The 56,006-nt window shown below is 65.4% G+C and carries 56 protein-coding genes and 1 pseudogene (1 of these 57 running past the window's edge); 44 read left to right on the top strand and 13 right to left on the bottom strand.

Annotated features, from left to right (window positions below):
• The 6 genes from QW881_RS13565 to QW881_RS13540 all read left to right on the top strand — a co-directional run.
• On the top strand, positions 1-299 hold the 3' portion of the coding sequence (locus QW881_RS13565; RefSeq protein WP_315757864.1) for a hypothetical protein. It extends 58 nt beyond the left edge of the window; only the last 299 of its 357 coding nucleotides appear in the window; its start codon lies beyond the left edge, outside the window; its stop codon occupies positions 297-299.
• Positions 300-480: 181 nt separating this feature from the next.
• Complete coding sequence (locus tag QW881_RS13560; protein WP_315757863.1) at positions 481-723, top strand: type II toxin-antitoxin system Phd/YefM family antitoxin; 243 nt, start codon at positions 481-483, stop codon at positions 721-723.
• 3 nt (positions 724-726) lie between these two features.
• The gene (locus tag QW881_RS13555) at positions 727-1,158 is read left to right on the top strand and encodes a type II toxin-antitoxin system VapC family toxin (protein WP_315757862.1); all 432 of its coding nucleotides are present in this window, start codon (positions 727-729) and stop codon (positions 1,156-1,158) included.
• 159 nt (positions 1,159-1,317) lie between these two features.
• Complete coding sequence (locus tag QW881_RS13550; RefSeq protein WP_315757860.1) at positions 1,318-1,773, top strand: RbsD/FucU family protein; 456 nt, start codon at positions 1,318-1,320, stop codon at positions 1,771-1,773.
• 230 nt (positions 1,774-2,003) lie between these two features.
• Complete coding sequence (locus tag QW881_RS13545; RefSeq protein WP_315757859.1) at positions 2,004-2,258, top strand: type II toxin-antitoxin system ParD family antitoxin; 255 nt, start codon at positions 2,004-2,006, stop codon at positions 2,256-2,258.
• A 24-nt stretch (positions 2,259-2,282) separates the two neighbouring features.
• Positions 2,283-2,534 (top strand): type II toxin-antitoxin system RelE/ParE family toxin, encoded by a 252-nt coding sequence (locus QW881_RS13540; RefSeq protein ID WP_315757858.1) that lies wholly within the window; start codon positions 2,283-2,285, stop codon positions 2,532-2,534.
• 327 nt (positions 2,535-2,861) lie between these two features.
• Here the strand turns inward: QW881_RS13540 and QW881_RS13535 are convergent, their stop codons facing one another.
• Entirely contained in the window at positions 2,862-5,090 is a 2,229-nt protein-coding gene (locus QW881_RS13535) for a right-handed parallel beta-helix repeat-containing protein (RefSeq protein WP_315757857.1), read from the bottom strand.
• Between the two features lie 713 nt (positions 5,091-5,803).
• Here QW881_RS13535 and QW881_RS13530 point away from each other — a divergent pair.
• A pseudogene (locus QW881_RS13530) lies at positions 5,804-6,127 on the top strand (hypothetical protein).
• Between the two features lie 277 nt (positions 6,128-6,404).
• Here QW881_RS13530 and QW881_RS13525 read toward each other — a convergent pair.
• Positions 6,405-6,782, bottom strand: a complete 378-nt coding sequence (locus QW881_RS13525; RefSeq protein WP_315739270.1) for a hypothetical protein — start codon at positions 6,780-6,782, stop codon at positions 6,405-6,407.
• A 1,051-nt stretch (positions 6,783-7,833) separates the two neighbouring features.
• Positions 7,834-9,039 carry a M20/M25/M40 family metallo-hydrolase gene (locus QW881_RS13520; RefSeq protein ID WP_315757856.1) on the bottom strand — a complete coding sequence of 402 codons (1,206 nt, stop codon included), beginning with the start codon at positions 9,037-9,039 and terminating at the stop codon, positions 7,834-7,836.
• A 229-nt stretch (positions 9,040-9,268) separates the two neighbouring features.
• On the opposite strand from QW881_RS13520, the gene QW881_RS13515 reads away from it, so the two are divergent.
• From QW881_RS13515 to QW881_RS13500, 4 genes are all read left to right on the top strand, one after another.
• The gene (locus tag QW881_RS13515) at positions 9,269-9,835 is read left to right on the top strand and encodes a cytochrome b (RefSeq protein ID WP_315757855.1); all 567 of its coding nucleotides are present in this window, start codon (positions 9,269-9,271) and stop codon (positions 9,833-9,835) included.
• A gap of 139 nt (positions 9,836-9,974) precedes the next feature.
• Positions 9,975-10,379 carry an OsmC family protein gene (locus QW881_RS13510; protein WP_315757962.1) on the top strand — a complete coding sequence of 135 codons (405 nt, stop codon included), beginning with the start codon at positions 9,975-9,977 and terminating at the stop codon, positions 10,377-10,379.
• Positions 10,376-11,077, top strand: coding sequence for a VIT family protein (locus QW881_RS13505; RefSeq protein ID WP_315757854.1), 702 nt, complete (start codon positions 10,376-10,378; stop codon positions 11,075-11,077). The genes QW881_RS13510 and QW881_RS13505 overlap by 4 nt, the downstream gene beginning before the upstream one ends.
• A gap of 254 nt (positions 11,078-11,331) precedes the next feature.
• On the top strand, positions 11,332-12,159 hold the full coding sequence (locus tag QW881_RS13500; RefSeq protein WP_315757853.1) for an HlyD family efflux transporter periplasmic adaptor subunit: 828 nt from the start codon (positions 11,332-11,334) through the stop codon (positions 12,157-12,159).
• A 35-nt stretch (positions 12,160-12,194) separates the two neighbouring features.
• Here QW881_RS13500 and QW881_RS13495 read toward each other — a convergent pair whose 3' ends face one another.
• Positions 12,195-12,500: a hypothetical protein gene (locus QW881_RS13495; RefSeq protein ID WP_315757852.1), complete on the bottom strand. Its 306-nt coding sequence runs from the start codon at positions 12,498-12,500 to the stop codon at positions 12,195-12,197.
• Between the two features lie 387 nt (positions 12,501-12,887).
• A complete protein-coding gene (gene recQ, locus QW881_RS13490) occupies positions 12,888-14,693 on the bottom strand; it encodes a DNA helicase RecQ (RefSeq protein WP_315757851.1) in 1,806 nt (601 codons plus the stop codon).
• Between the two features lie 253 nt (positions 14,694-14,946).
• Here recQ and QW881_RS13485 point away from each other — a divergent pair, with 253 nt between their 5' ends.
• The 13 genes from QW881_RS13485 to dhaK all read left to right on the top strand — a co-directional run bounded on the left by QW881_RS13485 (position 14,947) and on the right by dhaK (position 26,221).
• Positions 14,947-15,804 (top strand): 4'-phosphopantetheinyl transferase, encoded by an 858-nt coding sequence (locus QW881_RS13485; RefSeq protein WP_315757850.1) that lies wholly within the window; start codon positions 14,947-14,949, stop codon positions 15,802-15,804.
• 331 nt (positions 15,805-16,135) lie between these two features.
• Complete coding sequence (locus QW881_RS13480) at positions 16,136-17,467, top strand: ABC transporter substrate-binding protein (RefSeq protein ID WP_315757849.1); 1,332 nt, start codon at positions 16,136-16,138, stop codon at positions 17,465-17,467.
• Between the two features lie 124 nt (positions 17,468-17,591).
• Positions 17,592-18,554, top strand: a complete 963-nt coding sequence (locus QW881_RS13475; protein WP_315757848.1) for a sugar ABC transporter permease — start codon at positions 17,592-17,594, stop codon at positions 18,552-18,554.
• Complete coding sequence (locus QW881_RS13470) at positions 18,551-19,504, top strand: carbohydrate ABC transporter permease (protein WP_315757847.1); 954 nt, start codon at positions 18,551-18,553, stop codon at positions 19,502-19,504. The genes QW881_RS13475 and QW881_RS13470 overlap by 4 nt, the downstream gene beginning before the upstream one ends.
• Positions 19,501-19,719, top strand: a complete 219-nt coding sequence (locus tag QW881_RS13465) for a hypothetical protein (protein ID WP_409999019.1) — start codon at positions 19,501-19,503, stop codon at positions 19,717-19,719. The genes QW881_RS13470 and QW881_RS13465 overlap by 4 nt, the downstream gene beginning before the upstream one ends.
• 4 nt (positions 19,720-19,723) lie before the next feature.
• Positions 19,724-20,836, top strand: coding sequence for an ABC transporter ATP-binding protein (locus tag QW881_RS13460; protein ID WP_315757846.1), 1,113 nt, complete (start codon positions 19,724-19,726; stop codon positions 20,834-20,836).
• A complete protein-coding gene (locus tag QW881_RS13455) occupies positions 20,829-21,839 on the top strand; it encodes an ABC transporter ATP-binding protein (RefSeq protein WP_315757845.1) in 1,011 nt (336 codons plus the stop codon). The genes QW881_RS13460 and QW881_RS13455 overlap by 8 nt, the downstream gene beginning before the upstream one ends.
• A gap of 3 nt (positions 21,840-21,842) precedes the next feature.
• Entirely contained in the window at positions 21,843-22,448 is a 606-nt protein-coding gene (dhaL, locus tag QW881_RS13450) for a dihydroxyacetone kinase subunit DhaL (protein WP_315757844.1), read from the top strand.
• A 2-nt stretch (positions 22,449-22,450) separates the two neighbouring features.
• Positions 22,451-22,849, top strand: a complete 399-nt coding sequence (gene dhaM / locus QW881_RS13445) for a dihydroxyacetone kinase phosphoryl donor subunit DhaM (protein WP_284416623.1) — start codon at positions 22,451-22,453, stop codon at positions 22,847-22,849.
• A 12-nt stretch (positions 22,850-22,861) separates the two neighbouring features.
• On the top strand, positions 22,862-23,164 hold the full coding sequence (locus QW881_RS13440; protein WP_315739286.1) for an HPr family phosphocarrier protein: 303 nt from the start codon (positions 22,862-22,864) through the stop codon (positions 23,162-23,164).
• 2 nt (positions 23,165-23,166) lie between these two features.
• Positions 23,167-24,786, top strand: coding sequence for a phosphoenolpyruvate--protein phosphotransferase (ptsP, locus tag QW881_RS13435; protein ID WP_315757843.1), 1,620 nt, complete (start codon positions 23,167-23,169; stop codon positions 24,784-24,786).
• Positions 24,783-25,235, top strand: a complete 453-nt coding sequence (locus QW881_RS13430) for a hypothetical protein (RefSeq protein WP_315739288.1) — start codon at positions 24,783-24,785, stop codon at positions 25,233-25,235. The genes ptsP and QW881_RS13430 overlap by 4 nt, the downstream gene beginning before the upstream one ends.
• Positions 25,232-26,221 (top strand): dihydroxyacetone kinase subunit DhaK, encoded by a 990-nt coding sequence (gene dhaK, locus QW881_RS13425; RefSeq protein ID WP_315757842.1) that lies wholly within the window; start codon positions 25,232-25,234, stop codon positions 26,219-26,221. Before QW881_RS13430 ends, dhaK begins: the two co-directional genes overlap by 4 nt.
• A 12-nt stretch (positions 26,222-26,233) precedes the next feature.
• On the opposite strand, the gene QW881_RS13420 is transcribed toward dhaK, so the two are convergent.
• Entirely contained in the window at positions 26,234-27,010 is a 777-nt protein-coding gene (locus QW881_RS13420; protein WP_315757841.1) for a GntR family transcriptional regulator, read from the bottom strand.
• 66 nt (positions 27,011-27,076) lie between these two features.
• Here QW881_RS13420 and QW881_RS13415 point away from each other — a divergent pair, with 66 nt between their 5' ends.
• The 6 genes from QW881_RS13415 to QW881_RS13390 are packed head-to-tail and all read left to right on the top strand — an operon-like array spanning position 27,077 to position 34,535.
• Positions 27,077-28,408 carry a M20 family metallopeptidase gene (locus tag QW881_RS13415; RefSeq protein WP_315757840.1) on the top strand — a complete coding sequence of 444 codons (1,332 nt, stop codon included), beginning with the start codon at positions 27,077-27,079 and terminating at the stop codon, positions 28,406-28,408.
• Positions 28,396-29,946 carry an ABC transporter substrate-binding protein gene (locus tag QW881_RS13410; protein WP_315757839.1) on the top strand — a complete coding sequence of 517 codons (1,551 nt, stop codon included), beginning with the start codon at positions 28,396-28,398 and terminating at the stop codon, positions 29,944-29,946. Before QW881_RS13415 ends, QW881_RS13410 begins: the two co-directional genes overlap by 13 nt.
• Before the next feature lie 15 nt (positions 29,947-29,961).
• A complete protein-coding gene (locus QW881_RS13405) occupies positions 29,962-30,909 on the top strand; it encodes an ABC transporter permease (protein WP_315780351.1) in 948 nt (315 codons plus the stop codon).
• Positions 30,902-31,732: an ABC transporter permease gene (locus tag QW881_RS13400; RefSeq protein WP_316158427.1), complete on the top strand. Its 831-nt coding sequence runs from the start codon at positions 30,902-30,904 to the stop codon at positions 31,730-31,732. The genes QW881_RS13405 and QW881_RS13400 overlap by 8 nt, the downstream gene beginning before the upstream one ends.
• The gene (nikE, locus tag QW881_RS13395; RefSeq protein WP_316158426.1) at positions 31,729-33,303 is read left to right on the top strand and encodes an ABC transporter ATP-binding protein; all 1,575 of its coding nucleotides are present in this window, start codon (positions 31,729-31,731) and stop codon (positions 33,301-33,303) included. Before QW881_RS13400 ends, nikE begins: the two co-directional genes overlap by 4 nt.
• A 17-nt stretch (positions 33,304-33,320) precedes the next feature.
• Complete coding sequence (locus QW881_RS13390) at positions 33,321-34,535, top strand: M20 family metallopeptidase (RefSeq protein ID WP_316158425.1); 1,215 nt, start codon at positions 33,321-33,323, stop codon at positions 34,533-34,535.
• 8 nt (positions 34,536-34,543) lie between these two features.
• Here QW881_RS13390 and QW881_RS13385 read toward each other — a convergent pair whose 3' ends face one another.
• From QW881_RS13385 to QW881_RS13370, 4 genes are all read right to left on the bottom strand, one after another.
• On the bottom strand, positions 34,544-34,903 hold the full coding sequence (locus QW881_RS13385) for a carboxymuconolactone decarboxylase family protein (RefSeq protein WP_316158424.1): 360 nt from the start codon (positions 34,901-34,903) through the stop codon (positions 34,544-34,546).
• A 9-nt stretch (positions 34,904-34,912) separates the two neighbouring features.
• The gene (locus QW881_RS13380; RefSeq protein WP_316158423.1) at positions 34,913-38,134 is read right to left on the bottom strand and encodes an efflux RND transporter permease subunit; all 3,222 of its coding nucleotides are present in this window, start codon (positions 38,132-38,134) and stop codon (positions 34,913-34,915) included.
• A complete protein-coding gene (locus tag QW881_RS13375; RefSeq protein ID WP_316158422.1) occupies positions 38,131-39,120 on the bottom strand; it encodes an efflux RND transporter periplasmic adaptor subunit in 990 nt (329 codons plus the stop codon). The genes QW881_RS13380 and QW881_RS13375 overlap by 4 nt, the downstream gene beginning before the upstream one ends.
• A 124-nt stretch (positions 39,121-39,244) precedes the next feature.
• Complete coding sequence (locus tag QW881_RS13370; protein ID WP_316158421.1) at positions 39,245-39,553, bottom strand: metalloregulator ArsR/SmtB family transcription factor; 309 nt, start codon at positions 39,551-39,553, stop codon at positions 39,245-39,247.
• A 120-nt stretch (positions 39,554-39,673) separates the two neighbouring features.
• On the opposite strand from QW881_RS13370, the gene QW881_RS13365 reads away from it, so the two are divergent.
• The 5 genes from QW881_RS13365 to QW881_RS13345 all read left to right on the top strand — a co-directional run bounded on the left by QW881_RS13365 (position 39,674) and on the right by QW881_RS13345 (position 43,554).
• On the top strand, positions 39,674-40,960 hold the full coding sequence (locus QW881_RS13365; RefSeq protein ID WP_316158420.1) for an FAD/NAD(P)-binding oxidoreductase: 1,287 nt from the start codon (positions 39,674-39,676) through the stop codon (positions 40,958-40,960).
• Positions 40,957-41,397: a thioredoxin TrxC gene (gene trxC / locus QW881_RS13360; protein ID WP_316158419.1), complete on the top strand. Its 441-nt coding sequence runs from the start codon at positions 40,957-40,959 to the stop codon at positions 41,395-41,397. Before QW881_RS13365 ends, trxC begins: the two co-directional genes overlap by 4 nt.
• Before the next feature lie 61 nt (positions 41,398-41,458).
• A complete protein-coding gene (locus QW881_RS13355) occupies positions 41,459-41,662 on the top strand; it encodes a DUF2892 domain-containing protein (RefSeq protein ID WP_315739305.1) in 204 nt (67 codons plus the stop codon).
• Between the two features lie 37 nt (positions 41,663-41,699).
• On the top strand, positions 41,700-43,145 hold the full coding sequence (gene ccoG, locus QW881_RS13350; RefSeq protein WP_316158418.1) for a cytochrome c oxidase accessory protein CcoG: 1,446 nt from the start codon (positions 41,700-41,702) through the stop codon (positions 43,143-43,145).
• Positions 43,146-43,341: 196 nt separating this feature from the next.
• Positions 43,342-43,554, top strand: a complete 213-nt coding sequence (locus QW881_RS13345) for a hypothetical protein (protein ID WP_315757830.1) — start codon at positions 43,342-43,344, stop codon at positions 43,552-43,554.
• A gap of 72 nt (positions 43,555-43,626) precedes the next feature.
• Here the strand turns inward: QW881_RS13345 and QW881_RS13340 are convergent, their stop codons facing one another.
• Entirely contained in the window at positions 43,627-44,265 is a 639-nt protein-coding gene (locus QW881_RS13340) for a TetR/AcrR family transcriptional regulator (RefSeq protein ID WP_315757960.1), read from the bottom strand.
• A gap of 262 nt (positions 44,266-44,527) precedes the next feature.
• Here QW881_RS13340 and QW881_RS13335 point away from each other — a divergent pair, with 262 nt between their 5' ends.
• Genes QW881_RS13335 through QW881_RS13300 form a run of 8 tightly spaced genes read left to right on the top strand, consistent with a single transcriptional unit; the run spans position 44,528 to position 52,913 of the window.
• A complete protein-coding gene (locus QW881_RS13335; RefSeq protein WP_315757959.1) occupies positions 44,528-45,388 on the top strand; it encodes a xanthine dehydrogenase family protein subunit M in 861 nt (286 codons plus the stop codon).
• A complete protein-coding gene (locus QW881_RS13330; RefSeq protein WP_315757829.1) occupies positions 45,385-45,918 on the top strand; it encodes a (2Fe-2S)-binding protein in 534 nt (177 codons plus the stop codon). Before QW881_RS13335 ends, QW881_RS13330 begins: the two co-directional genes overlap by 4 nt.
• Complete coding sequence (locus QW881_RS13325; RefSeq protein WP_315757828.1) at positions 45,915-48,290, top strand: xanthine dehydrogenase family protein molybdopterin-binding subunit; 2,376 nt, start codon at positions 45,915-45,917, stop codon at positions 48,288-48,290. The genes QW881_RS13330 and QW881_RS13325 overlap by 4 nt, the downstream gene beginning before the upstream one ends.
• 24 nt (positions 48,291-48,314) lie before the next feature.
• Positions 48,315-49,565, top strand: coding sequence for an ABC transporter substrate-binding protein (locus QW881_RS13320; protein WP_315757827.1), 1,251 nt, complete (start codon positions 48,315-48,317; stop codon positions 49,563-49,565).
• Positions 49,566-49,575: 10 nt separating this feature from the next.
• The gene (locus tag QW881_RS13315; protein WP_315757826.1) at positions 49,576-50,448 is read left to right on the top strand and encodes a branched-chain amino acid ABC transporter permease; all 873 of its coding nucleotides are present in this window, start codon (positions 49,576-49,578) and stop codon (positions 50,446-50,448) included.
• Entirely contained in the window at positions 50,448-51,449 is a 1,002-nt protein-coding gene (locus tag QW881_RS13310) for a branched-chain amino acid ABC transporter permease (RefSeq protein ID WP_315757825.1), read from the top strand. The genes QW881_RS13315 and QW881_RS13310 overlap by 1 nt, the downstream gene beginning before the upstream one ends.
• Entirely contained in the window at positions 51,446-52,201 is a 756-nt protein-coding gene (locus tag QW881_RS13305; protein ID WP_315757824.1) for an ABC transporter ATP-binding protein, read from the top strand. Before QW881_RS13310 ends, QW881_RS13305 begins: the two co-directional genes overlap by 4 nt.
• Positions 52,194-52,913 (top strand): ABC transporter ATP-binding protein, encoded by a 720-nt coding sequence (locus QW881_RS13300; protein WP_315757823.1) that lies wholly within the window; start codon positions 52,194-52,196, stop codon positions 52,911-52,913. Before QW881_RS13305 ends, QW881_RS13300 begins: the two co-directional genes overlap by 8 nt.
• 20 nt (positions 52,914-52,933) lie before the next feature.
• On the opposite strand, the gene eutC is transcribed toward QW881_RS13300, so the two are convergent.
• A complete protein-coding gene (eutC, locus tag QW881_RS13295) occupies positions 52,934-53,725 on the bottom strand; it encodes an ethanolamine ammonia-lyase subunit EutC (protein ID WP_315757822.1) in 792 nt (263 codons plus the stop codon).
• Positions 53,725-55,110, bottom strand: coding sequence for an ethanolamine ammonia-lyase subunit EutB (locus tag QW881_RS13290; protein ID WP_315757821.1), 1,386 nt, complete (start codon positions 55,108-55,110; stop codon positions 53,725-53,727). The genes eutC and QW881_RS13290 overlap by 1 nt, the downstream gene beginning before the upstream one ends.
• A gap of 260 nt (positions 55,111-55,370) precedes the next feature.
• Between QW881_RS13290 and QW881_RS13285 the strand changes: the two genes are divergently transcribed.
• Entirely contained in the window at positions 55,371-55,715 is a 345-nt protein-coding gene (locus tag QW881_RS13285; RefSeq protein ID WP_315757820.1) for a Lin0512 family protein, read from the top strand.
• The last annotated feature ends 291 nt before the right edge of the window (positions 55,716-56,006 follow it).

Here is a 56,006-nt window from a genome sequence, read left to right as displayed (position 1 = left end):
TTGCCGAGATGGCCGAGCGGTGTCGAAAGATCATCCTGGCCTCGAGGGTCGTGATCTATGTCGGTGCAGGATTGCTGCTCGGCGCGGTGCTGGGCCTGCTGGGATCCAATGCGGTCGTCGCCCTCGGGGCGATTGCTGCGGTGCTGGGCGGCATCGTGTCGCTCGGATCGAACGTCAGCACATTGCGACAGACCATGGCGGCAATGGCCGCCGCCGAGAGGTTTCGCGCCGACCTGATCGGCAGGATCGATCTTCGTCTGGTTGGTGACGCGCGCCGAAGCGGATGGCAGCCTCGGTGACTCGCGCCGCCGGGTGTTGCACTCCGAGCGATCCGTTTGCGGGGGGCGGTGACGGTGCGCGAACTGACTGCACCGGATCAACGCGACCTGTCGAGCAAAGCGGGTTCAGGTAGGCTGTATGGCCTTGCCGTTCGCAGCCCGGGCTGCTATATATGACTACTGTAGTCACGGTAGGCCGGGCATGCGCGAGATCCAGCTTCGGGATGCAAAAGCCAACCTGTCCGCCGTGGTCGATGAGGCCATGGACGGCAAGCCGTCGGTCATTACGCGACATGGCAAGCGGCAGGCGGTCGTCTTGAGCTACGAGGAATGGGAACGGCTGTCCAACGTCCCGTCGTTTGGTCGCCTGCTGATGTCCGCGCCGTTGGCGCCGGATGATCTGCCTGAACGGAACGCTTCGCTGGCCCGGTCCGTCGAGCTCTGAGCCTTGTATCTCGTCGACACCAACGTCATCTCGGCGGCATCTCCGGGACGACCCGTGCCTCCGGCGCTCGCCGCCTGGATGGAGGCGCAGTCGGCCTCACTGTTCATGTCGGTTGTGACGGTGGCCGAGATCGAGGACGGGATCGCAAAGCTGCGACGGGAGGGAGCAACGCGCAAGAGTGCTGATCTCGCCGAGTGGCTCGAGACGGTCATGCATCTGTACGGTGAGCGCATTCTGTCGTTCGACATGCGGGCAGCGCGGATCGCGGGCCGATTGTCGGATCGGGCGAGGGGGCTTGGACAGGCGCCGGGCTTCGCCGACATCATCATCGCAGCGACCGCGCGCCGGCATCAATTGACGATCCTGTCGCGCAACCTCGGACATTTCGAGCCGCTGGATGTCCCCGTGCTGGATCCATTTGCGGACTTGCCGTGAACGGCGCGGTCCGGGTTCTGATCGGCAAGTAGCGCGGATTCGGCCTCGCGCGATGCCAATCAGCTCAGCCAATCAGCTCAATTGACGTGAGAGGATGGTTTCGCCGGCGCCCGACCTATCCTACGATAGCAATGAAAAAGAAGATGCAGGGAGTAAACCATGCTCAAGGGGATCGATCCGCTGCTCAATGCCGACGTGCTCTATGCTGTCAGGGCGATGGGGCATGGCGACCGTCTCGTGATCTGCGACAGCAATTTTCCGGCCGATGCGATCGCGCGGCAGACGGTGTTCGGCGAGCTCCTGCGCATCGACAATGTCAGCGCGGCGCGCGCGGTCCAGGCGGTGCTGTCGGTGCTGCCGCTCGACACCTTCATCGACGATGCCGCGGTCAGGATGGAGGTCGTCGGCGAGCCCGAGGTGGTGCCGCCGGTGCAGCAGGAGGTTCAGGCTGTGATCGACCGCGCCGAAGGCAGGTCCTGGCCGCTGGTCGGCGTCGAGCGGCACGCGTTCTATGAAAAAGCCAAGACCGCCTATTGCGTGATCGCGACCGGCGAGCGCCGGTTCTACGGTTGCTTCCTGTTCAGCAAGGGCGTGATCGCGCCGGACGCGCAGTGAGCATACTCCTGGCCGCGCTCACATGGGTGATGCGCGTCGTGTTCTCGTCGCGTAGCCAGGGCGAGCGCCCGCCGATGCCAAACGGTCGTCGGCGGGAGCGGCCCCGGGGGGAGGCCGGCCCTGCATGTCGCTACGCTCGTGGCGGGCTACGGACCGGTCACGGAGGCGGGAGCTGTTGGCTTGCGGTAGCAAATGGTGGCAATTTATGCTCCCCGGTCTTGGAGCATCCGATGGCATCTGTCGAAAAAGTCAGCGTTGCGCTGACGAGCGAGCAGGTCTCAGCCCTCAAGACATCGGTCGAGTCGGGCGAATATGCCACCACCAGCGAGATCGTCCGCGAGGCGGTGCGCGACTGGCAGCTGAAGCGTGAGCTGTGCCGGGAGGACGTCAGGCACCTGCGGCAGGCCTGGGACGAAGGCATCGCCAGCGGATCTGCTGGCAAGGTCGATATGAAGCAGCTGCGCACGGACGCCCGCGACGGCTGAAGGGAGCGAAGCAAGCCTCCCACAATGCCGATTGAGCTGGTCTGGTCCAACCAGGCCTGGGCCGATCTGCTCGACGTCTACCTGCTGATCGGGGTCGATCAGCCAGCCGCCGCTGAGCGTCATCTCGACCGAATCGAAGCGAAATTCGAACTGCTGAGATCGCAACCGCGGATGGGCGCCCGCCGTTCCGATCCGCCCGTCCATGCGTATGCTGGTCGAGGCGCCTTACCTGCTGCTTTACCGAACCGTCCCCGACACGGACGAAGGTCCGGCTGACTCCGTTGAAATCATCCGCGTCATCGACGGCGACGACGTCCGACCGACGGCAAATCCGCCCTCATGGCTTTGCGGGTTCGAGTCCTGCATCACCCATCATCCGGCCGCGGCCGGCCCCATGACGTCTGGGCGATGGGCCAAACATAGCCGCCGCCTGAAGGCTCAGCCAGCGCTGTGGTGTCGGCTTTTCGATCGATGTTGATATGGCCGTAGAAGGGCACTGGCGAGTATCGAGCAGATATTGACGGTCTGCGCGCCATCGCAGTCGCCGTCGTCGTCTTGCTTCATCTCAGGGTGAGTGGCTTCAGTGGCGCGGCGTTGCCGCCTCTATTTGCTCTCGGATGGCGTCCGGCTGTAGACCGTCTTGGCCGGATAGGTCGAGTTCGTGATCGTCAGCGTACTACCATCGAGATTATAGATGCTGGCGCCGTCGCGCGCCTTGTTCTTGACGAATGCCGACTTGCTGACGCCGACGACTGTCGCTTCCAATTGCGAGGCCCGGCTGATCTCATAGATGGCGCCGCCCTGATGGCGCGCGCTATTGGCCGTAAACCGGGCTTGCTCATAGCTCACATGCGAGCCGTAATCCTCGTAGGTTGCGCCGCCATCCTGCGATGCCCGATTGCCGGTGAACGAGCACTTCTGACATGTGACGACGACGCCCTCGCGGTTGACGTTGGCGCCGCCATAGACGGCCCGATTGCCTTCAAAGACGGTATCGGAGATCGTGAGATTGGCCTTGCCGTAGGCATAAATCGCTCCGCCTTCGAGTGCTTCGTTGTGCTCGAAGCGGCAATTGTGCAGCGTCATCTTGAATCCGATCGCGGCCTCGCGCGGCAGAAATCTCTTGCCGGCATGATAGGCAAGCAACCCGCCGCCCTTGCCGTTGTAAGTCCGGCCGACCGCGCGACCGTCACGCAGCGTCAATCCGTCGAGCAGCGCGTCATCGGCACCATAGAGGACGTGCGCATATCGATAGCCGCCTTTGGCGGCCCTCGCGCTCAGAATTGTCCGCGCGCCGGCGGCGCGACGCTGCTCTAAGGCAGTTTCAGTGCCGGCAAACCCGCCGTACAGCTTCACGCCGTCGTAGAGAATGAAGGCCGCGATACGGCCGTCCTTCTTGGCAGGCCTGTACGTGCCGGCCTTGATCCAAACCGCCGCCTTCGAGGCCGAGGCGAGGTCGATGGCCGCCTGTAAGTCGGAGAACCCGGTTGCCCAGGAAAGTCCGTCCTGTGCCTTGGCCGGGTTGTCCGGGACGACATAGATGACCGGCGCGGATACGGCCTTGGCGCTGACCGCTGGCCGGATGTACTCGCCCTGATATTCGACCGCGCCGCTGTTCTTCACGTAAATCTGGACGAGTTTCTCGACCAAGCCGTTCTTCAGCAGGAGCGCGCCGTCTAAGCCGGGCTGGTAACCGCGCGCATAAGCGGGCGCGGATTTAAGGGCAACGGGTTCCAACTCCCCCTTGAGGTTGCTGATGGGGATGAAGTCGGCCAGCGGCAGCGTGCTTCCCGCAGGAGCGAGCGAGCCGACCTCCGACACAATGTCCTCATGCCAATTATAGACCTTACCGACAACGCTGCGGATGAGGATCGGATTGCTGTTCGCACCTGTCCCCTGATAAAGGTCCGGGCCCAACGCGCTGCTGGCCTTGTTGCCCACGATTGTCACGTTGACGAGCAGTGGTGCCGAGCCGCCGTCGTTGCCGACGCCGCCAGCGCTCACGGCCGAGTTGCCTGTGAACAGCGTGTTGAAGACAAGCGGCGACGCGGCAAAGTCGTTGTAAAGGCCACCGCCTTTGTCGTTGCTGCGGTTGCCGATGAAGCGGCAGTTGATGAAGCGCGGCATAGCGCCGAGATCGTTGCTTACGCCGCCGCCGCGCAGCTCGGCTACATTGTCGATGAAATCGACATTGATGAAGGCGGCCTGGTCCGCGCCCGCCTTGTGCACATTGTAAACGGCGCCGCCCTTGGGCGAGTAGTTGTTCTTGAAGACGACGTTGCGCACAATGGGGCTGGTCATGAAGTTTCTCATGCCGCCGCCAACGATCATGTCGTTCTTGAGAATGTCGGCCGGCACGAGATGCATGCGGGGCTTGTCCGTCCCGTAAGAATCCGAGACCGTGAAGCCATCCAGAATGGCTCGGTTAGCGCCCATAATAATGGTCTTTGTGTTTTTCGTCTTGTCGCCCTTGCCGATATTGCCGCTGAGTATGGTTACATTCCTTCGAAAATCCCTTTGCTGCCGCGCCGTTTCGTTGCCTGAGAAGCCCCCATAGACGGCGATGTCCTCCTTGAGGACAAATGACTTGGTCTGATCGGTCGCATCGGGATAATACGTGCCACGCGCCACCCAGATTTCGTCGTTCTTAGAGGCCGCTGATAGTGCATCCTGCAGGGATTGGAACGGGGCATTCCAGGCGTGCCCGTCCCCCGCACTCTTACTTGCCTGATTCACGTACCAAGTTTTTCCGGAATCGGCTTGCGAGACGCCCGAAGCTAAGGTGACGATTGCAGCCGCAAAAAGTGCCGTGAAAAGGTGCTTCATCTTCATTCCCAATCGGGGATTGATCCGCGGCGCGTCGGCTGGCTCAGTAGGCGTTCCAGCGAGCAGGGGTCTCTATCGAGCAGAGCGCAGTTCTATGGTGGGTCACAATGTACAGCATGCCCTCGACGTCGATCGTTTGTGTTGATCTGAGTCAATCCGGCGCGAGTTCGGGGCCTTCGCTGCGATTTGGCTCTTTCTGACCTCTATGGGTTGGCTCGCCAGCCTGCGTTGCCATCAGCAGCGAACGGTTCTCGTTGTGGTGAATATGAAGCGGTACGCTGTCGCCAAATATCCGCGGTAAGGCATCTCAAAAATGCCGAGAACATCGCCGGGCTGTTAGCAGGTCCGCTTACGCAAATGATGGTCAAAGCCATGATGTGCTTGTCCTCCGCTCGACTCAGGGTAGACCGTAGCAGAAATGCGGCGCGGCGAGATTGCGGGTGACAGTGCACTAAGTCGTGCTGGGCCATCCGATGAAGTTGTTTCGTTCGATGGCCGATATTCGTCGTCTGTTCGATGAACGATGACCAGCTTGCTCTCGGTGCGTTCGCGCCAGCGATTGCGGGATTGCGCTGACAGTGCACTTGACTATCTCGCTGACCAAGGTCGATGCCTCACGGCTGCAAACCATCTCTTGGATTGTCCAGTCATTGGCCGTACGTTGGCTGGCGGAGAGGGAATAGTGCTCAAAGCAAACACCATGGAGAACAGCTGGTCTGATGAACGAGGACGACCCGAGCGATCAAATCTCCCGGATCGAGGCGCTTGCCGAGATGGCCGAGCGGTGTCGAAAGATCATCCTAGCCTCGAGGGTCGTGATCTATGTCGGCGCAGGATTGCTGCTCGGCGCGGTGCTGGGCCTGCTGGGATCCAATGCGGTCGTCGCCCTCGGGGCGATTGCCGCGGTGCTGGGCGGCATCGTGTCGCTCGGATCGAACGTCAGCACACTGCGATAGACCATGGCGGCAATGGCCGCTGCCGGGAGGTTGCGCGCGGACGTGATCGGCAGGATCGATCTTCGCCTGGTGGGTGACGCGCGCTGAAGCGGATGGCAGCTTCGGTCGCTCGCGCCGCTGGATGTCGCCCTTCGAGCGATCCGTTTGCGGGGGGTGACAGCGCGCGAAACTGACTTCGCCGGCTCTACGCGACGAGGCTCAACGGGCTTCGGGGAAGCGACGCCGGGGAGAGACCTGTCCCGCATGTCGCTGCGCTCATGGCGGGCTACGGGACTGGTCACGGGGGCAGAGAAGGGAGTCCAGCGCCGGGCGAGCGCCGCGAGACCTCGCCCGGTGCCACGCCGAGGTTTCAATCAGAAGCGGCTCAGCGGCAATTCCAGGTCGTTCCTTGCGCGCAAACCGCGTTCGGGCTGTCACCACCATAGATCTGATAGGGGTATTCGCCTTTGCGGTAATAGCCATAGGCGTGGGGGTTCACTCCGTAGTAGGCGGGCGCCTCGTAATACGCCGGGCCGCCGTAGACCGGACCATCATAGTAATCATAGGCGTCGCGGCTTGCGGCGATCGCAAGACCGGTGCCGATGGCACCCGCCGCAAGCGCCGCGCCGACCGCAGCGCCGCCGCCGCCGTGCCAGCGCCCATTTCGCGCGTCGGCACTGGTCGGGGCCAGGGCGCCGATCGCGAGTACAGTCAATGAAGCAATTGCGGCCGTGCGGCCGAGCAGAGCTGTTTTGGTCGACATATCAGGCCTCCAGTGAAGTGCGCCGTGATCGGCGGATGTCTCCGGTGTCCGGCTCTGCTAAGAACGGTTGACGAATGTCAGAGCCGAACAAGGCCGGCAAACGGATGATCGATTGCGGTTCTTGATCCGACCTCGCTCGAGGAGCTGGCGACAGTCCAAAGCGAATGTCAGGTCCACCACACTAGAACCGCTGCTGCGCTTCGGAGTTCCGGCCCCGCCCGAACTTCCATGCGATCGGACCGGTGCCGCTGGGCACGCGGAGGAGGGGAATGGCTCATGCTTTGCCGACCCGGCAGCCCGGAGCCAACTCATCACCGTGACGGTGCATTCCAACAACTGAAGACGTTTGAAGGGCGTCGATGATGCTGGCCGCTATGACCCGATGAGCTCACGCCATCCCGAGTTGCACGACGGGCAATCTCTGCATGCGCGCATGCGCCAACTGCCCGTCGAGCCAGTTTGTCGCGGACTCATCACTTGCTACGTCGGGCAAATCACCTCCACATTTCCGGGCATCCCGGCTCGCTGAAGAGGGACGTTTCGCGATCGTCACGAGCGTCGAGCTGGGGAGGCGATGGGCGCGTTGCTCCGCAGCCGGGTGTCAAAGTCCGCGCCGACGAACGGAGCGAGGCGACGGCGAAATGGTGTGGTCCTGGCATCGCGGTGCTGATGCCAAGCCGGCGGTGATGATGATCCGCTGGCGACGGGGGCAAGACAGCCGATCCCCGGGGAGAGCGCCTATAACCCGTTCAAACCGTCGCGCAGGGAAGGCCGGATATTGGGCTGAACCTGTGGTTCTGCCGCGTGCTTTCTGCTGCACGCGGACCGCGGGTATCAGCCGATACCCGGTCTTCCCTGCGCCTCTTCTTCGAGGAGAAGAGGACCAAAGGACGCAAAGCCCGGGTGCAATCCGCCGCGGGAGCGCGACGTCATGGCCTCGCTGTCCGACCTGTTCGGAACATGCGCGTTTGCAGGCGAGCCCGTCATCGCGACGTTGCGCGGGAGCAGGGAGGTTGCAGCCATTCCGCCTGCGTGTCCGGACGGCGTCGTCTCACCCCATCGTCGCCAGCCGCACCGCCAGCGCACACGCCTGATCATATTCGTCCAGGTTGATCCATTCGTCAATCGTGTGCGGCTCGTTCTGGCCGGTGCCGAAGGTCACGGTGGGGATGCCGTGGCGGACCATCCAGTTGGCGTCGAGGCCGCCATTGCCGGCGCGCAACGTCGGCGTGGCGCCGATGTCGGAGACGGCGGCCGTGGCGCGCTTGACGACGGGAAGGGTCTCCTTCATCCGGAACGGATGATAGTCGGTCTCGGCCTTGAACTTGACGCGGCCGGATTTGCCGTCGCTGTTGGTGACGCGCTTGGCGGCGGTCTCGAAAGCGGTCCTGTAGGCCTTGGTGATCTCGCGGATGAACTTGGCATCGTGGCTGCGGCATTCGCCGCGGACATGGATGTAGTCGGTGACGACGTTGGTGGCGTCGCCCGCGGGGCGGCCTTCGCCGCCGGTGACCGGACCGACATTGCTGGTGCCCTGCTTGGCGTCCTTGCCCTTGCCCTTCACCACCTTGCCGAACCAGCCGCCGGCTTTGACCTCGGCGAGCGCGAGCGCCAGGATCATGGTGGCGCTGATGCCGCGTTCCGGCGCGACGCCGGCATGCGAGGCGCGGCCGAAGATCTCGACCTCCCAGCGGTCGGCACCGACAGCGCCGATCGTGACGGCGGAGGCGGAGCTGCCGTCGAAGTTGAACGCCATCTCGGGCGCGCCGAGGTCGTCGGTGTTGACGTGCCGCGCGCCGTAGAGCCCGCTCTCCTCGCGCACGCAGAACAGCAGCGTGATCGGCGGATGGTCGAGCTTCTGCCGGATCAGCTCGGCCGCGAGCGTGACGAGAATGCCGCACCCGCAGCGATTGTCGCCGCCGAGCGCGGTCTTGGCCTGGTTGACGATCTTGCGACCGGAGATCTTCGGCTGCGCGCCGGCGCACAGTGGCACCGTGTCCATATGGGTCATGAACATGATCCGCGGCTGATTGTGCTGGCTGCCGCGGCCGGGCAGCTCGACGATCAGGTTGCCGGTCTCGGTCGGCAGCGGAATGCGCGTATTGGCATCGTCGAGCCGCATCGCCTTGGCCGGCACGCCGGCCTGCTTCAGCGCCGCCATGATCTCGCGTCCGATCGCCTTCTCCTGTCCGGTCACGCCCGGGACGGCCAGAAAACGCATCAGACGATCGGTGGCGGCGGCGGTGTCGACGGACATGAAGCGATTCCCATGATGAACGATGTGCCCGGAGCATCCGGCCCGGCGCTCCGTTGCGCAAGGGGGGCACCGGTGGTTTCGCCGCCTGACGGCGCCGATTTGGGCTCGGTCTGCCAGCCGGGCCGCGCCGGGCGTCTTGCCTCCGCGCGCAGCCAGCGCAAGGGATTGATCCACATCAACAAGGGACGGTCGCGGCAGGACCATATTTTGACCCGAGAGGGTTTCCGAGATGCAGCTCTTCAACTCGACGCGAACCTACGGCGCAATTCCGCAGACGTTGCATTGGCTGACGGTCGTGCTCGTGGCCGTCGCCTGGGCGCTTGGTGTCTTCGGTGACGTGCTGCCCAAGGGCGCACCGCGCGAATCCGGCCTGTTCATCCACGTGACGGCTGGGATCGCGATCCTCGCGCTTCTGGCCGTGCGCCTGGCCTGGCGGCTGGCCGATCCATCTCCGCCGCCCGAGACGACCGACTTCGCCACATGGATGGGAAAGTGGCAGGATCCGGCGGCGCGTTTCGCGCACTACGCCCTCTATGCGCTGCTCCTTGCCGTGCCTGTCGTTGGAATCGTGTTGCAGTTTGCGCGCGGTGATGCCTTGCCGCTGTTTGGCATCGCCGAGATCGCGTCGCCCTGGCCCAAGGACCGCGCGTTTGCTCACAACGTCAAGGAAGTGCACGAAATTCTCGCCCACGCCCTCGTCATCGTGGCCGCAATGCATGCGGCTGCCGCGCTGATCCATCACTGGATCTTCCGGGATCGGACGCTCCTGCGCATGCTGCCTCATTCGGACGACTAGGGGAGGCGACCGGCCTGTCGGGAATGACGGATTGCGCCCTCGCTTCAGGTGCCGTGACCGAACGGTCGCGATCCGATCGATCACTGCGCTCATGGTTCGGATTGCCAATCCCCCAGGAAACACGGCCGGAGACTCGCCAATGCTGGAGTATCGCGTCAACGCCCGACGGATCGATGCGCATGAAAGCGTCGCAGACTGCAAGGATGCGACCGTGGTGCTCGATACCGACGTCAAGGGACGGCGGGATGCATTCAACCCGGCCGAGCTTCTTCTCGCCGCGGTTGCCGCCTGCATGATCAAGGGAATCGAACGCGTGACGCCGATGCTCAAGTTCCATGTTCGGGGCGTCGAAGTGCGGCTGATCGGCGTCCGTCAGGACAGCCCGCCGATGATGGCGTCGATCGATTACGACCTGATCGTCGACACCGATGAAGATGACCGCCGGCTCGAGCTGCTTCATCAGAATGTCAGGAAGTATGGAACGATTTCCAACACCGTGGCGGCCGCGACGAGGCTGCAAGGCGTGATCAGGAGAAAGACATGAGCCGTCTTCACGTCCACCCTGAAAGCCACCTGGTGGCGCGGATCGGATGGCTCAGGGCGGCCGTTCTCGGAGCCAATGACGGCATCATTTCGACTGCAAGCCTGATCGTCGGTGTTGCTGCGGCAGCAGCGACACGAAACGACGTCCTGATCGCGGGTGTCGCGGGATTGGTCGCGGGAGCGATGTCGATGGCCGCCGGTGAATATGTCTCCGTCAGTTCGCAGTCGGATACGGAGCAGGCCGACCTTGCACGGGAGCGCAAGGAGCTGAGCGACAACCCCGCATTTGAACGCGACGAGCTTGCCGATATCTACGTCAAGCGAGGTGTGGATCAATCCCTTGCGCGGCAGGTGGCCGAGCAGTTGATGACGAAAGACGCGTTGACGGCTCATGCGCGCGACGAATTGGGGATCTCGGAGATCACCGCAGCGCGGCCCATCCAGGCCGCCGTGACCTCGGCCATGATGTTTTCGGTCGGAGCCGCCATGCCCTTGCTGATGGTCGTCGTGTCGCCCGCCAACTTGCTGGTCCCGATCGTCTCTGCGGCTTCTCTCGCCTTTCTCGCGGTGCTGGGAGCGATCGGCGCAAAGGCAGGCGGGGCCAACATTCCGCGCGCCACCTTTCGCGTGACATTCTGGGGGGCCTTCGCCCTGGGTCTCACCGCAGGCATCGGAAAGTTGTTTGGGGCCGTCGTTTGAAGAGCGGGCAAAGCTTGCGTGACGGTCAACGGCGTTACCGCCGTCTCGTGTCGAGGTTGCGGCGGTGTCGTGGTGTCGTCGACGCCGGCATTGTTTCGAGAAATTGAAGACCCAATTCGGTCCAGGCGCCATTATCAACCGGCCCGCGAGCCGCCACATCGGCGTCACGAGCATTCGATGGGCGCGACCCTCACGTCACGAGGACGCCGCCGAGGCGGCAACGCGCCCGATGCCGTGGTCGTGAGGAGCGAGCGGTGGACGGACAGCAAGCGCCGGGCGGATCCCGGCTGACGATTCTGCATGAGGAGCGTCCCCCGGCGGACCTGCGCGCCAGACCCAGGGCGTCCGTGGGACGTGCGCTGTGGTCGCTCGTCGGGCTCGGCCTGATGATCGGAATGCTCGTCGCGCTGCCATGGATGGTCGAGTACGTGACCGTCGGCCAATATCTCGTCCACACCGATGATGCCTATGTCAGGATGAACGAAGTCCCGGTCAGGTCGGCGGTGTCCGGCCTGGTCAGGGACCTGCTCGTGACCGACAATCAGGAGATTGTTGCGGGACAGGTTCTGGCGCGGATCGAGCACCGGGACGAGCGCGCCGCGACGGTCGCGCTGAACGACGTCATCGCTCCCGTCGCCGGCGTCGTGGCCGCAAGCGGTCTCCATGTCGGGGACGCCGTGACGGCAGATCGGTCGTTGATGGCGGTGGTCACGCCGGGCGAGCCCCACGTCATCGCTGCCCTCGCGGTCTCCGAGATCACCTATGTCGCGATCGGACAGGCGGTCACGATCGACGTGCCCGGTCTGCCCTCCGTCCGGCTCTATGGGCATGTCGCGGATGCCGAATTGATCGGCGCGGCGTCCGGCTCGCCAGACGGCGAAAGCCGGATTGCGCTGAAGATCAGCCTGCTGAAGGCGGCCATGCCCGCCGGATTGCGATCCGGCATGGCTGTCGGCGCGACGATCCTGACCGGCCTGACCGGGACGGAGCGGATGGTCTCGCAGATCCTGCAGAAGAGGGCGCAGAGGACCTGCCGCTGCGAGCAGGATCTCCAACCCGCGTCGGTGCAGCGGCGCATCTGACCACGGCATCCCCACGCGACGCGCGGCGCCTGCGATCAGCCGCGGCTGAGCTCCTGCACGCCGTCGTGAACCTGGTAGACGACCTTGCCCTCGCGCCAGGCGAACGCGCCGCCGGGCTCGCGGCAGACGATGCCGGCTTCCGGAATCAGCTTGTCGCAGAGCATGACGATGATGTCCTCCAGCGGTGCGCTGGTGTCGTTCTCCTCGGTCATCCGGTCGATCGAGGTCTCGCCGCCCTCGACGCCGTCGTCGATGTGGACGATGAAGATCTCCTCATGGCCATGGATGCCATGCGCCGTCACCCGAAACACTTCCCCCTTGTACTCGAATTCCCGAACCATCGCGTCCGCCCATATGAGTTTGTTGATTGCCGTTTCAAGCGGGAACGGAAACTAAGAGCGTGCCGCGCGAGGGTCAAGAAAAGTCGGTGTCGGGAATCCGACAAAATACAACGGGTGCGAACGCATGCTACGGGTGTGCGCGCATGTTCGCTGCACGACGGGCAATCCGTGCATGCCGCTCATGCACGAACTGCCCGTGCAGCCGGTTTGTCGTCAACTAATCAATTGCACTCGGGCAAATCACCGTCACATTTCCGCGCATCCGGCTCGCCGACGTTTCGCGATCGTCACGAGCGTCCGGCCGGGATCGCGAGCCCATGTGTGAGGCCATGTGTGCCGTCTGATAGTCGAGCGAAGGAGTCGCGGTGCTGCGGGACGATGGCGGGCTCAGGCGCCCGCATCATGCGCTTTGATGACCGCCACGAATGCCTCGCCGTAGCGCGCGAGCTTGACCGTGCCGGCGCCGGGGATGCTCGCAAGCTCCGCGACGGAGCGCGGATGGCGGGCCGCCATTTCGGCCAGCGTCTTGTCGTGGAAGATGACGTAGGGCGGCACGTTCTGGGCCTTGGCGAGCTCCATCCGCCGGACGCGCAGCTTCTCGAACAAGTCGCGGTCGAGGTCAGGAAATGTCGTCGTGGTCTGCCGCTCCCGAGCCTTGCGGTCGCGCCTGGTCTTCTTCAGCACGCGCAGGCTGAGTTGCGGCTTGTCGCGCAGGAACTGGCGGCCCTCGGGCGAGATCGACAGGCCGCCATGGCCGGCGACGTCGACGCTGATCAGCCCATGCGCGACGAGCTGGCGGACGATGGAGCGCCAGGCGTTGCGGTCGTGCTCCTTGCCGATGCCGAAGGTGGAGAGCTTGTCATGGCCGAGCCGTTCGATGCGCTCGTCCGTCTCGCCGAGCAGCACCGCGACGACGTGGGCCTGGCCGAAGCGCTCGCCGGTGCGGTGGATGCAGGACAGCAGCTTCTGCGCGGCGATGGTGCCGTCGAAGGTCTCGGGCGGGTCGAGGCAGATGTCGCAATTGCCGCACGGCGCGCAATCGTCGCCGAAATAGCGCAGCAGCACCTGGCGCCGGCATTGGCAGGTCTCGGCGAAGCCGAGCAGCGCATCGAGCTTGCGGCGCTCGGTGCGCTTGCGCGCATCGGGCGCGTCCGACTCATCGATGAAGCGGCGGCGCAGCGCGATGTCCTCAGCGCCGTACAGCATCAGGGTTTCCGATGGCAGGCCGTCGCGGCCGGCGCGGCCGGTCTCCTGATAGTAGGCCTCGATGCTCGACGGCAGATCGGCATGCAGCACGAAGCGCACGTCGGGCTTGTCGATGCCCATGCCGAAGGCGATGGTGGCGACCATGATCAGCCCCTGCTCAAGCTGGAAGCGACGCTGGTTCTTCTCCCGCGCCTTCATCTCCATGCCGGCATGATAGGGCAGCGCGGGAAAGCCGTGGTCGCTGAGCGAGGCGGCGACCTCCTCGGTCTTGCGCTTGGACAGGCAATAGACGATGCCGCTCTCGCCCTCGCGGGATTTCAGGAAGGCGAGCATCTGCTGCATCGTGCTGGTCTTCTCCGCCGCGCCGTAGCGGATGTTCGGCCGGTCGAAGCCGGCGATGAAGCTGTTGCCGTCGCCGATCGAGAGATGCTCGACGATCTCGGCCCGCGTCGGCGCATCGGCGGTGGCGGTGAGCGCGATGCGCGGGATCGTCGGGAACAGCCCGGCGAGACAGTCGAGGGCGCGGTATTCGGGCCGGAAATCATGGCCCCATTGCGAGACGCAGTGCGCCTCGTCGATGGCGATCAGCGACAGTTGCGCGGCCTTGAGACGCTCCAGGTTCTCCGGCCTGAGCAGCGTCTCGGGCGCCATGTAGAGCAGGTCGAGCTCGCCGCGTTCGATGTCCTGCCACAGCAGGTCCTTCTCGGCGCCCCAGAGCCGCGAGTTCAGAGCCGCGGCCTTCACGCCGGCCTGCCGGAGCGCGGTGACCTGGTCCTCCATCAGCGCGATCAGCGGCGAGATGATCAGCCCGAGGCCGGGACGCGCCAGAGCCGGGATCTGGTAGCACAGCGACTTGCCGCCGCCGGTCGGCATCAGCACGAAGGCATTGTGTCCGGCGATCACGTGCTCGACGATGTCGCGCTGCCGCCCGCGAAAGCTGTCATAGCCGAACACGGTCTTGAGGATCGAGAGCGGATTGGCGGTCATGGGAACGCACTTCTTCGGCAGACGGAGGGACTGGATAAGTCCCGTCGCAGCCCGCCGCCGTCAAGCGAAAGCTGCCCGGTGACGCGCATTTCAGCGGCGCGGAGAAGCATGGCGGGGACAGCGGCAGGGGCGCGTTGGACAAGCCGACGAGTTATGGCAGAATCGACTTGCATCGCATTATGTTCCGATCCTGATACGAGCATGGGCTGCCGGGGCGAGCTGGGTGCATTGGCACCTCGCCGGGCGCAAGGTGGTGCTGGTCGATGCCGATCCGCAGTGGTCGGTGGTGCGGCTCGCCGAGCGGCAGCGTGCGCTCGCCATGCAAAGCTCGGGCGCGTGGCGCCGCGAGATCGCGAAACATGTTGAACCGTTGGAATTCGCTTCGACGTCGCCGTGTCGTATACGGTGGCGGTCGGTCGAGGCCGGTCCGCAAAGAGACGCGCGTGCAGAGTTGGTGACGAGGGTGCTTGCAGATCTGTTTGAAGGCCCGGTCGTCGTCGTGGCCTCCAGCCTCTCGCTGGCGGACGACGAACTGTTTGCCGAGGAGCGCGCTCATGTTCAAGCCGCGGTCGCCAAGCGGCGGGCCGAGTTCGCGACCGCGCGGGTCCTGGCGCGCAGGGCGCTGGCCGCGCTCGGAGCTCCGCCGGTGGCGCTCGTCCCGGCGCCGGATCGCGCGCCGGTGTGGCCGCCGGGCTATGTGGGAAGCATCTCACATTGTGCCGATCATTGCGCCGTGGCCGTAGCCCGAAGCAGGGATGTCTCGTCGCTCGGACTGGATGTCGAGGACCTGCGCGAGCTCGATCCGTCGATGCGCGACCTGGTGCTTACGCCGGCCGAGCGGCGATGGCTTCGCGCGCAGCCGGACGCGTTGCAGCCGATGCTGCCGATCGTGATCTTCAGCGCGAAGGAAGCCTACTACAAATGCCAGTATCCGATCACGCACGGCTTCCTGGATTTCCAGGACGTCGAGCTCACGATCGCATGGGCGGCAGGCACGTTCGAGGCGCGCGTCGAGAGAGAGGGATGGCCGGCCGTCGTTGCTCGCCTTGCCGGACGCTTCCTCATCGCTGACGGCCGGGTCAGTTGCGGCGTGACGTTGGCGAAGGGCTGATCGCGCGGATGCAGCCTGGAGTTGGGCCGAGCCTGCGTCCTGGCGGCTGCGCCGGAGAGTCGCGCCATCGCCATCCCGGCAAACCTCCGGACGACGAGCAGCTTACCGCAGTCGCTAAACATGATGCGCTGCAAACGTGGCGAAAACGCGCTTGACATGTTTAGTCATCCACAATCTACTAAACAAAATACTTAACTCGGACCAATGATCCGGGGCCATGGGGAAACGCTTGCGGCTCGCGCTGTCGTTGTGACGGCGCCGCTCGCCGCAGGCCATGCATCGCCGTCACCCACGCGAAGCGGGGACGGCGCCAACAGGGAGGGAGTGCCAGATGAAGTTGCTGCAGACATTTGCACTGACGGCGACGGTCGCCGCTGCGACCGTGCTCGGCGCATCCGCGCCGGCACGCGCCGAAGGAAAGACCATCACCTTGTGCTGGGCCGCCTGGGACCCGGCCAATGCGCTGGTCGAGCTGTCCAAGGACTTCACCGCCAAGACCGGCGTCAGCATGAAATTCGAGTTCGTGCCGTGGCCGAACTTCGCCGACCGCATGCTCAACGAGCTGAACTCCAAGGGCAAGCTGTGCGACCTGATGATCGGCGACTCCCAGTGGATCGGCGGCGCCGCCGAGAACGGTCAATATGTCAAGCTCAACGAGTTCTTCGATAAGGAAGGCATCAAGATCTCCGACTTCATGCCCGCTACCGTGGCCGGCTACGCCGAATGGCCGAAGGGCACGCCGAACTACTGGGCGCTGCCGGCGATGGGCGACGCCAACGGCTGGACCTATCGCAAGGACTGGTTCTCACGGCCTGAAATCCGCGAGGAGTTCAAGAAGAAGTTCGGCCGCGAGCTCGAGGTGCCGAAGACGCAGGAAGAGCTGAAGGACATTGCCGAGTTCTTCCAGAAGCGGGTGATCGACGGCAAGACCGTCTATGGCGCGGCGATCTTCACCGAGCGCGGCTCGGAAGGCATTACCATGGGCGTCACCAACGCGCTCTATCCGTTCGGCTTCAAGTATCAGAACCCGAAGAAGCCGTATGACATGCAGGGCTTTGTCAATTCCGACGACGCCGTGAAGGGCCTCGAATTCTACAAGGCGCTGTACAAGTGCTGCACGCCGCCCGGCTATTCGAATGGCTACATGCAGGAAGGGCTCGACGCCTTCAAGTCCGGCCAGGTCGCGCTGCAGATGAACTGGTTCGCCTTTTTCCCGGGCCTCTACAAGGACCCCAATGTCGGCGGCGACAAGATCGGCTTCTTCGTCAACCCGGCGCAGAAGGAGAAGGGCTCGCAGCTCGGCGGGCAGGGCATCTCGGTGGTGGCCTATTCGCCGAACCGTGCCGAGGCGCTGGCCTACATCAAATGGTTTGCCTCGCTCGACACCCAGAAGAAATGGTGGGCGCTCGGCGGCTATAGCTGCCACAAGGGCGTGCTCAACGACCCCAACTTCAAGAACACCGCGCCGTTCGCTGCCGACTTTCTGGTGGCGATGGACCAGGTGGTCGATTTCTGGGCCGAGCCGTCCTACGCGCAGCTCCTGCTCGCCATGCAGAAGCGCGTCCACGACTATGTCGTCGCCGACCAGGGCACCGCCAAGGGCGCGCTCGACGGGCTGATCGCCGACTGGACCAAGGTCTTCAAGGAGGACGGCAAGCTCTGACGGCCGCGGCACCTCGCGCACACGCGGAATGCGCCACGACAATCCCTCCGGCGAGCTTCGGCTTGCCGGGCGGACCAACCAGTCTCACCGCCAGCCAGAAGCAGCCAGTGAAGCAGTCCCTCGCATGACCGACCAAACCGGACTGAGCAGCCTCGTTGACCGCGCCGCCCTCGTGACGCCGCCGGTCGTGGCGGGGCGCGTGCGCGGCCTGTCCGAGCTCGCCATCGCCTGGCTGTTCATCACGCCGACCATGCTGCTGCTGCTCGCGATCAACATCTTCCCGTTGATCTGGACCATCCGGCTGTCCTTCACCAATTATCGCGCGAACCGTCCGAACGCCACCGTGCTCGATGTCGGGCTCGCCAACTACCAGTCGATCCTGACCGATCCGGACGTCTGGGCGGCGATGACGGTGACCGCGCGCTTCGTGTTCTGGACCATCCTGATCCAGACCGTGCTGGGCTTCACCCTGGCCTGGCTGATCGACAAGAAATTCCGTGGCCACGGCCTTTGGACCACGTTGATCCTGCTGCCGATGATGCTGTCGCCGGCCGTGGTCGGCAATTTCTGGACCTTCCTGTACCAGCCGCAGATCGGCCTGTTCAATTACGTCATCGCCGCCGTGACCGGCATGCCGGCGTCGTCGTTCCAGATGCTGGCGCAGGTGCCGCTGGCGCCTTGGGCCATCGTCGTCGTCGATACCTGGATGTGGACGCCCTACGTGATGCTGATCTGCCTCGCAGGCCTGCGCTCGATTCCCGACTACATCTATGAGGCGGCCGAGGTCGACCGCGCCTCGCCGTGGCGGCAGTTCTGGTCGATCACGCTGCCGATGGCGCTGCCCTTCATCATGCTCGCGGTGTTGTTCCGCGGCATCGAGAACTTCAAGATGTTCGACATGGTCAACCTGCTGACCGGCGGCGGCCCAGGCTCGACGACCGAGGTCGCCTCGATCACCTTGAAGCGCGAGGCGTTCGAAAAGTGGCGCACCGGCTATTCCTCGGCGTTCGCCATCATCCTGTTCGTCACCGTGTTCGGTCTCGCCAACATCTACGTCAAGGCGCTCAACCGGGTGAAAAGCCGATGACCGGTCTCGCAACCGCCCATTCCGTCGTTGATCCGTCGCCGCTGACCAAGCGGATCGCGGCAACCGTGGTGATCGCCTATGCCCTGATCACTTTGGTGCCGCTGCTGTGGATCTTCATGACCGGATTCAAGTCGCCATCGGACGCGATCGCCTATCCGCCGAAGCTGGTCGCCGAGCCGAGCCTGGAGGGTTACTGCAACCTGTTCACGACCCGGACCCGGCAGGCCCCGGAGTACATGGCCAAGCTGCCGCCGGCCGCCAGCCTCTGCGACAGCATCTCGCGCGGCCGCAACATGGTGGTCGCGGGTCCATCGAACTACATCCCGCGCTACGTGAATTCACTGGTGATCGCGTTCGGCTCGACCGCGCTGTCGGTCGTGCTCGGCACGCTTGCGGCCTACGCCTTCTCGCGCTTCAAGGTGCCGCTGAAGGATGACCTCTTGTTCTTCATCCTGTCGACGCGGATGATGCCGCCGATTGCGGTCGCGATCCCGATCTACCTGATGTATCGCGAGCTCGGCCTGTCCGACACGCGGCTCGGCATGATCCTGCTCTATACGTCCGTCAACATCTCGCTCGCGGTCTGGCTGCTCAAGGGCTTCATGGACGAAATCCCGCGCGAATACGAGGAGGCGGCGATGGTCGACGGCTACACCCGCCTGCAAGCCTTCTTCAAGGTCGTGTTGCCGCAGGCCACCACCGGCATCGTCGCCACCGCGATCTTCTGCCTGATCTTCGCCTGGAACGAATATGCCTTCGCGGTGCTTCTGACCTCGGGCACGGCGCAGACCGCGCCGCCCTTCATTCCGATTATCATCGGCGAGGGCGGCCAGGACTGGCCGGCGGTAGCGGCGGGCACCACGCTGTTCCTGATCCCGATCGTCGTGTTCACGGTGCTGCTGAGGAAACACCTGTTGCGCGGCATCACCTTCGGAGCGGTGCGCAAATGAGCGAGATGGCACAAGAGCAACCGGCCGATGTGGCCTCCACGCGCTGGCCACGGGCGCTACGGCGCGGCCCGATGGAGACGCTGGCGACGATCCTCATTGCGGCGGGCGTGCTGATGCTGCTGCAGCCGTTTGCGCTGGTGCTCTACACCTATTCCTTCATCACCACGCTCGCTGGTGTCGTGATGTTCACCATCGTCTCCAAGTTCCCGGACTGACGCCATGGCCGAGATCCGGATCGAGAACCTGTTCAAGGAGTTCGGCGGCTTTGCCGCCGTGCGCGGCACCAGCTTCGCGATCGCCGACGGCGAGTTCTTCTGCCTGCTCGGTCCTTCCGGCTGCGGCAAGACCACCACGTTGCGCATGATTGCAGGCCTGGAACTGCCGACGTCGGGGACCATCAACCTCGGCGGCGAGGACGTCACCTTCCGCCGCGCGCGTGAGCGTGACATCGCCATGGTGTTCCAGCTGTTCGCGCTCTACCCGCACATGAACGTACGCCGGAATATCGCCTTTCCGCTGGTCTCGATGGGGGTGCCCAAGGCGGAGATCAGGCGGCGGGTCGAGGAAGCGGCGCGCATCCTGCGCATCGACCATCTGGTCGACCGTCCGGTGAGCGGGTTGTCGAGCGGCGATCGCCAGCGCGTCGCACTCGGCCGCGCCATTGTCCGCGAGCCCAAGGCGTTCTTGATGGACGAGCCGCTGGGCGCGCTCGATGCCGAGTTCCGTCACATCATGTGCGGCGAGCTGCGCGCGCTACACGACCGGCTCAAGGCGACCACTGTGTTCGTTACTCACGACCAGCTCGAGGCGATGTCGATGGCCGACACGATCGCGGTGATGAATCGCGGTGTCGTGGAGCAGCTCGGAACGCCCCAGGAGATCTACGACCGTCCCGCCACGATGTTCGTCGCGGACTTCATCGGCTCGCCGGCGATGAACTTCATCCGCTTCGAGGGCAGGCTAGGCGCCGGCACGAACTGCGTGCGCATCGACGGCGCCGAAATCGGCGTGCCCGAGCTGCGCGAGGATGCCGAGAGTGACGAGCTGGTTCTCGGCGTGCGGCCGGAGCAGGTGGCGCTCAGCGCGGAAGGCGGGCTGCGCGGCGAGGTGTTTGGCACCGAATATCTCGGCACCACCCAGATCATCACCGTCACGACGGCTCGCGGCACCGTCAAGGCGCGCGCGCCCGCGGCGGTCCGGATTGAGCGCGCCGAGCCGGTCGGACTCGGCTTCCGCGCCGACCGGCTTTCGCTGTTCGACGCCGCCACGGGCCGTGCAATCCGCACGGCGCTGTATGAGCAGCCGGTGAGAGGAGGGCGCCATCATGGCTGAGACGCGTCTTAACGCCGTCAGCAAGTCGTTCGGCTCCAAGCCGGCGGTACGGGATTTGTCGCTGATCATCCGCGATGGCGAGCTCGTGGTGCTGCTCGGTCCGACCGGCGCCGGCAAGACCACGACGTTGCGCCTGGTGGCAGGCCTCGACATGCCGGATAGCGGAAGCATCACTATCGGCGGCGTCGATCAGACGAAAGCGACGCCGGCCGCGCGTGACGTCACGTTCGTGTTTCAGCAATATTCGCTCTATCCGCATCTTTCGGTGTACGACAATCTCGCCTTTCCGCTGCGCTCGCCGGTGCGCAAGATTCCGGAGGCTGAGATCAAGCGCATCGTCGGTGACGTCGCGGGGATGCTGCGGATCGAGGACAAGCTCGGCAACCGCGCTACTCAGCTCTCGGGCGGTCAGATGCAGCGCGTGGCGATCGGCCGTGCGCTGGTGCGCAGACCTGCGATCGCATTGCTCGACGAGCCCCTGTCCTCGCTCGACGCCAAGCTGCGTTCCGAGCTGCGCATCGAGCTCAAGCGCATCCAGCAGGATCTCGGCGCCACCATGCTCTACGTCACCCACGACCAGATCGAGGCGATGACGCTTGCCAACCGCATCGGCGTGATCGAGCAGGGCCGGCTGGTGCAGGTCGGCAGCCCGCGGGAGGTCTATGAGGATCCGGCCAATACCTATGTGGCGACCCGGCTCGGCAGTCCCGGCATCAATCTGCTGCCGCGCGGGCTGTTTCCGGATCTCGCAGTGCCGGGCGACGTCGCGACGATCGGCGCGCGCACCGAGCACATGACGGTCCGGCGCGCCGAGACCCGTGCGGACGCACGGGTGAAATGGATCGAGCATCTCGGCGATCAGAATCATCTGCATATCACACTGCAGGACCAGACCATCGTCAGTCTGGTCGAGCCGGATACGGAATTGAAAGTCGGCGACGCCGTCGCTATCGAGTTCACCCGGCCGCTGCTGTTCGACCGGGCGGGCCAGCGGGTGAGATAGACAATGGACCAGGCGTTCAAGCGCAGGCTGATCATGGCGATGGCCTATGCCATCATCGCGCATGCCGAGGAACTGACCGCGCTCGATTCGGCGATCGGCGACGGCGATCACGGACTCAACATGAAGCGCGGCTTCGAGGCCGTTCTCGCCGATGTCGAGAACATTTCAGCCAAGCCTCTTCCCGAGGCGCTGAAGGCGGTCGGCATGGCGCTGGTGATGAAGGTCGGCGGTGCGTCCGGTCCGCTCTACGGCACGCTGGCGATGGGACTTGGCAAGGTGCTGCCATCAGAGCCATCTGCCGCTGAAGCGGCGGCGGCGCTCGGGCGTGCCATTGCGGACGTGAAAGCCCGCGGCAAGTCGGAAGCAGGCCAGAAGACCATGCTCGACGTCTTGATCCCGGTGCAGGCAGCTTTTGCGGCCGGTGGCGACGATCTCGCCACCCGGCTGCCCGCGATCGCTGCCGAAGCCGCCGACGCGACCGTGCCGATGCTGGCGATCCGCGGCCGTGCTTCGTTTCTCGGCGAGCGTTCGATCGGGCACATGGATCCCGGCGCGCGCTCGTCCAGCCTGCTCGTGCAGGCGATCTGCAGCGTATTCAATGAGGCCTGATCATGAGTGAGCAGAAGAATGTCGGCATCGTCATCGTGTCGCATTCCGCCAAGGTGGCGGAAGGCGCGGCCGACATGGTCAGGCAGATGGTCGGCGACAGCGTGCCGCTCGCGGCGGTCGGCGGCAATGCCGATGGCGGACTCGGCACCGACGTTGGCGCCATCATGGGCGCGATCGACAAGGCATGGTCGGAGTCAGGTGTTGCGATCCTGGTCGATCTCGGCGGCGCTGAAACCAACAGCGAGATGGCGGTGGAGATGATGCCCGAGGAACGGCGCGAGCGCATCGTGATCTGTAACGCGCCGCTGGTCGAAGGCGCGGTGATGGCGGCGACGGAAGCCTCCGGCGGCTCGCCGCTCGATGCGGTGCGCGCAACCGCCGAAGAGCTGATGGGCGGATGAGCAGGAACGAGAATGGCTGACGGTGGAGAGATCGGCATGCAGGAAGCGAAGGCGCATGCGCTGCTGACCAACGAGGTCGGGCTGCATGCGCGGCCCTCGGTCAAGCTGACCCAGCTCGCCAAGCGCTTTGCGTCGACCATCGAAGTCGCGATCGCGGCCGACGGGCCCTGGACCGATGCCAAGAGCCCGGTGAAGATCATGCGCGTCAAGGCCGCCAAGGGCGAGACGCTGTTCCTGCGCGCCAATGGAACCGATGCCGAGGCCGCCATCGCCGCGCTGGTCGATCTGGTGAACCGCAAGTTCGACGAGGAGTGACGATGGAGCGGCGCATCTTCGGGCGGGCGGCGTCGGACGGGCTGGCCATCGGGCCCGCGGCGATCCTGCATGCGCTGGAGGGCGCCAGCCGGAGGAAAGGGGCGATCGCCGAGGAGCATGAAGCGCTCGCCGTAGCGGTCGCGCATGCGCGCGAGGCCGTAGCCGAGCTGATCGACAGGCTCGAGGGAGACGCCGCCGAGCTGATCGGCTTTCAGCTCGCGCTGCTCGAAGACGATGCGCTGACCGAGGCGGCTTACGTCCAGATCGAGGGCGGCGTCGCTGCGGATTTGGCCTGGCGCGCGGCGATGGCGGAGGAGATGGCGGGGTATGAGTCCGCCGAGGACGAATATTTCCGCGCCCGCGCTGGCGACCTCGCCGACATCCGGGATCGCGTACTGCGACACTTGTTTGGCTTGCAGCAGAACGGCAAGTTGCCGAAGGGGGCGATCGTCGTTGCGCGTGATCTGGCGCCATCGGCTTTCCTCGCCATCGAGTGGACGAATGGAGGGGGCATCGCGCTCGGCGAGGGCAGCCCAACCAGCCATGTCGCGATGTTGGCCCGCAGCCGCGGCGTGCCGATGGTGGTCGGGCTCGGTCACGATTGGGACAAGCTGACAGGGGATTTGCTGGTCGATGGCGGTCGCGGTGTCGTCATCGCCGATCCCAGCGCGCACTCTGTCGCCGCCGCGCGGGCGGAGGACGAGACGGTCTCGCGCCGCAGGGCGGAGGCAAGGGCACGGCAGCACGAACCGGCACTGACGCGCGACGGCACCTTCGTTTCCGTGCTCGTCAACATCTCCGGTCCCGGCGATATGACGGCGCTGCCAGCCGCAGCGTGCGATGGCGTCGGTCTGGCGCGCACGGAGTTTCTCACCGGCAACCTGCTTCACGACGAGGAGGCGCAATATCACGCCTATGCCGAGCTCGTGCGCTGGGCCGAAGGCCGGCCGGTCACGATCCGCACGCTCGATGCGGGCGGCGACAAGCCGATTCCGGGCTACACGATCGATGGTGAGAGCAACCCGTTTCTTGGCCTGCGTGGCCTCCGTCTGTCGTTGCGTCATCCCGAGATCTTCCGTGTTCAACTGCGCGCGCTGGCGCGCGCCGCTGCGCTCGGACCGCTCAAGGTGATGCTGCCGATGGTGACCAATGCAGCGGAGCTGGACGTCGCGCGTTGCCATCTCCGCGCCGTGCTCGCCGAATTGGCCGCCGGCAACGCCGCGTTCGCCGCGCCGGCCTTCGGAATGATGGTCGAGGTGCCGGCTGCTGCGTTGGCAGCGCATGACTTCGCTGCGGACTTCTTCTCGATCGGCACCAATGACTTGACCCAATACGCGACCGCTGCTTCGCGTGACGGCGCCGAGGTCGCCGACTATGCCGACGTGCTGCATCCCGGGGTGTTGGCGATGATTGCCCATGTGGTGCGCGCTGGTCGCGCGCGGGGCGTGGAAGTCTCGATCTGCGGCGACGCCGCCGGGGATGTCAGAGCCATGCCGGCGCTGCTTGGGGTCGGCGTGCGCGCGCTGTCAGTTGCGCCAGGCCTGCTGCCGCTGGTGAAGTCGGCGATCCGCGAGCTTGACCTCGCCAAGGGCACGGAGAAGGCCGCGGGAGAGGGCGCATGAGTGACCAGGATGCATCGGGGGGCGCAAGCCCGCTCGCCGAATACAAGGCGATCCTGCGCGCGGTGATCGACAGCCGTCCCTCCGGCACACGGCAGCGGTTGGCGGAGGCGATCGGCAAGAATCGCAGCTTCATCTCGCAGATCGTCAATCCGGCCTATGCGACGCCGATCCCGCTGCAGCATCTCGAGACCATCTTCCACATCTGTCACTTCTCGCCGCATGAGCAGCAGGCGTTTCTGACCGCCTACCGCGCCGCGCATCCGGGCCGGCTGGACGAGGCCGAGGCGCAGCGGCCGATGCGGCGCCTCGTGGTCGAGTTGCCGGACTTCGGCGACCCCGCGCTCAACGCCCATGCCGACCGCATCATCACTGGCGTCGCGCGCGGCATCACCGCGCTGATCTCAGCCAACGAAAACAACGACGACGCCGAACCGGGAGGGAAGCCATGAAGAAGCTGATCAACGCCGTTTCCGACGTGCTGACCGAGAGCCTGCAGGGTTTTGCCGCCGTGCATGGCGACATCGTCGCGCTGGGCGAGGACAACAAGTTCGTTCGCCGCAAGAGCCTCAAGCCGAGCAAGGTCGCGCTGATCTCCGGCGGCGGCTCCGGCCATGAGCCGCTGCATGCCGGCTTCGTCGGGCAGGGCATGCTGGACGCCGCCTGTCCGGGCCAGGTGTTCACCTCGCCAACGCCGGACCAGATGCTCGCGGCCGCGCAGGCCGTGGACACGGGCGCGGGCGCGCTGTTCATCGTCAAGAACTACGAAGGCGACGTGATGAATTTCGCGATGGCCGCGGAGATGATGGAGACCAAGGTCGCGACCGTGATCACCGACGACGACGTCGCCGTCGAGACCTCGACCTATTCGACCGGCCGCCGCGGTGTTGCCGGCACGCTGGTCGTGGAGAAGATGCTTGGCGCCGCGGCGGAGCAGGGGCGCGATCTCGATGCGCTCAAGGCGCTCGGCGACAACGTCAACAGGCGCACGCGGTCGATGGGCGTGGCGCTGACCTCTTGCACCGTGCCGGCCGCCGGCAAGCCGACCTTCACGCTCGGTGACGACGAGATGGAGATGGGCGTCGGCATCCATGGCGAGCCCGGCCGCCGCCGGGTCAAGCTGGCCTCGGCCGATGCGATCGCCGAGGAGATGATGGGCGCGATCCTGGCCGATCTCGCGCCCAAGTCCGGCACGCCGTGCCTGCTGCTGGTCAACGGCTTCGGCGCAACGCCGGCGATGGAATTGTACGTGATGGCCAATGCGGCCCGGCGCATCCTGGAAGGCCGTGGGCTCGCCATCGCGCGTGGGCTGGTCGGCTCCTACGTCACCTCGCTCGACATGGCCGGCTGCTCGCTCACGGTCACCGCGCTCGATGAGTCGACGATGGCGCTGTGGGACGCGCCGGTGCACACGGCCGCCCTGCGCTGGGGCTGCTGAGCCGAGGTCCGCTCAGCGGATCTCGTTGGAGTAGTAGTGCTGCGCCGTCGTGGCGCGGTGCTGGCTGAGGATCGCCAGCGCGCCGGTCTGGTCATAGGCTTCCTCGTCGATGACGAGCACGGCGGCTGGCGCGGAGAGGCCGAGCAGCTTGCGGTCCTCCTGGGTGGCGACCTCGGCCGTCACCTTCTCGCGCACCGCGGCGATCCGGATGCCATAGGCCTCGAGCAGATGGCGGTAGATCAGGGCAGGGACCTTCTTCGGCTCGCGCGGAAATCCCGCCACGCGGCTCGCGACCATCGAGATCCGCGAATGCAGCACCGGCGCGCCGGCGACGCGGCGGATGCGATGAAGATGCAGCAGCGGCTCGCCGTCGGCCACGCCGAACAGCGCCGCTTCGGCCGGCTCGGCGGTGCGGGTCGTTACCGACAGCACCTCGGCTTGCGACTGCAGCAGGCTGCCGTCCGCGCCGAGCAGGCGGAAGTACTGGAAGAAGAAGCTGAGCCCATGCTGCGACGCGCGGCCCGTCACCACCGTGCCGGTCTTGCGCCGCCGCATCAGCATGCCGCCGGCAGTGAGGTCGGCCAGCGCCCGGCGGATGGTGCCGACGGCGACGCCATATTGATTGGCGAGCGCGACCTCGCCGGGCAGCACCGTCCCCGGCGGCATGTCGCCGATCAGGATCGCCTCGGCGATCTGGCGCTTGACATGCTCGTAGAGCGGCACCGGCAGCGCGCCTGGACCCGCACCCACCCCGTCTGCCGCTTTGCTGACCACAGCTGCCTTTTTCATGGAATTGACAAATGCCGCGTCGTGAATTCTATTTCTATATAGAATATAGGATTGAGTTGACGGCAAATGATTTCTCAGGGCATTCCAGTGGATCGGGGCGAGCCCAGCCTAGCCGGCGCCTTCGCTGCGATCGACGCCATGGCCGAGACTGCCGTCGAGGACCTGCGGAAGATGGTGGCGGTCGACACCAGCTTTCCGCCGGGCGCCGGCTACGATGCCTTTGCCGACGTGATGGAGCAGCTCGCTAGGCCGCTGGCGCTGGATTGCGAGCGCGTGATTGTCCCGGAGGATCTATGGCGCGCACCGGGGGCGCGCGGACCGCGCACGAATCTGATCGCACGGCGCCGCTCCGGCAGACCGGTGCTCGGGCTCTATTTCCATGTGGACACGGTACCGGCGGCGCCCGACTGGGCGACCGATCCGCTGCAACTGAGCCGCGACGGTGACCGTCTGACCGGACTCGGCGCAGCCGACATGAAGGGATCCGTCGCGGCAGCGCTGCTCGCGCTCCGCGCCGCGCAGCAGACTGGATTGTCGCTGGCCTATGATCCGATGCTGCTGCTGTGCACGGACGAGGAGGCGGGGCTTTATCCCGGCGTGCGCTACCTTGCCGAACAGGGGCGCCTCGAAGGGCATATTCTGAATTTCAACGGCAGCGCCATGCCGCGGATCTGGGCCGGCTGCTTCGGCCTGTTCACGCTCACGGTGCGCGTTCACGGCAAGGCGGCCCATGCCGGCGAGCAGCGCCGTGCCGGCGCCAACGCGATCGAGGCGGCGCTGCCGATCCTCAATGCACTCGCCGCTTTGAAGCCGCTCGTCGCGCAGCGGACATCGACGTTGCCGCCACCTCCGCAGACGGCTGGACCGCTCACCGCGAGCCTCGACATCTCGGCTATTCATGGCGGCCAATGCGGCGGACAGATCCCCTCGCTGGTCGAGATTCTCCTGTGCCGCCGCTATGCGCCCGAGGAGGACTTCGCCGCCGCGCGCCGCGAGATCGAAACGGCGATCCGGCAGGCGGCCGGCATGCTCGACGTCGAGATCATCCTCACCGGTCATCTGATGCCGACATCCGATCCCGGCGGGCCGCATTGGCCGCGCTGGCAGCAGGCGCTGTCGGCCGGTTTCGGCTACGCGGCCGAGGACTTCGCCCGATGGGGGGCGTCCGGCTGCTCCGATTTCGGCTGGGTGCAGCAGGCCACGGGCGTGCAGGAGGTGCTGCTTACGGGCCTCGGCAGGCCCGATAGCCGCATCCATGCGCCGGGCGAATCGACGACGCTCACCGACATCGTCGCATTGGCGAAGTCGGTGCTCGCCTATCTTGCAGCCGAGTTCTGTCCCGAGCTCTCTCCCGAAGCCATCACGCCCGAAAAGGACTTCGCCCGATGCCGTCCGTGACTCGTCGTCATTTCCTTGCCGGCTCCGCGCTCGCGCTTGGTGCCCTGCCGCAAGTCTCTCTCTCCGCCGAGGCGCCCAAGCGCGTCGGCGTGTTGCGGATCTCGGTCGATCAGGGTGCGGCCGTCATTCACCCGCTGCTCGCGCGCGTCAATCCGGAATACCTTATTACCGAGCTGCTCTATTCCAACTTGACCCGGTTGAAGCCGGACATGTCGGTCGAGCCGGACCTCGCCTTGTCGTGGCAGGCCGGCGCGGGGCTCACCGAGTGGACGTTCAAGCTGCGGCCCAATCTCAGCTTCCACGACGGCTCGCCGCTGACGGCGGAGGATGTCGTCGCGACCTTCAAGGCGATCCTCGATCCGAAGACCGCGTCACCGGCGCGTACCAATGTCGGCCCGATCAAGGATGTCGCCGCCGTAGATGCGTCGACCGTGCGGTTCACGTTATCGGTTGCCTTCGCCGATTTTCCGGTCGCGCTCGCCTACAACAATGCGCGCATCGTGCCTGCGAAAGTCGTTGCTGCCGATCTCGCCAGCCTCGCCACCAAGGCGAATGGTTCAGGGCCGTTCAAGCTCGTGTCCTATGAGCCGGACCGCAAGATCGTCGTCGAGCGCAACCCGGTCTATTACGATCCCGCGCGGCCTTCACTCGATCGCGTCGAGATCCTCGTCTATCCCGACCGCACCGCCGAGGCATCGGCTCTGATTTCGGGCGACATCGATCTCATGTTGTCGACCACGCCCGGCGAATATGAGCGGCTCGGCAAGGCCAGCGGCGTCAAGGCGGTGCGGATCCCCTCGGGGCAGTTTCTGAACGTCAACATGGGCTGTGATCAGAAGCCGTTCAACGACGTTCGCGTGCGCCAGGCGCTGGCGCTGACCATCGATCGCGAGGCCATGGCCGGCTTCGTGGCCGGCGGCTATGGCACGCCCGGCAACGACACGCCGCTGAGCCCCGCCTACCGCTTCTATCAGGACCGCAAACTGAAGAAGCCCGACATCGCCAGAGCCAGGCAATTGCTTGCCGATGCCGGCTATCCCTCCGGCATCGACCTGACGATGGTGGCATCCGACAAGCCGGACACGCGCACGCAGCTTGGCGTTGCGATCCGTGAGATGGCGGCGCCCGCCGGCTTCCGCATCAACGTTCAGACGATGCCGCACGCGACCTATCTCGACCAGGTCTGGAAAAAGGGCAACTTCTACGTCGGCTTCTACAACATGCAGTCGACCGCCGACGCGATCTTCAAGCTGCTCTACACCTCGGACGCCGCCTGGAACGAGACGCGCTGGAACAATGCGCGCTTCGACGAGATCGTCAATGCGGCGCGTAGCGAGACCGACGATGCCAATCGCGCCGCGCTCTATGCGCGGGCCCAGACGATGATGAGCGAGGAGGTGCCGTCGGTCATTCCGGTCTTCTTCGACATCCTGGCGGCGCAGCGCGCCTATGTGGAAGGATACCAGCTGCATCCGCGCGGATCGGTGTTCCGGCTCGATCTCGTCTCGCTCGGCGCCGGCGCGCCCAAGCGCAGCTGAGGCAGGATCCGAGCGGTGTCATTCGCTTGGCTGCTACGGCGGCTGCTCCTGATGGTCTACACGGTCGTCATCGTCAGCGTGCTGGTGTTTGCCATCACACAGGCGCTGCCGGCTGATGCCGCGCAGACGCTGCTTGGCGAGAACGCCTCGCCAGAGGCGCTGGCAGCCGTTCGCAGCCGGCTCGGGCTCGACGATCCGGTCTGGCAGCAATTCGCGCATTGGGTCGCGCACGCGGCCACGGGCAATTTCGGCGTCTCCATGCGCACCGGCCTGTCGGTCGCGCCGGAGATGCTGACGGCGCTGTCGCGCTCTCTGCTGCTGGCAGCTGGCGCTCTCGTCGTCACTCTTCTGATCGCAGTCCCGCTCGGAATCTTCGCGGCGCTCCGCAAGGGCCGGCCGACGGATACGACGACCAGCGTGATCGCCTATCTCGGGGTCTCCCTGCCGGAATTCGTCACCGCAACCGTGCTGGCGCTGCTGCTGACCGACATCCTGCCATGGCTGCCGGCGACCGGCTACGTGTCGCCGCTGGAGGATGCCGGGCTGGCGCTACGCCATCTGATCCTTCCGGTCCTGACGGTCTCTGTGATTCTCGTCGCGCATGTCATGCGCATGATGCGCTCGGAGACGCTGGACGTGCTGCAGTCCGACTACGTTCGCGCGGCGCGGCTGAAGGGCCTGCCCGAGCGGACGGTGCTGGTGCGGCACGTGATGCGCAACGCGCTGCTGCCGGTCATCACCATCGTCGCGCTCGACGTCGGCTATCTCCTGGGCGGCATCATCGTCATCGAGGAGATTTTCGCCATCCCCGGCATCGGCCGCGCATTGATGATCGCCATCACCACCCGCGATCTGCCGTCGATCCAGGCCGGCGCGATGATCATGGCGGTCACCTACGCGATCACCAACACGCTGGCGGATGTCGTCTACGCGCTGCTCGACAAACGGATCAGCTATGACTGAGCTGTTCGGAAGGATGATCCGCAAGCCGCAGGGGGTGATCAGCGTGATGCTGCTCGTTGCCCTCGCCATCATCTGCATCCTCGGCCCGTGGCTCGCGCCCTATGGGCCGGAGAAGATGGATTTTCTCGGCCGTTTCCGCCCGCCGGGATGGCAGAACTGGCTGGGCGCCGACCAGTTCGGCCGCGACGTGCTGAGCCGCCTGCTGTCCGGCGCGCGCGCCACCGTTCCGATGGCGCTCGCGGCGACGCTCGCCGGCAGCGCGATGGGCGCCGTGATAGGCGTCGCATCGGCCTATCTCGGCGGCAAGGCCGACGAATTCATCATGCGCAACAACGATGCTGTGATGGCCATTCCCGGTCTCCTCATGGCGCTGCTGCTGGTCAGCACGCTCGGCAATGGGGCTGTCAACGCGGTGATCGCGATTGGCTTTGCGTTTGCGCCTGGCATGGCGCGGGTCACGCGCTCCGTAGCCCTTGCGGTGCGCAATCAGGACTACGTCAAGGCTGCCATCGCGCGCGGCGAGGCGGCATCGCAGATCATCTTTCGCGAAATGCTTCCCAACGTGATGGGCCCGATCATCATCGAGGCCACGATCCGGGTGTCGTTTGCGGTGATGCTGTTCGCTACGCTGAGCTTCCTTGGCCTGGGAGCGCAGCCGCCGGCATCCGAATGGGGGCTGATGGTGGCCGATGCGCGGCAATACATGCACCAGGCGCCGTGGATACTGATCGCGCCCTCGGCGGCGATCGCGCTGTCGGCGATCGCCTTCAATCTCGTCGGCGATGCGCTGCGCGACGCGCTGCATCCGCGGGACGATCGATGAAGCCGGCGCTCGCCATCACCAATTACGGGCTGGACTACGTCACATCGGCGGGCGCCGTCGAGGTGCTGCGCGACGTGTCACTCGAGATCGCGCCGGGCGAGGTGCTCGGCCTCGTGGGCGAATCCGGCTCCGGCAAGAGTTCGCTGGCCTGGGCGCTGATGCGGCATCTGCCGGCCAATGCCCGCGAGATCTCGGGATCGCTGCGCCTCGGCGATATCGACCTGCGGTCTCTGAGCCCGAAGCAACTCACCGAGGTGCGGGGCCGCCGGATCGGCATGGTGTTCCAGGACCCGTCGACCGCGTTGAATCCGACACTGACCATCGGCCGTCAGATCACCGAGACGCTGATGCGTCATCGCGGTCTGAACGCGCGGGCCGCCAGGGATCTCGCGATCGAGCTGCTCGGCCATGTCGAGCTGCGTGACCCCGCGGCGGTGCTGCGGCGCTATCCGCACGAGATCTCCGGCGGCGAGAAGCAGCGGGTGATCATCGCGACGGCCTTCGGCTGCCGGCCCGATGTCATCCTGTTCGATGAGCCTACGACGGCGCTCGACGTCATCACCGGCGCCCGCATCATCGAGCTGTTCGCGCGGTTGCGCGCGGAGACGGGCGTCGCTGCGCTCTACGTCTCGCACGATCTCGCGATGATGACCCGGGTCGCCGATCGTGTCGCGGTGATCCGGCACGGCCGCATCGTCGAGCAGGCGGGGGCATCTGATATATTTCGGACGCCGCAGCACGACTATACCAAGGCACTCATCGCCGCGGTGCCGCGTCCGGAGCGGCGGCTCGTGAATGATCAGCCGGGCGCTGCCATGGTGCTTGAGGCGCGTGGCATCGAGGTGCATTACGGCCGGGCCAGCCTGTTCCGCGCGTCGCCACCACCGGCAACCAAGGCCGTCGATGTCGACATCCGCACAGGCGAAATCGTCGGCCTCGTCGGCGAATCCGGCTCGGGGAAATCGTCCATGGCGCGCGCCCTGACCGGGCTTGCCCGCTTCGACGGTACCATCAGTTTCGACGGCCGGATGCTGCGCGGGGCCCGCGACATGAATTCCGCCTATCGTCGCGATGTTCAGATCGTGTTCCAGCACCCGGATTCCTCGCTCAATCCGCGTCACCGCATCGGCGAGATCCTGTCGCGTCCCTTGAGGCTCTACGGCGGTGATGTCGCCTCAGTGCCGCGCCTTCTCGATCAGGTCCGGCTGCCAGCGTCCTATGCGATGCGCTGGCCGCACCAGCTATCCGGCGGCGAGAAGCAGCGCGTCGCAATCGCACGGGCCTTTGCCGCGCGGCCGCGACTGGTGATCTGCGACGAGATCACGGCGCCTCTCGATGTCTCCGTCCAGGCCCAGATCATCGAGCTGCTGCTGGCTTTGCGCGCCGAGACCGGCGCGGCCTATCTCTTCATCACCCACGATCTCAACCTGATCAGGCAGATCGCGCACCGCATCGTCGTGATGCGCCACGGCCGGCTGGTCGACAGCCGTGCCGTCGATGCCTTCGGCGCAGACGACGTTCACCCTTACACCCGCGAGCTGATGGCGGCCTCGCCAGCGCCCGTTGGCTGACCGCAAGGATTGCCCCCATGGATCGCAACGACCTGCTCGCCCGTATCTCCGTCCCGGAGTCGCTCGTGCTGCTGTCGCGCATGGTACAGCATAAGAGCTATTCGAAGACCGAAGGCGAGAGGCAGCTCGCGACGTTCATGGCCGAGCAGATGAGCGAGATCGGCCTGGATGCGGTCGTCGCGCCGTTCGGTGCCGAAGGCCGCGTCAACGCCGTTGGCCGCTGGAACGGCACCGGCGGCGGCAAGAGTCTGCTGTTCAACGGCCATGTCGATACCAATCCGGTGACGGAAGGCTGGACCGTCGACCCCTGGGCAGGGAAGGTGGACGACGACTTCGTCTACGGAATCGGCGTGTCAAACATGAAGGCCGGCGACGCCGCCTATTTCTGCGCGGTCAAGACGCTGATCGAGGCCGGCGTCAAGCTGAGGGGCGACGTCATCCTGACCTATGTGGTCGGCGAGCTGCAGGGCGGAGTCGGCACCTACTCGTTGCTGGAGCAAGGGCTGCGCGCGGACTATTTCATCAATTCTGAGCCAACCGACCTCAAGGCGATGACGATGCATGCCGCGGCATTCATGTTCATCATCGAGCTCGTCGGCAACACGCGGCATCTGTCGAAGCGGGAGGAGGCGGTTGACGCCATCACTGCCGCCTGCGATCTCATTCCGCGTCTCAATGCGATGCGATTCTCCGGCGCGCGTTCGCCGGCACATGAGGCCATCAACCGCGTCCATGTCGGCGTCGTGCACGGCGCGCTCGGTCGTGAGTTGCACGAATGGCGGACGCCGCAGGTCGCGGATTTCGTCCGCATCAAGGGCTCCGGCCGTTATGCGCCAGGGCAGACCGAGCAAGGCGCGCTGGCGGACATGCGGCGCGAGCTCGATGCGCTGGAGGGGCGTTTTCCCGGCCTGAAGGCCCATCTGATGTCGGAGGACCGCGCCGGCGTGCCGACCATGCCGCCGTTCGAGGTCGCGCCGGACAGCCCGATCGTCCGAGCCGTCAACAATGCCTATCGCGTCGTGCGCGGCGCCTCCCAGCCGACGGGCCCGGTGGCACCGAGCTGCTTCTATGGCACCGACGCCGGCCATCTCTATACGTATGGCGGCATGGAGGGCATCGTCTGCGGGCCGGGCGGCCGCTACAACACGATGCCGGACGAGCGCGTCGACATTCCCGACTATCTCGACATGATCCGCATCTACATGCTGGCCATTCTCGATATCTGCGGCTGAACCCGCGCTCAGGCGGCGGCTGTCGCTTGTTCCTGGAACTGTTCGAAGGCCGCGATCGCATCGGCGGCATACATGAGCGACGGTCCGCCGCCCATGTAGATGGCCATGCCGAGCGTTTCCTCGACCTCCTGGCGGGTCGCGCCGAGACGCACCAGCGCGTCGGCGTGGAAGCCGATGCAGCCGTCGCAGCGGACGGCGACCCCAATCGCCAGCGCGATCAGCTCCTTGGTCTTCTTGTCGAGGGCGCCGTCGCGACTCGCGGCCTGAGCCAGTGCAGAGAAGCCGTGCATGACCTCGGGGATGTCCTTGCGCAGCGTTCGCAGATTGCCGGAAATGTCCTTGCAGAGCTCGGGGTAGTTCTTGTCCATCATCATCTCCTAGGACATCTTCGTGGTGGGTTTGCCGGGCTCGCGCAGCGCGATGTAGATTGCGGGAATCACGAGCACGGTGAGCAGGGTGGATGAGGCCAGGCCGAACAGCAGCGAGATCGCCAGCCCCTGGAAGATCGGGTCGAGCAGGATCGTCGCTGCACCGATCATCGCCGCGAGCGCCGTCAGCAGGATCGGCTTGAAGCGCACGGCGCCAGCCTCCAGCACGACGTCGCGCAACGTCTTGCCCTCGCCGCCGCTGTGGCGGATGAAGTCGACCAGCAGGATCGAGTTGCGGACGATGATGCCGGCCAGCGCGATGAAGCCGATCATCGACGTCGCCGTGAACGGCGCGCCCAGCAACCAGTGGCCGAGCAGGATGCCGATCAGGGTCAGCGGGATCGGCGTGAGGATCACGAGCGGCAGCCGGAAGCTCTTGAACTGTGCCACGACCAGAACGTAGATGCCGAGGATGGCCGCGCCGAACGCCGCGCCCATGTCGCGGAAGGTTACGTAGGTGATCTCCCATTCGCCATCCCACAGCAGCGTCGGGCGGGACTCGTCCTTGGGCTGGCCGTGGAAGCCGATCACGGGCTTCGGCAGCTTGCCCCAGTCATGGGCGTCGATCCGGTCGGCGACCGCGAGCATGCCGTAGAGCGGGGCCTCGAAGCGGCCGGCGAGTTCGGCCATCACCATGTCGGCAAAGCGTCCGTCACGGCGGAAGATCGTCGGCGACCCCTCTTCCATGGTGGCCTTCACGACCTGGCCGAGTTCGACGACGGTCTTGCTGCCGGGCACCGTGTTGGCGGGCACCGGCGTCGATGCCAGGGCCTGACTCCAGCTCTTGTCGTGCTTCGGCAGACGCACGGCGATCTCGATCGGATTGCGGTCTTCGCCGCGATGCGAGTAGCCGACCGAGACGCCGCCGAACAGCGTCTGGATCGTGTCGTAGACGTCGCGCTGCTCGACACCGAAGAATTCGAGACTGTCCTGGTCGATCGACAGTCGCAGCCGCGGCCGGCGCTGACCGATGGAATCGTCGATGTCGACGATGAAGGGAACGTCGGCGAAGACCTTCTTGAGTTCGGTGGTGACGGCGCGCCGAGTCGCCGCGTCCGGACCGTAGATCTCCGCCAGCAGGGTGGCGAGCACCGGAGGCCCGGGCGGCACTTCGACCACCTTGATGCTGGTGCCGGCCGGCACAGGGATGCTCTTCAGCCGCTGGCGCAGCTCGAGCGCGATGTCGTGGCTCGCGCGCTTGCGGTCGCCGCGCGCGGCGAGATTGACCTGGAGCTCGCCGAGCTCGGGCCGCTCCCGCAGATAATAGTGCCTCACGAGACCGTTGAAGTTGAACGGCGCCGCCGTGCCGGCATAGCTCTGCACGGTCGTGATCTCCGGCAGCCCATGCGCGATATCGGCGGCCGCGAACAGCGTGCGCTCGGTATCCTCCAGGCTCGCGCCTTCGGGCAGATCGACCATCACGGCGATCTCCGACTTGTTGTCGAACGGCAGCAGCTTGACGGTGACGGACTTGGTGGCGAACAGCGTCATCGACAGCAAGGTGGCGATGCCGACGCCGAGCAGGAAGATCCAGGCGGAGCGCTTGCTGGCGACGATCGGGCGCGCAACGCTGCGGTAGATGCGTCCGAGACGGCCTTCGCCATGCGCATCATGAGAGCCTGCCGAGGCGCTGGTCGACCTCGGCGCCAGCCGCAGCATCAGCCACGGCGCCACCACCATGGCGACGAAGAACGAGAACAGCATCGCCGCCGAGGCGTTGGCCGGGATCGGCGCCATGTAGGGGCCCATCAGTCCCGACACGAACAGCATCGGCAACAGGGCGGCGACCACGGTCAAGGTCGCGACAACGGTGGGGTTGCCGACTTCGGCGACGGCCTCGATGGTGGCCTGCAGGCGCGGCCGGCCGTCATGCATGCCCCAGTGGCGGGCGATGTTCTCGACCACGACGATGGCGTCGTCGACCAGGATGCCGATCGAGAAGATCAGGGCAAACAGGCTGACACGGTTGATCGTGTAGCCCATCAGATTGGCGGCGAACATCGTTAGCAGGATCGTGGTCGGAATCACCACGAAGGTCACGAGGGCCTCGCGCCAGCCGATGGCGACCGCAATCAGCACGACGATCGAGATCGTGGCGAGGCCGAGATGGAACAGTAGCTCGTTGGCCTTCTCGTTGGCGGTCTCGCCGTAGTCGCGCGTCACCGTGACTGCGACGTCGCTCGGAATGAGACTGGCCTTCAGCCCTTCGAGGCGCTGCGCGATGTCGTGAGACACCACCACGGCATTGGCGCCGGCGCGCTTGGCGAGCGCAAGACTCACCGCCGGCACCCGGTGCCAATCGCCCTTGTCGTTGCGGGCATCGTCCCAAACGCGATGCTCCGCGAGATTGGGGCCGATGACGACGGTGGCGACGTCGCGCACATAGACGGGACGACCGTCGCGCGTCGAGATCAGCAGCAGGCCGATGTCCGGGATGCCCGTGAGCGTCTGGCCCGCGGCGACATTGCGCACGATGCCGCCGTCGCGGACGTCTCCGGCCAGGAACGATCGGTTCGCGTCCTTCACCTTGGCGACGAGCTGCTGCAGGGTCACGCCGAACAGCGACAGTTTTTCCGGATCGGGCTCGACCCGGATCTGCTGGGCGCCGCCGCCGGAGATATAGGTGAGGCCGATATTGTCGACCTTGGTCAGCTCCGCCCGCAGCTTGTCGGCGAGCTCGTAGAGGTCCTTGTCGGACCAGCGCCCGGCGGCTTCCGGCTTCGGCGACAGCGTCAGCACGGTGACGGCGACGTCATTGATGCCGCGGCCGACGATCAGCGGCTCGGGAATGCCGACGGGGATGCGGTCGAGGTTGGCGCGTAGCTTCTCGTGGACGCGCAGGATCGCGTCCTCGAACTTGGTTCCCACCAGGAACCGCGCGGTAACCATGACACGGTCGTCCTCGGTCTGGCTGTAGACGTGTTCGACGCCATCGATCGCCTTGACGATGGTCTCCAGCGGCTTGGTCACGAGCTCGACGCCGTCGGGCGCACGCAGGCCGTCGGCGTTGACCCGGATGTCGACCATCGGCACGCTGATCTGCGGCTCTTCCTCGCGCGGGATCACGACGACGGCGATGAGGCCGACCACGAGCGCCGCGAGCAGAAACAGCGGCGTCAGCGGCGAGGCGATGGTCGCCTGGGTAAGCTTGCCTGAGAGTCCGAGTTTCACGGCTGCTCCAACTGGTCGCCGGCGCGCAGGCCGGACAGGATTTCGAGTCCATCGGGAAGATCGGCGCTCGGCAGAGCGCGGCCGCGCTGCACCGGAACGCTCACCTTCTGCGCCCCTTGCTGCAACTGGACATAGTCGATGCCGAACCGTGTTGTGACGAAGCGCTGCGGGATCACGTAGGCATCGCGTTGGCCGCCGGAGATCCAGACCCGGAGCCGGTCGCCGACGAAATACTGGCCGAGACCGGAGACGATCGCGTCGGCCACGACACGGCCTTCCTCGATCTGCGGATAGACCAGGTCGATCACACCCCATTTGTCGGCGCTGTCACCGAACTCGGCGCCGTCGACCCGCACCCTGTCGCCCGCCTTGAGAAAGAGAGCGTGCCGCTCGGGCACGCGCAGTCGCAGCTTGAAGTTCTGCTGCGCCACGGTCACCACGGGATCGCCCGGCAGAACGACCGATCCGACGGCAACGAGCTTTTTCAGCACGCGGCCGTCGTCGGGCGCCAGCACTTGGCCTTCGCTCATCTGCTGGTTGACCACGGCACGCTCGGCGGTCTTGGCCCGCAGCCCGTTCTCGGCGACGTTGAGCGCCGTGCGCGTCTCGTCGAGCTTGATGCGGGGCAGGGTGCCGCGCTCGACGAGGCCCTCGGTGCGCGTGAAGTCGATCTGCGCCTGGTTGGCTTGCGCCTGCAGCGCTTCGATCTGGGCGTCGAGCGATTTGATCTGCAGGGCCAGCTTTTCATCGCCGATCAAGGCGATGGGCTGGCCGCGCTTGACCGGGTCGCCTTCGCGCACCGAAAGCTGCACGATGGTGCCGCCGATACGGCCGCGGGCAGGGACCACGCTGATGCTCTCCACCGTCGCGAACACCGCCTTCTCGTCGGCGACCTGCCGTGGCGCCACCGTCAGCGTCTCCGCAAGGGCCGGCGCCGCCTGCCACGCCATCGCGGCGATCAAGCTCAGGACCGATAATCTACGCATCAGCCTATTCCTGTCTCTTCTATTGACCTAAATCGGGTAAAGCGAAACATCCGTGGGCGGCAAAGACATCCCACCGGGATGCGGGTTCCCACTTGATGCTAGTCAAGTCGGCGGGATCGCGCCGTCATAGTCTCGGCGCAGGTTTCGGCGGCCGCGTTGCGCAATAGACCTGATAGAGCGTCTTCAGGACCTCGCGGGCCGGCTCGCTGGTGATCGAATAGTAGATCGTCTGCCCCTCGCGCCTGGCGGTGACCAGGCTGTCCTTGCGCAGGAGCGCCAGGTGCTGCGACACGGTTGAATCGCGCAGGCCGAGAAACTCGGCGAGTTCTCCGACCGACCGCTCGTCGTCGACCAGCTGGCAGATGATCAGGAGGCGATGGCGGTTCGACAGCGCCTTCAGCAGGTCGCTGGCCTGGTCCGCCGCCGCTTCCATGATGTCAGCGTTAATTTTCATAGTTGCGTATATACAGATATTCGAATATATAGTCAAGGCCGGCGGCGGCGCCGCGGTGACATGAAGCAAGAATGAATCAAGTGCGGATGGAGGATCCCAATGGCGGAAATCGTAGTGATCGGGGCGGGGCTGAGCGGCTCGCTGATGGCTTATGAAATGTTGCCGCAACTGAGGAAGGAGGATCGCGTGACCGTCGTCTCGCAGGGGTCCTCCTATCATTTCGTGCCGTCCAACCCCTGGGTGGCCGTGGGCTGGCGCAAGCGCGACGAGATCGAGATCGATCTGGTCGACGTCATGCAGCGCAAGGGTATCCGGCTGTTGACGCAGGGCGCCAAGAGGGTGCACGCCGCCGAGAACCAGGTCGAGCTCACGGACGGCGCCATGGTGGCTTACGACTATCTCGTCGTCGCGACCGGTCCCGAACTCGCCTTCGATGAGATTCCAGGGCTCGGACCGGATGGACATACGCAGTCCGTGTGCCATGTCGACCACGCCGCCCATGCCAAGGCGGCGTTCGACAGGCTGGCCGAGAAGCCTGGCCCGGTGATCGTCGGCGCGGTGCAGGGCGCATCCTGCTTCGGACCGGCCTACGAATTCCTGTTCATCCTGGAGACCGAGCTGCGCCGCCGCAAGCTGCGCGACCAGGTGCCGATGACCTTCGTGACATCCGAACCCTATATCGGTCATCTCGGCCTCGACGGTGTTGGTGACACCAAAGGCTTGCTGGAGAGCGAGATGCGCGAGAAGCACATCAAGTGGATCACCAGCGCGCGCGTCACCAAGGTCGAGGACGGCCGCATGTTCGTGGAGGAGGTCGCCGACGACGGCTCCGTCCGCAAGACGCATGAGCTGCCGTTCGCCTATTCGATGATGCTGCCGGCATTCCGCGGCGTCGGCGCCGTCAGAGGCATCGACAAGCTGACCAATCCGCGCGGCTTCGTCGTCGTCGACAAGCATCAGCGCAATCCGACCTTCCCCAACGTGTTTGCCATCGGCGTCTGCGTTGCGATCCCGCCGATCGGGCCGACGCCGGTGCCGGTCGGGGTGCCCAAGACGGGTTTCATGATCGAATCGATGGTGACGGCGACGGCCCTGAACATCGGGGCGCTGCTGCGCGGCGAGGAGCCAAAAGCCGAGCCGACCTGGAACGCGATCTGTCTTGCCGATTTCGGCGATTCCGGCGTGGCCTTCCTGGCTCAGCCGCAGATCCCGCCGCGCAACGTCAACTGGTCGTCGAAGGGAGAGTGGGTGCATTACGCCAAGGTCGCCTTCGAGAAGTACTTCCTGCGCAAGATGAGGCGCGGGACGCCCGAGCCGTTCTACGAGAAGTTCCTGCTCGACCGGCTCAACATCGCCAAGATCAAGGAAGTCAGGACCGGCACATGAGCAACGGTTTGCAGATCGTGTGCGGCCATTGCGGGCAGATCAACCGTCTGCCCGCGGACCGGGCGCCGACGCAGGGGAAATGCGGCAAGTGTCATGCGCCGCTGTTCAGCGGCCATCCGATCGAGGTCGACCAGGCCGCGTTCGAACGCCATGTCGCGCATAGCAGTTTGCCGCTGCTCGTCGACGTCTGGGCGCCGTGGTGCGGCCCGTGCCGCGCGATGGCGCCGATGTTCGCGCGCGCTGCGCAAGAGCTGGAGCCGCGCGTGCAGCTTCTGAAGCTGAACTCGGACGAGGCGCCGGAGGTGTCGGCGAGGTTCGGCATCTCCGGAATTCCAACCATGCTGCTGCTGCAGCAGGGGCGGGAGCTGGCGCGGATCTCGGGTGCGATGGACTCGCAACGAATCGTCGCCTGGACACTGTCCGGCCTGCGGCAATAGCCGTACGGCCGGACCGGCACTTGCTTGATTACGCTCAAATGCAACCATGAGGGAGTATGTCATGAACGTCGACAAAGCAGTTCTCACCTTCGCAGGGATCGTCGTCCTGCTCAGTCTGGCCCTGGGCTGGTACGTCAGTCCCTACTGGTTCTTGCTGGCGGCCTTTGCTGGAGTGAACATGATCCAGGCCTCGTTCACGGGCTTCTGTCCGGCAGCGATCGTCTTCAAGAAGCTGGGGCTCAAAAGCGGCAACGCGTTCTCCTGAATCGGTCGGAAGGACGGCAAGATGAAGCGAGGATATCATGGCTGACTCGGACGAAACCTATATCGTCGGGCCGCTCTACAAGGCGCGCGAAAAGGTCTATCCGGCGGCCGTGCACGGCCGCTTCCGGCGCATCAAGTGGACGATCCTGTGCATCACGCTCGGCATCTACTACCTGCTGCCCTTCGTCCGCTGGGATCGCGGTCCCGGCATGCCGAACCAGGCGGTGCTGGTCGACTTCCCGCATCGCCGGTTCTACTTCTTCTTCATCGAGTTGTGGCCGCAGGAGGTCTACTACTTCACGGGGCTGTTGATCATCGCGGCCGTCGCCCTGTTCCTGATGAATGCAGTGGCCGGCCGGCTGTGGTGCGGCTACCTCTGTCCGCAGACGGTGTGGACCGACCTATTCTACGTCGTCGAGCGCTGGGTGGAAGGCGATCGCCGTGAGCGCATCCTCAGCGACAGGCGCGGCTGGACCTTCACCCATATTCGCCAGGCCGCGCTCAAGCACTTCCTCTGGATCATGATCGGCTGGTGGACCGGCGGCGCCTGGGTGCTGTATTTCGACGATGCGCCGACGCTGGTGAAGGACCTTGCCACCTTCCAGGCGCCGTTCACCGCCTATCTCTGGATCGGCATCCTGACGGCGACGACCTATGTGTTCGCCGGCCACGCCCGCGAGCAGGTCTGCATCTACATGTGCCCGTGGCCGCGCATCCAGGCCGCGCTGACCGACGAATGGGCGCTCAACGTCACCTACAAGGGCGACCGCGGCGAGCCGCGCATGTCGGTCAAGAAGGCGGAAGCCGCACGGCTGCAGGGCGCTCCCGCCGGCGACTGCATCGACTGCCACCAATGCGTCAACGTCTGCCCGACCGGCGTCGACATCCGCCACGGCATCCAGCTCGGCTGCATCCAGTGCAGCCTGTGCATCGACGCCTGCGACAGCGTGATGACCCAGATCGGCCGTCCGACCGGCCTGATCGGTTACGACACCGACATCAACGTGCAGCGCCGCAAGGAAGGCAAGCCCGAGATCTACCGGATCATCCGGCCGCGCACGGTCATCTATGCGAGCTTCATCGCGATCGTCGGCGGGATCATGCTGTACTCGCTGGCCACGCGCGGCACGATGGGCATCAACGTGCTGCATGAACGTAACCCGCTGTTCGTTCAGTTGTCGGATGGCGGCGTCCGTAACGACTACACAGTCCGCCTGCTCAACAAGCGCGGCGCGCGCGACTTCGTGCTGGACGTCGTGGGGCTTCCGAACGCCAAGGTGACGGTGGCCGGCGAGACGCGCGAGCAGGACGGTCGCATGGTGATCGATGTCGGCCAGGACCAGACCCGCGAGATCCGCATGTCGATCGAGGCCAAGGGGGCCAACCTTCCCTCCGCGCCGGTGGACATCGAGATCAAGATCACGGATCCGGCGACCGGTACTTCGGTCAGCAAGCGCGATCACTTCGTTCCAGCGACACGATAGAGCAGTGTCGTTCGATCGCCGATCGTGAGGCGTCGGCGGCATTCCGTGGGCTCATCGGGACTGATCGAGGGAGGAGCGGTCGCTCCTCCCTCGATTGCTGAGTCCGGTTGTTCCAAATCAATGCCGGCTCGAGGTCGCAGGCAGAGCATTCTCGCGTCAAGGGATCGAAAGCTTTCCTACTGGCGGAGAAAGACAGATGTTCAAGGTCGCAATTCTCATCTGGGTCATGCTGGGCACCGTGCTTGCAGGCAGCGCGGTTACGGCATTGTTGACGGTGCAGGGGCTGGTTGCGAGCCCGATGAAGGACCTGCCGTTGGCGGCGCTGGTCGGATTCGTCGTCGCCATGCCGCTATCCTATCTCGTCGCCGCGAAGATCAGCCGCAATGGTGGGCGTGGCCGAACGGCGTGAAGGCCGCAGCCGGCAGGCATGTTCGGTAGCCTCAGAGAGCCTGCTCAGCATCGCCGCCGACGACGGGCCGGATCATCGTGCTGTTCCGGCCTGATCGTCGTGCACGAGCCGCGGGAGCGCCAGTCTGGCGCCGTCCATGAAGAGGTCGATCGCATCACGCACGGTTTGCTCAAGATCGGATGGAACGGGTGTCTCGTAGATGAACTTTCGGATCGCGAGATAGAAGATGCGTCCGTGCAGTCCCCAGAACATCTCCGTCTCGCGGTTGCCGAGAGGGCAGGTAGCGGCGTCTGGGAGCTGCAGTTCATGCCGCAGCTCGATCGCGGCAGGCTCGATGATCTCGCGTCGGACGAGGTCGAGGTAGCGACCGGTGATGCCGAACGACTTCATGCCGGAGAACACGAAGATCCGCACCCAATTATATTCGAACACGCGCGCCACATAGTCGAGATAGAAGCCGGTTAGCCGTGCCTTCAGCGGATGGCTGCGATCGCGGATCAGCGGGCCCCAATCCTGCGACCAGCGGCTCAGATAGACCTCCTGATAGACGCGCTCGATGAGGGCTTCCTTGCTGGGGAAGTGCCGGTAGATCACCGAATGCGCGATACCCATGCGCTTCGCGAGTTCCCGCGTCTGGCCTTCGAAGCCGCGCTCGGCGAAAAAGCGGATGGCTTCCTCCACGATCACGCGCTCGCGGTCGGCGGCGCGCATGTTGCGGCGCCTCGCGCGAGGGCGGCCGTCGGTTCTCCGCTGGCCTCCACCAACGCGGCCGTTTGTCTCAGCGTTCGCTGTCTTCGAGGTCTTAGCCATGGTCTCATCGATTGCGGCGACAGCCTGCTTGATACCCGAAAGCAGATTTGTGACCAATCGTTCGTTTCTGGTTGACCGCGCTGCCGCCACGTGCAACTCTTTTAAGACCAGATGGTCACAAATCTGGGACTCCGGGCTGGCGAGCCCTGGCGGCGAGGAACGGATGAAAGCGAGGGCTTTCAGCTATTTTCGTGCACACACGATCGGCGAGGCGCTCGAAGCTCATGCGGGCGCCGGCGACGATGCACGCTTCATTGCCGGTGGCCAGAGTCTGGTTCCGGCGCTGGCGTTGCGTCTTCAGGCGCCGCGTATTCTGATCGATATCAATCACATTGCAGAGCTGCGCGGCGTCACGCGGGACGGCGAGTGGTTGCGGATCGGCGCCTTGACCCGGCACTGCGAGATGCTGACCGATCCGCTGATCGCCGAGTTTGCGCCGCTGTTGCGCGCCGCAGCGCCGTTTGTTGCGCACCCTGCCATCCGCAATCGCGGGACCTTGGGCGGCAGTGTTGCGCTGGCCGACCCGGCTTCCGAATTTCCGGCGATGGTGTTGGCGCTCGACGCCGAGATCGAGATTGCCGGCACGTCCGGCCGGCGCCGCGTCAAAGCCGATGACTTCTTCACCGACCTTTTTGAGACGGCGATCGCGTCAGGCGAGCTCCTCGTCGCAGTTCATGTTCCTCTCTTCAAAGCCGGCCAGCGCATTGCGTTCGATGAGCTGGCCCGCCGGCGCGGCGACTATGCATTGGTCGGTTGCGGCCTGCTCGCGACCTGTCAGAGTGATCTGATCGAGCGTATCCGCATTGCGTTCTTCTCGGTCGGCAATGTCCCGACCCGTGCGAGACATGCGGAGGCAGCGCTGACGGGCGGCCGGATCGATGCCGGACGGATTGCGGCCGCGCAGGCTGCGCTTGATGACGATCTCGCGCCTGCTGACAGCGACGGTGTTCCGGCGGCGATGCGCCTGCATCTCGCACGCGTTCTGCTCGGCCGGCTGTTGGGACGGATCGGAGATGCCGCATGAGCGCGCCGGTCGACATCGAGGCCGACGAGCAGGTCCGCATTCGCCTCATCGTCAACGGCCGCAAGGTGGCTTGTGACGTCGCGCCTCGCGACACGCTGGTGGATTGTCTTCGCCAGCAGCTCGAATTGACCGGCACGCATGCCGGTTGCGAAATGGGCGCCTGCGGCGCCTGTCTGGTTCAGCTCGACGGCGCTGCTGTGCATGGCTGCCTGATGTTTGCCGTGCAGGCCGATGGCGCGCGGATCGATACGATCGAGGGGCTCTCGGAGGGCGGCGTGATCGCCGACCTGCAGGCCGAGTTTCATCGGCGCAATGCGCTGCAATGCGGGTTCTGCACGCCGGGTATGCTGATCATCGCTCATGAGCTGCTGACCCGTGCTGCACGGCCGAGTCGCGAGACCATCCGCGACGCGCTCTCGGGCAATTTCTGCCGCTGCACCGGATATGAAGCGATCGTCGACGCCATCGCCGCAGTGGCTGCGGCGCGGTCGGCAACGGCATCGCAGGACGCGGAGGGCTCGTCACAATGAGCGCGCCGCTGACCTCGCTGGACCGTCCGAATTCCTATATCGGCCGCTCCGTGCCGCGACCGAATGCGAAGCGGCTGCTCGCCGGACGCGGGCGCTACGTGACCGACGTTCGCCTGCCTCGCATGCTGTACGCAGCCTTCCTGCGCAGCCCGTATGCTCATGCACGGATCATCCGCATCGAGGTCGATGCGGCGCGGGCGCTTTCGGGCGTGCATCTGGTTGCGACCGGCGCCGATCTGGCGAAGATCTGCACGCCGTGGACCGGGACGCTCGATCATTTCAAGGGCATGACGTCCGAGCCGCAGCTGCCGCTGCCATTGGATCGCGTCGTCTGGGCCGGGCAGGCCGTGATTGCCGTAGTCGCCGAGAGCAGGGCGATTGCGGAGGATGCGCTGGAGCTGATCTCGGTCGACTACGAGGAGCTGCCGGCGGTGGTCGATCTCGACGCCGCGCGTCGGCCGGGGATGCCGCTGGTCAATCCGGTTGCGGCGTCCAACATCTGTTTCCGCACGCAGCTCGACAGCGGAGGCGTCGATGAGGCCTTCGCGTCGGCCGCGCATGTGATCGTGGAAGAATTCAGCTTCGGCCGTCATACGCCGGTCACGCTGGAGCCGCGGGCCATCGTCGCGGATTATGATCCTGAGAGCGGCGCGCTGACGGTGCATCACGCCACGCAAACGCCCTACCAGTTCCAGGATCTGTACGCTCGCCACTACGGCATCCCGGAAGCCGGCGTGCGCGTGATCGCGCCCGATATCGGCGGCTCGTTCGGCATGAAGCTGCATGTCTACCACGAGGACATGGCGGTTGTCGGGCTGTCGATCCTGCTCGGGCGCCCGGTCAAATACGTCGCCGACCGCATCGAGTCCTTCGTGTCGGATATTCATGCCCGCGATCACCATGTCCGCGCGCGCATGGCCGTCGACGCCGAGGGCAAGATCCTTGCCATGGACGTCCACGATGCCACGGCGATCGGCGCGTTCTCGACCTATCCGCGCACCAGCGTCGTCGAAGGCAATCAGGTCATCCGCCTGATCGGTGCGCCGTATGACTTCAAGTCCTATCGTGCCGCGCTCGAGGTCGTGTTCCAGAACAAGGTGCAGACCAGCCAGTATCGCGCGGTCGGACATCCCATCGCCTGCGCGGTTACCGAGCGCATGGTGGATCTCGCCGCAAGCCGCGTCGGGATCGACCCGTTTTCCATGCGCGCCAGGAATGTGATCGCCGACAATGCCTATCCGACGGCCTCGCCGAGCGGCTACAGGTTCGAGGCGCTGTCGCACGAGGTCTGCCTGCGGCGGCTGCGCGAGATCATGGACTACGACACGCTGCGGGCTGAACAGGCCGAGCTGCACCGGCGCGGCATCTATCGCGGCATCGGCATTGCGACCTTCGTCGAGATCACCAATCCGAGCCCGGCCTTCTACGGCGTCGGCGGCGCGCGGATCTCCTCGCAGGACGGCGCGACCGTCAGCCTGACGCCGTCGGGCGAGGTGCGCTGCGCGATCTCCGTGACGGAGCAGGGACAGGGCACCGAGGCGATCATCAGCCAGATCGTCGCCGACCAGCTCGGCCTCGCCCAGGAGCACGTCAAGATCATCACCGGCGATACCGAAGTCACGCCGCATGGTGGTGCGACCTGGGCCTGCCGCGGCGCGGGCATCGGTGGCGAGACGGCACTGCAGGCGGCGCGGAAGCTCAAGGCGAACATTCTGGAGATTGCCGCGCTGGTGCTGCAGGAGCAGCCCGCCGCGCTCGACGTCATCGACGGCCAGATCGTCAGTGTCGCCGCGGGACAGCCGCGTCTGCCGGTCGCCGAGATCGCGCGCATCGCCTATTTCCGGTCCGACACCTTGCCACCGGGCACTCAGGCGCAACTGACGGTCAGCCATCATTTCGCGCCGCAGGGCTACCCCTTTGCCTTCACCAATGGCATCCAGGGCAGCTACCTTGAAGTCGATGTCGAGACCGGCTTCATCAAGCTGCTGAAGCACTATGTCGTCGAGGATTGCGGCCGGATCATTAACCCGATGCTGGTCGACGAGCAGTTGCGCGGTGGTGTCGTGCAGGGTCTTGGCGCTGCGCTGTTCGAGGAGTGCCGTTACGGTGAGACCGGCCAGTTGCTCAACGGGTCGATGGCCGACTATCTGGTGCCGATGGCGATGGAGATGCCAGACATTACCATCGATCACGTCGAGACGCCGACGGCGGACACCATTCTCGGCGCAAAGGGCTGCGGCGAGGCCGGCACCGCGGCCGCGTCGGCCTGTGTGCTGAATGCGGTCAATGATGCGCTGATGCCCTTCGGCGCTTCCATCAACACCATTCCCATCACGCCTGAGCGCGTGCTCAAGGCGCTCAACCGGTTCTAAGAAAAACGAATGAGGGAGGAGATCATGCCAAACTACGAGACGAGGCTGCGACGCACAGGAATATCCCGCCGTACGGCGCTGATGGGGATGTCGGCAGGTGTCGCCACGCTCGCGATGCCGCGCCTGGGACGCGCCGCCGATGACACCATCCGCATCGGATTCCCGACGCCGCTGACCGGTCCGTTCGCCGCCGAGGCGCGTGACCAGGTCAAGTGCGCCGAGCTCGCCGTCAAGCTGGTCAACGACAAGGGCGGCGTCGCCGGCCGCAAGGTCGAGCTGCTGGTGCGCGACGACAAGCTCAACGCCGGCGAGGCGGCGACGCGGACGCTCGAGCTGATCGAGAAGGATAAGGTGCATGCCGTCGTCGGCGCGCTCTCCAGCGCCGTCCAGCTTGCCGTCAACGAGGTGACGCGCGCCCGCGGCGTGATCTACGTGTCGATCAGCCAGTCCGACACCATCAACGAAGCCAAGGATTTCAGCAAATACACCTTCCACGAGGCGCTGAACCCGCACATGACCACGGCGGCCGTGGCCCGCCAGACCATCAAGAAGGGCATGAAGGTCGCCCATCTCGTGGCCGACTATGCCTATGGCCATGAGATGCTGCGCGGCTTCAAGCGGGCGCAGACGGCGATCGGTGCCGAGAGCGTCGGCGAGATCCTGCATCCGTTCGGTGCGGCCGACTATTCGACCTTCATGCCGCGGCTGATGTCGCTGCGGCCGGACGTGCTGTGCATCAGCAATTTCGGCCGCGACCAGGCCAACGCGATCAAGCAGGCGGTGGATTTCGGCATCAAGCAGCAGATGAAGATCGTGGTGCCGGTGATCCTGCACAACCAGCGCCTCGCCGTCGGGCCCGACGTGTTCGAGGGCGTCGTCGGCGGCGCCAACTATTATTGGGGTCTCGAGACACAGAACAAGACCGCGGCCGAGTTCAACAAGGCGTTCCGGGCCGCCAATGGCGGTGCGATCCCGACCGACTACGGCGCCTATGGCTACTCCGGCGTCGGCTCGCTGTTGCAGGCGATGCAGGCAGCCGGCGGCACCGAGACCGATAAGGTCGTCGCGGCGCTGGAGGGACTGCAATACGATCTGACCAAGGGCCCGCAGCATTACCGCAAATGCGACCACCAGTCGGTGCAGTCGGTGCTGGTGCTGGAATCCAAGAAGAAGTCGGCGATGGCGAACGAGAACGACCTGTTCGCGATCGTGGCCAGCGATCCAGGGGCGGACGAGATGCTGCGAAGCTGCAGCGAACTCGGCCACCCGACCTGATCCTGAACGCATGGACCTCTCGCTGATCATCATGCAGCTGTTTTCCGGCATCGCCCTTGGGGCGGTGCTGGTGATCACTGCGCTCGGCCTCACCATCGTGTTCGGCATGCTCGGCGTGGTCAATTTCGCCCATGGGGCGCTGTTCATGATCGGGGCCTATGCCGGTCTGTATCTGGCATCGCTGACCGGCAGCTTCTGGTGGGGCTTGCTGCTCGCCCCAATTCTGGTCGGCGCGTTCGGCATGCTGATCGAATTCGTCCTGGTCCGACGTCTGTATGGCCGCTCGATCGATGATCCATTGCTGCTCACCTTCGGTCTCAGCTACATCCTGGTCGAGGGCGTGCGCATCGTGTTCGGCAGCGACGGCATTCCGTTTCCAACGCCGTCCCAATTGATTGGCGTCGTCGATCTCGGCGTCGGCTTCTTTCCCAAATATCGTCTGTTCGTGATCGCGCTCGTGGCCGTCGTGCTGTTGGCGCTCTGGCTGATCCTGGAGAAGACCCGGGTCGGCCTGATGGTCCGTGCCGGCGCCCGTGATCCCCTGATCATGCGTGTGCTCGGGGTCGATATCAGCAAGGTGTGGCTCGCGATCTTCGGCCTCGGCGTCGGGCTTGCCGCGCTCGGCGGGGTGCTGGCGGGACCCATGCGCAGCGTCAATCCCGAGATGGGAACGCTGGTGCTGGCGGAAGCCTTCGTCGTCACCGTGATCGGCGGCCTCGGCTCGATCGTCGGTGCCGTGGTCGCGGGACTGATGGTGGGGATCTGCATCAGCATGGTCGCGCTGTTCGCGCCCGAGATGGCGACGATCGTGATGTTCGCGCTCATGGCCGCGGTCCTGCTGATCCGGCCGCAGGGCCTGTTCGGCCTCAGGGGGAGAGCGTGATGACGGTGCAGTCGACCGGCGAAGCACCGCCGCTCCATCAGGCGCAGCGCCTCTTCGCTTTCCTCGCGGATCATCGCGTGCTGGTCTCGCTGGTCGCGCTGGCGCTGCTGCCCTGGCTGCTGCCGTCGAAGGCGCTCGCCGTGAACGTCCTGATCTACGGTGTCGTGGTGATGGGCTACAATCTCCTGTTCGGCTACACCGGTCTGCTGTCGTTCGGTCACGCCGCATTCTTCGGCACCGGCGCGTATCTGACCGGCATCGCTATCGGTCGCTGGGGCCTGCCGTGGTTTGCCGCGGTGCCGGTGGCGATCGCGGCGAGCACGGCGCTTGCCGCATTGATCGGAACCATCTCGACGCGAACCCGCGGCATCTATTTCTCGATGGTCACGCTCGCGCTGGCGCAACTTGTCTACTACGTGGCATTGCAGGCCTCCGCCTTCACCGGCGGCGAGAACGGGCTGCGCGGCTTCACGGTCGACCACATCGGTCTGTTCGGTGCGCAGATCAACTTCCTCGATCCCGTGAACAAATATTACGTGCTGATGGTGCTCGCGGCGATCGCGATCTGGGTGCAGTCGCGCATCCTCAACTCGCCATTCGGCGCGGTCATCGAGGCGATCAGGGAGAACGAGCAGCGCGCGCGGGCCTGCGGCTACGACGTCGAGCGCTGCAAGCTGATCGTGTTCATGCTGTCGGGCGCGATCTCCGCCGTCGGTGGCTGCATGTCTGCGCTGCATCTGTCGATCGTGCCGCTCGACATCCTGCATTACCAGACCTCCGGCATGATCGTGATGATGGTGCTGCTCGGTGGCGCCCGCAGCTTTTTCGGGCCGTTCGTGGGGGCTGCGGTCTTCCTGATCCTGGAGGACGTCGTGTCATTGTGGACGCCGCACTGGCAGATCGTGGTCGGCGCCATCTTTGTCGTGTTCGTGCTGTTCCTGCCCAAGGGCATCTGGGGCACGTTCCTGGACGCGCTGCCAATCGCGAGGGAGCGGCGATGAGCACCGAGCTGTTGCGCGCGGACGGGATCGGCCGTCGCTTCGGCGGCTTCGTCGCGCTCGAAGGCATCTCCGTCGCGTTCGCGGCCGGCGAGTTGACCTCGATCATCGGCCCGAACGGGGCCGGCAAGAGTACCTTCTTCAACATCCTCTCGGGCACGCTGTCGCCGAGCAGCGGCACCTTGCGCTTCAAGGGCCGCGAGCTGAACGGCCTGCCACAGCATCGCTTCGTACATCAGGGCATCTCGCGGTCGTACCAGATCACCAACATCTTTCCCGACCTGTCGGTCCACGAGAATGTCCGGGTCGCCGCCCAGGCGATGCGGGTGAGCTACGATATCTGGCGCAAGCGCGCGGATCTTGCCGAGCTCGGCGAACGCGCTGATGCGGCGCTCTCTGCCGTCGGCCTGATCGGCAGGCGCGGCGAGCTTGCGAAGTATCTGGCCCACGGCCAACAGCGCGCGCTGGAAATCGCGATTGCGCTGGTCTCCGAGCCGGAGCTGCTGCTGCTGGACGAGCCGACCGCGGGCATGGGGCCGGAAGAGACCAAGGAGATGGTCGCGCTGATGGAGCGGCTGGCGGAGAAGCGCACGGTGCTGCTGGTCGAGCACAAGATGAAGATGGTGCTGGGCTTGAGCCAGCGAGTGCTGGTGCTGCATCACGGTCGGCTGCTTGCCGATGGCCGTCCTGAGGACATCCGATCCAACCCCGACGTGCGTCGGGTCTATCTGGGACAGAGTGAAGGCTATGGCTGAGACCGCGTTGCTCGAGCTAGACGGCGTCCAGGCCTGGTATGGCGCCAGCCACGTCCTGCACGGCATCTCGCTGCGCGTGAACGAGGGCGAGGTGGTCGCGCTGGTCGGCCGCAACGGCGCCGGCAAGACCACGACGTTGCGCACCGTCATGGGGCTGATGCCCCGGGCCGCGGGGCGCGTGCGCTTTGCCGGCCATGATCTGCTGCCGCTTGCGGCCCACAAGCGCTTTCATCTCGGGCTCGCTTATGTTCCGGAGGAGCGCCGCATCGTGCCGGGCCTGTCGGTGCGCGAGAACCTGCGGCTTGGGCTGGTCGCCGCCAGCGCCGACATCGAGGAGCGCGCGGCGTTCGCCGAGGTTGCGGAGACCTTTCCACGATTGAACGAGCGGCTGGATCAGGAGGGCGTCACGCTGTCGGGCGGCGAGCAGCAGATGCTGGCGATCGCGCGGGCCTTGATCGCGCGGCCGCGCATGGTTCTGCTCGACGAGCCCTCCGAAGGCATCATGCCGGTGCTGGTCGAGGAGATGGGCGTGCTGTTCCGGCGGCTGCGCGACCAGGGCAAGACGCTGCTGTTGGTTGAGCAGAACGTCGAATGGGCGCTGCGCCTCGCCGATCGCGCCGTGATCATCGACCAGGGCGAGGTCGTGCATGAGAGCAGCGCCGCGGCGCTGCTGGCCGACAAGGATATCCAGGACCGCTATTGCGCGGTGTGATGCTTCGGACTGCGCCGGCATCATGACGCGCCATCTCCATCCGGCGCCGGCAGCTGCGGCAGCCGGGCGAGGCTGACGCCGGCAGCCTGGTGACGGAACATGCGTTCGAGCAGCTCGGCGGCTTGTCTCGCCGCATCCGCCGGCGCGAGCCCGCTTTGGCGGACATTGGAGATGCAGTTGCGCTCGGAATCGACGCGGCCGCGGCGCGGCATCCAGGTCAGATAGAGGCCGAGCGAGTCGGCGGCGCTCAGACCCGGGCGCTCGCCGATCAGGATGATCGAGGCCGACGCGCCGAACAGCTCGCCAACATGATCGGCGAGCGCGACGCGGCCCTGCGAAGCAACGATCACCGGCGATAGCCGTCGGCCGGTTGCAGCCAGGCGCGGCATCAGCGCATCGAGCACGGGCAGGGCGTTGACCTGCACCGCGCGGCTGCTCAGGCCATCGGCGACCACCAGCACGATGTCGGCCGGCGCGCGCGGCTCCGACAGCAGCGCTTCCGCCGCGGGCGAGAGCAGGCGGCCTGCGTCGGGGCGCTGCAGATAGGTCGCGCGATCGGCGACGCGGCTGTGCACGGCAAGCGCCGGCCAGCCATGCGCGGTGACCTCGGCCGCAAAGCGCTCGGCATCGAATGGCTTCAGCACGGCATCGCGAGCTTCGGCATGGGCAGCCTGGAAGGCGAGATGTGCCGACGTCGGCAGGCCAGGACCGCAGCGTCCCAACGCGATCCGTGCCTCGGTGTAGCGTGACAGCCAGCGCCAATCGTCCGATGACGAAGTTGCCGGCGAGTCGCTCTTGTCGGAGCCGCCCATCACTTGGCCTCCAGCAGCGGCAGCGCCGGCATCAGCCGCGCCGGCTCGAAGCGCAGCTCGCCTCTGGAATCGCTGAGGCCGGTGGCCGCGAGCCAGGCCTCGAACTCCGGCGCCGCGCGCTTGCCGAGCACCTTGCGCACATAGAGCGCGTCATGGAACGACGTACTCTGATAGTTCAGCATGATGTCGTCGGCGCCGGGCACGCCCATGATGTAGGTGCAGCCGGCGACGCCCAGCAGCGTCAGCAGTGCATCCATGTCGTCCTGGTCGGCTTCGGCGTGGTTGGTGTAGCAGACGTCGCAGCCCATCGGCAGTCCGAGCAGCTTGCCGCAGAAATGGTCCTCAAGTCCAGCGCGCATGATCTGCTTGCCGTCATAGAGATATTCCGGGCCGATGAAGCCGACCACGGTGTTGACCAGCAGCGGTCGGTAGCGCCGCGCCACCGCGTAGCAGCGCGCCTCCAATGTCTGCTGATCGACGCCGCAATGGCCGCCGGAGGAGAGCTCGCTGCCCTGTCCGGTCTCGAAATACATCACGTTGCCACCGACGGGACAGCGCTGCAGGCCTTCGGCCGCGGCGAGCGCCTCGTCGAGCAGCGACAGCGTGATGCCGAAGCCGCGATTGGCCTCCTCGCTGCCGGCCAGCGACTGGAACACGAGATCGACCGGCGCGCGGCGCTCGATCGCCTTCAGCGCGGTCGTAACATGGGCCAGCACGCAGGACTGGATCGGTGCATGCGAGGCAAGCCGCAAGGTCTCGATCAAGTCGAGCAGCCGTACCATCGTGTCGACGTCGTCGCTTGCCGGGTTGATGCCGATCGTTGCATCGCCGACCCCGTACATCAGCCCGTCGAGGATCGAGGCCGCGACACCCTTGAGATCGTCGAGCGGGTGGTTGGGCTGCAGCCGCGTCGACATCCGGCCCGGCAGGCCGATGGTGCAGCGGAAGCGCGTCACGACCTCGCATTTCGCCGCGACCGTCACCAGGTCCTGCAGCCGCATGATCTTGCAGACCGCAGCAACCATCTCCGGCGTCAGCCCCGGCGATACGCCGCTGAGCGCATCTGCGTCGGCCGCATCCGACAGCAGCCATTCGCGGAAAGCGCCGACCGTGAGGCTTGCGATAGGGGAGAACGCCTTGCCATCATGCTGGTCGACGATCAGCTGCGTGACCTCGTCGCTCTCGTATGGAATGACGGCTTCGTTGAGGAAATGGCGCATCGGCAGCTCGGCGAGCGCCATCCGTGCCGCGACGCGTTCGGCGGCATCCTGCGCGGCGAGGCCTGCCAGGACGTCGCCCGAGCGCAACGGCGTTGCCTTCGCAAGCAAGGTTTTGAGGTCGTCGAACCGATAGCGCGTGCCGCCCAGCGTGTGTGAAAAACCCATTGGTGCTCTCCTCAGCGGCTGCCGCGATCAGTCTCGGCGGCCCGGCCGATCACATGGGATCGTCGGGACGGGAGAGCGGAAGAGGACGTCATATCGAGGACCTTTCTCAGCACCGCGCAGAGCGACATCATGCACGATATGTGTCCGCATCCGATGACCATTTTGCCGCGCGTCGCCGTCGATTTCGTGCGGGTTGCGTCGGCGGCGGCGTCGGCTAAGGTCGCGCGCCAAGCGACAACGCAACCCGAGAGGAACCTGACATGACGCGGATCCGCTGCATCACCGAGATGGGCATGGGCGTCGACGTCCATGGCCGCGACGCCACCAAGGCCGCCAGGCGCGCGGTGTCGGACGCGATCCGCCATTCCAGCCTCGGCTTCTTCCGAATGGTCGGCAAGACGCCGCAGGACATGCTCGTCGACGTCACCATCGGCGTTCCCAATCCGGAGGCTGTCGACACCGCCGCGGTCGCCAAGGAGCTGCCCTATGGCACGGTGACCGTGACCGCCGTCAAAGGTGGGCTGGAGATTCCGGCCGAGGCCGGCAGCGACGCCATCATCATCGCCAACGCGGCGGTGCTGGTCCATCTCGACGACGGCAAGTGACGCTCACGCGCAGGGGTCATGCGCGTGGCGTTCTGATATGAATGTCAAACAGCATGTCATCGCGATCCCGCGGCGCGTTGCGCGCCCGGGTGATGATCGTACGGTGTCCCTCTTTGAACAGAGGGCGCAGGGAAGGCCGGGTATCCGCTGATACCCGCGGCCCCCGTGCGTGAAGAAGTGCACGGGGCAGGAACCACAGGCTCAGCCGGACGATCCGGTGGATTCAATTGGTCGTCGCAACACTCGATGAGGAGGTTGCGATGGGCATTCGAAAGAAACGGTCAACGCGGG

The sequence above is a fragment of the Bradyrhizobium sp. SZCCHNS3016 genome (genome assembly GCF_032484535.1).
In the GTDB taxonomy this organism is placed as follows: domain Bacteria; phylum Pseudomonadota; class Alphaproteobacteria; order Rhizobiales; family Xanthobacteraceae; genus Bradyrhizobium.
Note: the sequence above shows the minus strand (reverse complement) of the source record. Positions and strands in the feature narration are given on the sequence as shown.

Coding starts and splice junctions, on each gene's coding strand:
- QW881_RS13505 (WP_315757854.1), top strand. CDS start 10,376: ATGAGCCGTCTTCACGTCCACCCTGAAAGCCACCTGGTGGCGCGGATC.
- QW881_RS13385 (WP_316158424.1), bottom strand. CDS start 34,903: ATGGACAAGAACTACCCCGAGCTCTGCAAGGACATTTCCGGCAATCTG.
- QW881_RS13320 (WP_315757827.1), top strand. CDS start 48,315: ATGCCAAACTACGAGACGAGGCTGCGACGCACAGGAATATCCCGCCGT.
- trxC (WP_316158419.1), top strand. CDS start 40,957: ATGAGCAACGGTTTGCAGATCGTGTGCGGCCATTGCGGGCAGATCAAC.
- QW881_RS13515 (WP_315757855.1), top strand. CDS start 9,269: ATGCAGCTCTTCAACTCGACGCGAACCTACGGCGCAATTCCGCAGACG.
- QW881_RS13440 (WP_315739286.1), top strand. CDS start 22,862: ATGGCTGACGGTGGAGAGATCGGCATGCAGGAAGCGAAGGCGCATGCG.
- QW881_RS13300 (WP_315757823.1), top strand. CDS start 52,194: ATGGCTGAGACCGCGTTGCTCGAGCTAGACGGCGTCCAGGCCTGGTAT.
- QW881_RS13390 (WP_316158425.1), top strand. CDS start 33,321: ATGGATCGCAACGACCTGCTCGCCCGTATCTCCGTCCCGGAGTCGCTC.
- QW881_RS13535 (WP_315757857.1), bottom strand. CDS start 5,090: ATGAAGATGAAGCACCTTTTCACGGCACTTTTTGCGGCTGCAATCGTC.
- QW881_RS13325 (WP_315757828.1), top strand. CDS start 45,915: ATGAGCGCGCCGCTGACCTCGCTGGACCGTCCGAATTCCTATATCGGC.
- QW881_RS13520 (WP_315757856.1), bottom strand. CDS start 9,039: ATGTCCGTCGACACCGCCGCCGCCACCGATCGTCTGATGCGTTTTCTG.
- QW881_RS13415 (WP_315757840.1), top strand. CDS start 27,077: ATGATTTCTCAGGGCATTCCAGTGGATCGGGGCGAGCCCAGCCTAGCC.
- QW881_RS13430 (WP_315739288.1), top strand. CDS start 24,783: ATGAGTGACCAGGATGCATCGGGGGGCGCAAGCCCGCTCGCCGAATAC.
- QW881_RS13460 (WP_315757846.1), top strand. CDS start 19,724: ATGGCCGAGATCCGGATCGAGAACCTGTTCAAGGAGTTCGGCGGCTTT.
- dhaK (WP_315757842.1), top strand. CDS start 25,232: ATGAAGAAGCTGATCAACGCCGTTTCCGACGTGCTGACCGAGAGCCTG.
- QW881_RS13480 (WP_315757849.1), top strand. CDS start 16,136: ATGAAGTTGCTGCAGACATTTGCACTGACGGCGACGGTCGCCGCTGCG.
- dhaM (WP_284416623.1), top strand. CDS start 22,451: ATGAGTGAGCAGAAGAATGTCGGCATCGTCATCGTGTCGCATTCCGCC.
- QW881_RS13455 (WP_315757845.1), top strand. CDS start 20,829: ATGGCTGAGACGCGTCTTAACGCCGTCAGCAAGTCGTTCGGCTCCAAG.
- QW881_RS13290 (WP_315757821.1), bottom strand. CDS start 55,110: ATGGGTTTTTCACACACGCTGGGCGGCACGCGCTATCGGTTCGACGAC.
- QW881_RS13345 (WP_315757830.1), top strand. CDS start 43,342: ATGTTCAAGGTCGCAATTCTCATCTGGGTCATGCTGGGCACCGTGCTT.
- QW881_RS13475 (WP_315757848.1), top strand. CDS start 17,592: ATGACCGACCAAACCGGACTGAGCAGCCTCGTTGACCGCGCCGCCCTC.
- recQ (WP_315757851.1), bottom strand. CDS start 14,693: ATGACCGCCAATCCGCTCTCGATCCTCAAGACCGTGTTCGGCTATGAC.
- eutC (WP_315757822.1), bottom strand. CDS start 53,725: ATGGGCGGCTCCGACAAGAGCGACTCGCCGGCAACTTCGTCATCGGAC.
- QW881_RS13310 (WP_315757825.1), top strand. CDS start 50,448: ATGACGGTGCAGTCGACCGGCGAAGCACCGCCGCTCCATCAGGCGCAG.
- QW881_RS13420 (WP_315757841.1), bottom strand. CDS start 27,010: ATGAAAAAGGCAGCTGTGGTCAGCAAAGCGGCAGACGGGGTGGGTGCG.
- QW881_RS13560 (WP_315757863.1), top strand. CDS start 481: ATGCGCGAGATCCAGCTTCGGGATGCAAAAGCCAACCTGTCCGCCGTG.
- QW881_RS13305 (WP_315757824.1), top strand. CDS start 51,446: ATGAGCACCGAGCTGTTGCGCGCGGACGGGATCGGCCGTCGCTTCGGC.
- QW881_RS13470 (WP_315757847.1), top strand. CDS start 18,551: ATGACCGGTCTCGCAACCGCCCATTCCGTCGTTGATCCGTCGCCGCTG.
- ptsP (WP_315757843.1), top strand. CDS start 23,167: ATGGAGCGGCGCATCTTCGGGCGGGCGGCGTCGGACGGGCTGGCCATC.
- QW881_RS13335 (WP_315757959.1), top strand. CDS start 44,528: ATGAAAGCGAGGGCTTTCAGCTATTTTCGTGCACACACGATCGGCGAG.
- QW881_RS13400 (WP_316158427.1), top strand. CDS start 30,902: ATGACTGAGCTGTTCGGAAGGATGATCCGCAAGCCGCAGGGGGTGATC.
- QW881_RS13370 (WP_316158421.1), bottom strand. CDS start 39,553: ATGGAAGCGGCGGCGGACCAGGCCAGCGACCTGCTGAAGGCGCTGTCG.
- QW881_RS13315 (WP_315757826.1), top strand. CDS start 49,576: ATGGACCTCTCGCTGATCATCATGCAGCTGTTTTCCGGCATCGCCCTT.
- QW881_RS13330 (WP_315757829.1), top strand. CDS start 45,385: ATGAGCGCGCCGGTCGACATCGAGGCCGACGAGCAGGTCCGCATTCGC.
- QW881_RS13495 (WP_315757852.1), bottom strand. CDS start 12,500: ATGGTTCGGGAATTCGAGTACAAGGGGGAAGTGTTTCGGGTGACGGCG.
- QW881_RS13375 (WP_316158422.1), bottom strand. CDS start 39,120: ATGCGTAGATTATCGGTCCTGAGCTTGATCGCCGCGATGGCGTGGCAG.
- QW881_RS13285 (WP_315757820.1), top strand. CDS start 55,371: ATGACGCGGATCCGCTGCATCACCGAGATGGGCATGGGCGTCGACGTC.
- QW881_RS13540 (WP_315757858.1), top strand. CDS start 2,283: ATGCCGATTGAGCTGGTCTGGTCCAACCAGGCCTGGGCCGATCTGCTC.
- QW881_RS13525 (WP_315739270.1), bottom strand. CDS start 6,782: ATGTCGACCAAAACAGCTCTGCTCGGCCGCACGGCCGCAATTGCTTCA.
- QW881_RS13355 (WP_315739305.1), top strand. CDS start 41,459: ATGAACGTCGACAAAGCAGTTCTCACCTTCGCAGGGATCGTCGTCCTG.
- nikE (WP_316158426.1), top strand. CDS start 31,729: ATGAAGCCGGCGCTCGCCATCACCAATTACGGGCTGGACTACGTCACA.
- QW881_RS13510 (WP_315757962.1), top strand. CDS start 9,975: ATGCTGGAGTATCGCGTCAACGCCCGACGGATCGATGCGCATGAAAGC.
- QW881_RS13465 (WP_409999019.1), top strand. CDS start 19,501: ATGAGCGAGATGGCACAAGAGCAACCGGCCGATGTGGCCTCCACGCGC.
- QW881_RS13365 (WP_316158420.1), top strand. CDS start 39,674: ATGGCGGAAATCGTAGTGATCGGGGCGGGGCTGAGCGGCTCGCTGATG.
- QW881_RS13410 (WP_315757839.1), top strand. CDS start 28,396: ATGCCGTCCGTGACTCGTCGTCATTTCCTTGCCGGCTCCGCGCTCGCG.
- QW881_RS13545 (WP_315757859.1), top strand. CDS start 2,004: ATGGCATCTGTCGAAAAAGTCAGCGTTGCGCTGACGAGCGAGCAGGTC.
- QW881_RS13550 (WP_315757860.1), top strand. CDS start 1,318: ATGCTCAAGGGGATCGATCCGCTGCTCAATGCCGACGTGCTCTATGCT.
- ccoG (WP_316158418.1), top strand. CDS start 41,700: ATGGCTGACTCGGACGAAACCTATATCGTCGGGCCGCTCTACAAGGCG.
- QW881_RS13340 (WP_315757960.1), bottom strand. CDS start 44,265: ATGCGCGCCGCCGACCGCGAGCGCGTGATCGTGGAGGAAGCCATCCGC.
- dhaL (WP_315757844.1), top strand. CDS start 21,843: ATGGACCAGGCGTTCAAGCGCAGGCTGATCATGGCGATGGCCTATGCC.